The following is a 55,565-nucleotide window of genomic DNA, read 5'->3' on the forward strand; positions in this document are numbered from 1 at the left end:
AGCGCGGTCAGCGCGACGAACACGAACGGGAGGACGAAGAAGAGCGCGGCCGCGATGGCGAGGGAGTGGATCGCGACCCACTCCAGGAAGCGGGCCCGCCGGGCCTGCCGGTTCGCCGCGGCGATCGTGACCGGAGAGGCCAGGGCTGTCGATGTCATGGTCTTGGGGCCCCTTTCAGTCGGCGAGGAAGCCGCTGCGGCGGCGCATCAGGATGGCGGTGAAGATCATCGCCAGCGCGAACAGCACCAGCGCGACCACCGAGGCGCCACCGGTGTCGAACCGCTGGAAGCCGAGGTTGTACACGAGTTGTGGAAGCGTCAGCGTGGACTTCTCCGGGTAGCCGGGTTCGAACTGCTGTCCCGAACCACCGATCACACCGCTCGCGACTTTTCCGGCCACCAGTGGCTGCGTGTAGTACTGCATCGTCTGGATGATGCCGGTGACGACGGCGAACAGGATGATCGGCGAGATGTTCGGCAGGGTGACGAACCGGAACCGCTGCCACGCCCCGGCGCCGTCCAGCGACGCCGCTTCGTACTGCTCCTGCGGTACGTCGAGCAGCGACGCCATGAAGATCACCATCAGGTCGCCGATCCCCCAGATCGCCAGCAGCGTCAGCGCGGGCTTGGACCACGACGGGTCGTTGAACCAGCCGGGCTGCGGGAGACCGATCGCGCCGAGGATGTTGTTCACCGGCCCGGTGCCCGGGTTGAGCAGGAACGCGAACGCCATCGTGGCCGCGACCGGCGGGGCCAGGTACGGCAGGTAGAAGGCGGTGCGGAACAGGCCCGCACCGGTCTTCACCTTCGTGATCAGCATCCCGATCCCGAGCCCGAACACGACCCGGAGGGAGACCATGACGATCACCAGCCACAGCGTGTTCCGCAGCGCCGGCCAGAAGAACGGGTAGTCCGTGAAGACGTAACTCCAGTTCTTCAGGCCGGTCCACGTCGGCGCCGTGAACCCGTCGTACTTCATGAAGCTGAAGTAGATGGTCGAGGCCAGCGGGTAGAGGAAGAAGACGCTGACCCCGATCAGCCACGGCGACAGGAACGCGAGGTTGCGCAGCGTTTCCCGATGATGTTGACGGCGTAGTCCGGGTGACGTCATTTGACCTGGGCCAGATCCTTGTCGATCTGCTCGTCGGTCTTCTTCAGACCGGCGGCCAGGTCCGGCACCTTGCCGGCCTCGTGCTGGAACGCGAAGTCCTGGAAGGTGAGCTGGTAGGCGCCACCGTTCGGGCTGGCCGGCGTGGTGTTGCTCTTCGGGTGCTGAGCGATCTCCAGGAAGGTCTTGAAACCCTCGTCGACCTTCAGGTTCGGCGACTTCAGCGCGTCCAGGGTCGACGGCACGTTGTGGATGCCGTTGGCGAAGTTGACCACGGCCTCGGTGTCGGTGGTCATGTACTTGACCAGCTCCCAGGCGGCGTTCTGCTTCGTGCTGGGGCTCGCGATCCCGATGATCGTGCCGGCCAGGTAACCCTTGCCGTAGCTGTCGGCCTGGTCGTCCGGGACCGGGAACGGTGCGACGCCGATGTCGAACTTGACCCCGGCCTCCTTGGCCATCCCGAGCCGCCACTCACCGTCGATCGACATCACCGTCTGGCCGGTGTGGAACGGGTTCTTGGCACCCCACTCGTCGCCAAAGGTGGCGCGGTACTTCTCCAGCTTGGCGTAGCCACCGAGCGAGTCGACCAGGTTCTTCTGCCACTTCAGCATGCTCGCGAACGCCGGGTCAGCGGCCAGGTTCGACTTGCCGTCGGGCGTCAGGTACGTCGGGTTCCACTGCGCGGCGAAGTGCGATGTCGTCGACTCGTAGCCGTGGAAGTTCGGCATGAAACCGAGCTGGGAGTAGCTGTCGCCCTTGGTCTTGGTCAGCTGCTTGGCGATCTTGTCGAACTCGGACAGCGTCTTCGGCGGCGCGGTGATCCCGGCGGCCTTGAAGGCGTCCTTGTTGTAGTACAGGCCGTAGGCGTCGTTCAGCAGCGGCAGCGCACACCGCTTGCCCTGGTACTGCGTGTAGTCCTGCAGCGCCTTCGGGAACGTCTTGTCCAGGTCGATCCCGGACTTGTCCAGGAACGGCTTCAGGTCCGCGAACACGTTCGACGTACAGAAGGTGCCGACGTTGTCGGTGGTGAACGAGGAGACGACGTCGGGGGAGTTCGGGCCGCCGGCGCGCAACGCCTGCTTGATCTTGTCGTCGTTGATGTTGCCGACGACCTTCACGTGGATGTTCGGATGCTTGGCCTCGAAAGCCTTCACCGCGGTGTTGATGGCGGCGGCTTCGCTGGGGGCGCTCCAGCCGTGCCAGAACGTGATGTTCACGTCCTTGGTGGCATCGTCGTTCGCCTTCGGGGCTTCCGACGTACCGGTGCAGGCGGTGGCGAGCAGGGCCACCGCAGCGGTGCCGACAAGGGCACGAGAGAGGCGTTGCATCCGTTGACTCCTAGGAAATGGGTGGAGAACTGGCGGTGTCGAAGATTTCGTCGCGGGTGGTGCTCAGGGCGGACTGCAGGGCACCCGACAGCACGGGATCGAGGTGGATCGCGGTCATCAGCAACCGCGGCCTTGGTACGGCGAGGTCCGCCAGCTCGTCCTGGACCAGGCCGCGCAGGCGTTCGCCGCCGGCGGTGATGACGCCACCGGCGAGCACGATCAGTTCGGGGTCGACGACGGCCACGATGGCGGCCAGACCGACCGCGAGGCGGTGGGCGAATTCGGACAGTACGGCGTCACCGGCTCCTGGGGTTGCCAGGGCGGCCGTGATCGCGGATTCCGGCGTACGGGCCTTGATGCCGTGCGCGCGGGCGAGGGCCAGGACGGGTTCGCCACCGGCCAGTTCCTGGAAACCGCCGGCGTTGTTGCGGCCGACGTTGCGGACGAGCGGCGTACCGGGCAGGGGCAGGAAGGCGACCTCACCGGCGCCGCCGGTGGCACCGCGGTGCAGGCGGCCGTTCACCACGATCGCGGCACCGATGCCCTCCTCGCCCCAGAGCAGCACGAAGTTCTCGCTCTCCTGGGCGTGGCCGATCTGACGCTCGGCCACGGCGGCCAGGTTGACGTCGTTCTCGACCTCGAGCGGTACGGCGATCGCCGTGGCCAGCTCGTCGAGCAGGTGCGGGGCGTGCCAGCCGGGCAGGTGGGTCGCGTACCGCAGGCGGCCGGTCGTCGGGTCGAAACCACCCGGCGTACCGATCGCGACGCGGTGCAGGTTCGCGCGGTTCAGACCGGCCTCGCCGGCTGCCCCCTCGATCGCCTTGATCACCCGCTCGACCGTGCCCTTGGCGCTGCGGCCCGGGGTGGGCAGCTCGTAGCGGCCGACCACCTTGCCGGTCAGGTCGGCGATCGCCGAGCGGATCCGGGTCGGCGTGACGTCGAGACCCGCGACGTACGCGGCGTTGCCGTTGATCTCGTACAGCTGGGCGTTCGGTCCGGGCCGGCCCGCGGTGGTACCGCTGGCCCGGACCAGGTTGGCCGCCTCAAGGCGGGCGAGCAGCTGGGAGGCGGTCGGCTTGGACAGTCCGGTCAGGTGGCCGAGCGTGGTCCGGGACAGCGGCCCCTGGGAGAGCAGCAGGTCCAGGGCGGCCCGGTCGTTCATCGCGCGGAGCAGGCGAGGTGTTCCAGGTGTTGTTGCCATGGGATAACCCTGCCTCCCTCTGCCGGTCTCGTGGTGTCGGCTCGCTGCGTGGGACGCAATCAAGTCAACTGTTAGGAAACTTTCCTATTATCGCGAGACCGTACGGTGATCGGGTCCGGCTGTCAATCGTCCGGGATCAGTTAGGGTTACCTAATATGTCGACGGGTGAGTTGCTGAGGCGGGCGGTACGGCGGCATCGGGGGCGGATGATCCTTGGCGTGCTGCTGACGTCGTTACACCAGGCGACCGAGGCAGCTGTTCCGGTGACGATCGGGGTGTTCGTCGACCGTGCTGTGGCGACTGGGGACGTCGAGCCGCTGATCTGGTGCGTGCTGATGCTGTTCGCGCTGTTTGCCCTACTGTCGAACGCGTGGAAGCTCGGTGCGCGACAGATCGTGCGCGCGATCGAGTACGAGACGCATGAGCTGCGGCTGGAGATCTCCCGCCGGGTACTGGACCCACGTGGGCAGCGGACTGGGCTGCGGTCCGGGGAGCTGCTGTCGATCGCGACATCCGATGCCGAGAAGACCGCACTGGTGATGCGAGCAGTTTCCGTCGGCTGCGCGGCATCCACGGCGTTGATCGTCTCCTCGGTGTCGCTGCTACTGGTCGACGTACCGCTTGGGATCGGCGTACTGATCGGCGTACCGCTGGTGGTGCTGGGGATTCAGGCCCTGTCGCCGTTGCTGACCCGTCGTACGTCGACTCAGCAGGAGGCGGTTGCTCAGACGACCGCACTGGCCACTGACTTGGTTGGCGGGCTTCGGACTCTGCGGGGGATCGGCGCCCAGCACAATGCGGCTGCGCGGTACCGCCACTCCAGCCAGACGACGCTGCGGGCCACACTGCGCGCAGTGTCCACCGCTGGTCTGCAGGACGGTGTGAGTGCGGCTCTGAGCGGGCTGCTGCTTGCCGCGGTGGCTGGTGTGGCCGGCTGGTTCGCATTGAGCGGGCGGATCAGTATCGGTGAGCTGATCGCGGTCGTCGGGCTCGCGCAGTTCATCGCCGAACCCGTTGGCACGCTCGGCTACGCGAGCCAGGTGCTGGCGATGTCCCGCGCCTCCGCCGGTCGACTGGCGTCTGTGCTGTCGTCGCCTCCGCTCGTCTCATCCGGTACGGCGACCGTCGTGGACCCCAGCAAGCCGCTGCTGCAGCTGGAAGGCGTGTCCTACAAGACGTTGTCGTCTTTTGATCTCGATCTGCGGTCGGGTGAGTCTGTCGGGGTGCTCTGCTACGACCCGCGCGATGCGGACGCATTGCTGACGGTTGTCGGCGGACGCACGTCGGAGCACTCCGGTGTGGTCCGGGTCGGCGGTGTGACGATCGACGAGCTGGATATCGACGCGCTCCGGAACACAGTGCTGCTCGAGCGACACGACACCGATCTGTTCGAGGGCACGCTGCGCAGCAATCTGCTGGTCGAGTCACCGTCGTTGGAGCATGTGATGACCGCGGCAGGAGCTGCCGACCTGATTGACGAGCTGGATCGGCCCCTGGCGGACCGCGGCCAAGCGCTGTCCGGCGGTCAGCGCCAGCGGCTCGGTCTGGCCCGCGCACTGCTCGCTTCGCCGCCACTGCTCGTTTTGCACGACCCCAGTACGGCGGTCGATGCGGTCACCGAGGAGCTTCTCGCGGAAGGGCTGGCTGAGGTCCGCTCTGGCCTGACCACGCTGGTGCTCACCAGCAGCCCGGCACTGCTCGGGAAGATGGATCGCGTGCTGGTGCTGGCCGATGGAGTCGTGGTGACCGAGGGACTCCATGCGGAGCTCGCCGACTCGGATGCGGCGTACCAGGAAGCGGTGCTCCGATGAACCTGCTGCCGATTGCCGGCCCGCGTGCGACGTGGGCGCTGTTGTGGAGTGAGATTCGCAAGCTACCTGGCCTGTCGATCATCGCGGCTGTGGTGATCACCGGTGGGAGTGCGGCCGGGCTGGTCGCGCCCTGGGCGCTCGGTGCGCTGGTCGACGACATCTCGAACGGCGGGGACCGCTCTGCGATTGTGAAGGTGGTGCTGCTGATCGGCGGTGCCGCTGTGCTGGCCGGTCTGCTGACGGCGCTGGGTGTCATGCTCGTCGCGCGCGTGGGCGAGACAGTGCTCGCGCGGATCCGGGAGAAGGTGCTCGACCGGGCGCTGCAGCTGCCGGCACCTGTTCTGGACAAGGTGCGCACAGGTGACCTGCTGTCGCGCGTCGGTGACGATGTGGCGACGGTCGCGACCGCTCTGACCGATGTCGGGCCGAAGCTGATCGGTGCGGCGCTGACGATCGTGCTGACTGCGGGCGGCATGTTCGTTCTCGATTGGCGACTCGGACTGGCCGGTCTGCTCTCGCTGCCGATGTACATCCTCGCTCTGCGCTGGTACCTGCCGCGGTCGGCGCCGTTCTACAGCCAGGAGCGCATCGCGCTGGGCGAGCGGTCGGAGGCGATCATCGCGTCGCTCCGGGGCAGCGCGACCGTGCGGGCCTACCAGCTCGAGGACGTGCAGCTGGAGAAGATCCGCGGTACCTCGGAGACCGCCCGCGACCTGTCGATCAAGGTGTTCAAGATCTTCAGCTTCTTCACCTCGCGGATCAACCACGCGGAGTTCGTCGGGCTGACCGGGATCCTGGTGGCCGGGTTCTTCCTGGTCCGCGCCGACGCGGTGACCATCGGTGCGGTGACGGCGGCCGCGCTGTACTTCCACCGGCTGTTCAATCCGATCGGCGCGGTCATGATGCTCTTCGACGAGGTGCAGACCGCAGCCGCGGGCATGGCGCGACTGGCCGGCGTGCTGGAGATGGACCAGATCCCTTCGCCACCGCCGGGTCCTGGGCCGGCGGATGCATCGCTGGAGCTGGTCGGCATCGGGCATACGTACGACGGTCCGCGCGTCGTCGACGAGGTGTCGCTGCGACTCGAGCCGGGTGAGCGAGTGGCGCTCGTCGGTGCGAGTGGCGCTGGAAAGACCACGCTGGCTGCTCTGGCGGCCGGAGTGCTCACGCCGACTGCTGGTGTGGTGAAGCTGGGCGGTGTGGACGTGCAGGCCCTCGGTGAGGACCGGACGCGCTCACAGGTGGCTTTGCTCAGCCAGGAGGTTCACGTGTTCTCCGGGACCCTGGCTGACGACGTACGGCTGGCTCGGCTCGACGCTACGGATGCTGAGGTCGAGGGCGCGCTGGAACGCGTTGGTGCGCTGGCATGGGTGCGTGCGCTGCCGGACGGGCTCGAGACCGTGGTGGGTGAGGAAGGGCATCAGCTGACTGGTGCGCAATCGCAGCAGCTCGCGTTCGCCCGACTCGTGCTCGCGGATCCGCCGGTCGCCGTACTGGATGAGGCGACGGCTGAGGCGGGTAGTGCTGGTGCACGCTCGTTGGAACGCGCATCGGTGGCCGCTACCGAGGGCCGGACGACGCTGATCGTCGCGCACCGGCTCACCCAGGCACAGCAGGCGGATCGGATCGTCGTGCTCGACCAGGGGCGGGTGGTCGAGTCCGGGACGCACGACGGCCTGCTGGCTGCCGGTGGTCGCTATGCGTTGCTGTGGCGGAGCTGGACTGGCTTCAAGCCTGGTGAGCCAGAAGGGCGAACGACACCAGCCAATGCGTCGACATGAAGTCCCCGTCGGTGACAGTGGGGAGCACGGCGTCGATCTGACGGTCGGCGCCGGTTTTGAGGGCTTCGGCGACATTGGGCAGGCTCGGTGCGATCGTGCGGAGCTGCCAGGCGCGTGACAGTGCCAGTCCGGACAGGTGTGCGAGCTGGCCGTCGCCGGAGTCGTCGGTGACGGGAAGTTCCAGCAGGTGCTGGTGTTCTGTGGTGCCGAGGTTTGGCAGGAAGGCGTGCAGCCAGTCGGTGAACTCCGCGGCGGGCAGGACCCGGCGCATCAGCTCGGCCTCGGACAGTGCCGGCGAGAGGAAGTCCGTCCCAGACGGTTCGAAGCGGGTGTCGTAGGCCGTGTCGTTGTGGAACCAGTCGACCGCGCGACTCCGGATCGCGCCGACGACCTCGCCCCGGCCGAGGTCGTCGTACGCTTCCAGCAACAGCGACAGAGCGAACGCTGAGTTCAGGTGGGCACCATGGCGGACCGGATAGGCCTGCCGCGGGAGCCAGTCGAGCACGAGCTCGGCAATCACATCTGCGAGCGGCCCGGTTGCTTCCGCCCACTTCGTCGTACGGGTGGCGGCGGCCAGCATCGCCGCCCACGCCCAGCCGTACGGACGCTCGTACGACGGGCGCTCCCGCAGGTACGCCGCCTCGGTCGCGATCGCTGCCGTGGTCAGCCGCCGGTCCAGCACCTCGATCGGCCGGGACCCGGCCTCGTCCGGCGCCAGTGCGAGCAACCGGACGAGCGACCACTGCATGTGCGCGCTGGAGTGCCAGTCGTACGAGCCGTGGAACGCCGGGTGCAGTTTCTCCGGCGTGACGTCCACGTCCTCCGGACCACGTGAGGCGTGCGCGGCGCCGTACGGGTAGGGCGTCTCGAGCACGTCACACGCGATCGCGGACCAGGCAGCGGCGTACTTCATGGGTGTTGTCTCCTAGAAGGCGCTCTACGATTTAGAAAGCAAAGAAGTACATGATGGCGATGTTGCAACCCAGCAAGGGGATTGCGGTCGGGATCTGCGCCTTGATCGGACCGTACTGATCCTTCATCTCCAGTAGCGCCGCTGGAACCAAGTTGAAGTTCGCGGCCATCGGCGTACAGAGCGTGCCGCAGAAGCCGGCCAGCATGCCGATTGCGAACACGGTCGCCGGCGTACCGTCGAACTGCTGCACCAGCAGCGGCCAGCCGACCGCAGCGGTCATCACCGGGAACGCTGCGAACGCATTGCCCATGATGATCGTGAAGACCGCCATACCGATGCAGTACAAGGCGACTGCGGCGATCAGCGACCCCTTGGGGACCAGGTGGTCGGTGACGCGGCCGACTGCCTTGCCGACACCGGAGGCGTTGAACAGCAAACCCAGTGTGGCCAGCATCTGCGGCAGGATCGCCGCCCAGCCGATGTGCTCGAGCAAACGACGACCCTCATGCAGCGGTACGGCGGGGGAGCGTGGCCGGAGCAGCGCCATCCCCACCGCTAGTGCCAGCAGGGATGCGACGCCCAGACCGATGATCGTGGCCGAGCCGGTCTGCAGTAGCGGCTTACCGTCGCCCAGCTTCACCTTGGCCAGCCACGCCCCGAACAGCGCAGCCACCACGGGAATCACCAGTGCAGGCAGGAACAGCTTGTTGCCGAACTTGTCAGCGAACGTCGCTCGCTCCGCCTGTGTCGTCGTACGTTCCTGTCCCTTGCCGGGGAAGCCGGAACCGGCCAGCACGGCCAGACCGATCACGGCGATGCCCAGGATCCAGGCGGGTGCTGTCTTGTTCACCACGAAGGTGCCGTAGCCGAACGAGAGCCCGAGGATGCCCCAGAACGCCGCACTGCCGATCCGCTTGGGGTTGGTGCGGTCGTTGAGCACCTGCAGTGCGATCAGGACGAAGAAGATCCCGCAGAGCCAGTAGAACCACTCGACCTTGATCACTTGGCCGCCTCCTTGGCCTCGACCCGGGCCTCGCGTGCCAGGTTGTCGAGCTGTTTGTCGAGATACAGCAGGCGGGCGCCGTGGATGAGCAGGGCGCAGATACCGGTCGGGATCGCCCAGAGCGCGATGTCGATCGCCTCCAGCTGCAGCCCGTACGTCGCGTCGACGAACCCGGTGATCAGCAGGATCGAGCCGATCGCGACGAAGATGTCCTCGCCGAAGAACAGCCCGACCGTGTCCGCGCTGGCGGCGAAGCCCTTGATCTTCTCCTGCAGCTTCTCCGGCAGCTTGCCGTAACGCCGTTCGGCGGCACCGGCCGCCATCGGGTGGATCAGCGGTCGCACGGCCTGCGCGGGACCGCCGATACTGGTCAGGCCGAGCGCCGCCGTACCCTGCCGGATCAGCAGGTAGAGGGCGAGCAGCCGGCCGGTGGTGACAACCGCGAGTTTGCCGATCAGCTTGCGGGCCTGATGCTGCAGCCCGTAACGCTCGATCAGCCCGATCACGGGCAGCGTGACGATGAAGACGGTGACAGAGCGGCTACCGGCGAACCCGTCGCCGAAGGCGTTCAGGATCTTGACCGGCGACAGTCCGCCGATCAGACCGGCGACGATACCGGCCGCGGTGACGACCAGCATCGAGTTCAGCCGAAGCGCGAAACCGACGACCACCACCGCGATGGCGAGCAGAACCCACATGGTTCCTCCCAGGGACGGACCCGCTGAATGCGATTCCCGTCACCATAGGAGATTGTTGAACGATCCTGCAATAGATCATTCGAACAAGTTGCCGCGACCGAAGCCACCGTGCCCCGCGACCGAAGCCACCGTGCCCCGCGACCGAAGCCACCGTGCGAGTGTGAGGAGTTGGGTGGTGAGTGTGGGGAGATTGTCGCCTGCAATCGATTTCTGGCAGCGCTCTCCTCACAGTCGACGGAGGTGCTTCCCGCGCGGCGACTGAAGCCGGTGTGCGTGGGGAGGGTTAGGGGAGTGCCCAGTCGATGGGGGTTGCGCCTTGCTCGACCAGGAGGGCGTTGACGCGACTGAACGGGCGCGAGCCGAAGAAGCCGCGGTCCGCGGACATCGGGCTCGGGTGCGCGCTCTCGACGTACGGGACCTTGCCGAGCATCGGCTTGAGGGTCTGCGCGTCGCGGCCCCAGAGGATGGCGACGAGCGGCCCGCCGCGGTTCACGAGCGCATGAATCGCCTGCTCGGTCACCGACTCCCACCCCTTGCCCCGGTGCGAACCAGACTTGCCGGGCTGCACGGTGAGCACCCTGTTGAGCATCAACACACCCTGCTCGGCCCACGGCGTCAGGTCGCCGTTGGAGGGAGCCGGTACGCCGACGTCCCCCATCATCTCGCGGTAGATGTTCTGCAGGCTCCGCGGAATCGGCCGCACATCAGGCGCCACCGAGAAGCTCAGTCCCACCGGATGCCCCGGCGTCGGATACGGATCCTGGCCAACCACCAGCACCCTGACGCGCTCCAACGGACTCTTGAAAGCCCGCAGCACATTCTCCCCAGCCGGCAGATACGCCCGCCCGGCCGCGATCTCCCCCCGGAGGAACTCCCCCATCCGGCTGACCGTCTCCTCGACCGGCGCCAACGCTTCCGCCCAGTCGGGCGCCACCAAATCCGTCAAAGACTTCGGGCTCACCCGCCCCAGCATGTCAGCCCGCCAATCTCCCCGCCAATCGCCCCCGCAACCCGCGGCCCCTGTGATGTCGCTCTCTGTTCGCGTGTCGGACAAGCGCCAGTCCAGTCACACCCGGTACAAAGATCACGGCCTCGCAAGGTATGAGCTTGCGAGGCCTACGCATGCCCCACCCGCGCACACCAACGGATATCCGTCCGTGTTGTCGGGGTGGTGGGGGTGGTTCGGCGCGGGAGGCGGCGGGCGGCGGGTGACTGGGGCCACTGACAGGGTGGGGTGCGGGCCGGATGATGGCGCGCATGTGGCGTGAGTTGATGAAGTCGAAGGTGCATCGGGCGACGGTGACGCAGGCGGACCTGGATTATGTGGGGTCTTGCACGCTGGATGTGGGGTTGATGGAGGCGGCGGATCTGGTCGCCGGGGAGAAGGTGGACATCGTTGATGTCACCAATGGGGCTCGGCTGTCGACGTATCTGATCGCGGGGCCGCGGGGGTCCGGGGTGGTCGGGATCAACGGGGCGGCGGCGCACCTGATTCATCCGGGGGATGTGGTGATCCTGATCGCGTACGGGATGTTCGACTCCGCCGAGGCGAAGGGGTTCGTGCCGAGCGTAGTCTTCGTGGACGAGCAGAATGCGATCACGCGTATTGGCTCGGATCCCGCGGAAGCGCTGCCGGACAGCGGCCTGACCCGCGGTGACGAACTGCACACCCGGGGCTGACGCCAGGCCCCTGCGCCGAAACGAGGACTGGTCGACGATGACCGAGAACACCACAGCCGCAACCGGCGACGCCGCGCCGAAGACCGCGTCGCACGACTCCGTTCCGAGCGCGAAGCTGGCCGCGTTCATGAACTCGGGGTGGGCCGATTCCGAGCGACAGGACGTGACGCTGAGCGACGCCGGGGTCTGGGCGGCGAAGCGGCGGGATGCGTTGTCGCAGGCGTTCCCGGGCGAGCGGCTGGTGATCCCGGCCGGGACGTACAAGGTGCGGTCCAACGACACCGACTACGTGTTCCGGCCGCACACCGACTACGTCTGGCTGGCCGGTGACCAGACCTCGGACGCCGTCCTGGTGCTCGAGCCGAACGGGACGGGCGGCCACGACTCCGTGCTGTACTTCCGCCCGCGCTCGGACCGCAGCCAGGGTTCGGAGTTCTGGCGCGACCGCACGTACGGCGAGCTGTGGGCCGGCCGTCGGCCGTCGCTGGCCGAGACTGCCAAGGAGTTCGGCGTCGAGACCCGGCACATCGACCAACTCGCTGACGCGCTGAAGAACGACGTACCGACTCGGGTGCGGCGCGCTGAGGATCACTCGATCGCGCCCCTGCTGAGCGGTGCGCGGACCGATGACACCCGCGACCTCGAATTGGCCACGACGCTCTCCGAGCTCCGGCTGGTGAAGGATCCGTGGGAGATCGAGCAGTTGCGCGAGGCGGTCGCGATCACCCACCGCGGCTTCTCCGACGTGCTGTCCGAGATGGACCGAGTGCGCGAGTACGGCGAGCGCTGGATCGAAGGCACGTTCTGGCGCCGGGCCCGGGCGGAGGGCAACGACGTCGGGTACACCTCGATCGCCGCAGCCGGACCGCACGCGACCACGCTGCACTGGATCGAGAACGACGGCCCGGTCGTCGACGGCACGCTGATGCTGCTCGACATGGGTGTCGAGAACCGCCAGCTCTACACCGCCGACATCACCAGGACCCTGCCGGTGAACGGCGAGTTCACGCCGCGCCAGCGTGATCTCTACCAGCTCGTCCTGGACGCGCAGAACGCCGGCATCGCGGCCCTCAAGCCCGGTGCGCCCTTCCAGTCCGGTCACCGCGCCGCGATGGAGGTCATCGTGCACGGCCTGGACGCGATGGAGCTGCTACCGGTCTCGGTCGAGGAAGCCCTGGACCCGGCAAGCAACCTGCACCAGCGCTACACCCTGCACGGCACCAGCCACATGCTTGGTCTGGACGTGCACGACTGCGCCTCCGCCCGCGAGGAGAACTACCGCAAGGGCGACCTGCAGACCGGCTACGTCCTCACCGTCGAGCCCGGCCTGTACTTCCAGGCGGATGACCTCACTGTCCCCGAGGACCTGCGCGGGATCGGCATCCGGATCGAGGACGACATCCTGATCACCGACACTGGCGCCGAGAACCTCTCCGACGCCATGCCCCGCACCATCGAAGGCCTCCAGAACTGGATGTCTTCCTAGCCACGACTGTGCTCACCTGATGGGGGCCTCGGACACCTGACACAGCTGTCCGAGGCTCCTGTTGTTCTCCGGCCTACCAGATGCGGACGCGGTCTTCGGGGGCCAGCCAGAGGGTGTCGCCTTCGGTGGTGTTGTAGGTGTCGTGGAAGGCGTCGATGTTGCGCACGACGGCGTTGCAGCGGAACTCGGGTGGTGAGTGCGGGTCGATGGTGAGGCGGCGGGCTGCCTCCTCGGGGCGGGTCTTGGTGGCCCAGGCGTGGGCCCAGGCACCGAAGAACCGCTCCGCGCCGGACTTGCCGTCGATCACCGGCGGTTCGGCATCGCCCAGCGACAGTCGGTAGGCGTGGTAGGCGATGGACAGTCCGCCGAGGTCGCCGATGTTCTCGCCGAGGGTGAGCTTGCCGTTGACGAACTGTCCCGGCGTCTCCTCCGGTGAGAGAGCGTCGTACTGCGCGACGAGCTTGTCGGTGAGTGCTTCGAAGGCGGCCCGATCCTCGTCGGTCCACCAGTCGTTCAGGTTGCCGGCGCCGTCGTACCGCGAGCCCTGGTCGTCGAAGCCGTGGCCGATCTCGTGCCCGATCACGGCGCCGATCGCGCCGTAGTTGACCGCGTCGTCGGCGTCCAGGTCGAAGAACGGTGGCTGCAGGATCCCGGCCGGGAAGACGATCTCGTTCTGCCGGGGGTTGTAGTAGGCGTTCACCGTCTGCGGCGTCATCCGCCACTCGTCGCGGTCGACCGGTGTGCCGAGCTTGGCCAGCTCGCGCGCGGTCTCCACCGCGACCGACCGGCGCAGGTTGCCGAACAGGTCGCTCGGGTCGATCTCGAGCGCGCTGTAGTCCTTCCACTTGTCCGGGTAGCCGATCTTCGGCACGAAGGTGCCCAGCTTGTCGAGGGCGCGGCGGCGGGTGTCCGGACCCATCCAGTCCAGGCCTTCGATCCGCTGCCGGTACGACTCGACCAGGTTGGCGACGAGCTCGACCATCCGGGACTTGGCGACCGGCGGGAAGTGCTCGGTGACATACAGCTGGCCGAGCGCCTCACCCAGTGCCGACTCGACCGCGCCGAGCCCGCGCTTCCAGCGGTCGCGCAGCTCCGGGGCGCCGGTCAGCGTCTTGCCGTAGAAGGCGAAGTTCTCGTCGACGAAGGCCTTGCTCAGCACGGGTGCGGCCGAGTGCACGATCTGCCAGCCCAGCCACTCCTTCCACTGCTCGAGGTCGACCTCCTGCAGGGCGGCCGCGGCGGCGGTCAGGAACTCCGGCTCGCGCACGACGACCTGCTCGAACGCACTCTCCGGAACGCCGGCGCCGGCCAGCCAGCCGGACCAGTCGAGCCCGGAGGTGAGCTTCTCCAGCCCGGCCCGGTCGAGCTTGTTGTAGGTCTGGGTGACATCGCGATCCTTCACCCGGTCCCAGTGGTGCGCGGCCAGCCGCGTCTCCAGCGCCAGGATCCGCTCGGCGGCACCGGCCGGATCGGGCCGCCCGGCCAGCTCGAGCATCCGGGTGAGATGGGCGACGTACGCCGTCCGTGTCTCGGCGAAGCTGTCCTCGCGGTAATAGGACTCGTCGGGCAGACTCAGCCCGCCTTGCATCAGGTACACGATGTGCTCGTCGGACTTCTTCGCGTCCGCGTCGACCCAGACCCGGAAGGCGCCCGGGACACCCTCCAGCTCGAGCTTGCCCAGCACCTCGACGAGCTCGGCGACGTCGGTGACGCCGTCGGCCAGCGCGAGCTGCTCGGCGATCGGTTCCGCGCCCAGCCGCTCGATGGTCTCCTCGTCCATGAAGCTGGTAAAGAGATCGGCGATCTTGCGCGGTTCGCTGCCCTCGGGATGACCGGCCGCGACGGTCTTCTCCACGATCGCGCGGACATCCTGCTCAGCGGTGTCCCAGAGCGCGTGGAAGGCGCCGTAGATGGCCTTGTCGGCCGGGATCTCGTTCGCCGCGAGCCACGGGCCGTTGACCGAGCGGTACAGGTCGTCCTGCGGCCGCACCGGACTCGAGCTCTCACTATCTGCTGTCATCCCTGCCCCAAAGTTCTCGTGTCGAGTTGCTGACAGTGAACATACCCGGTTGGCAGATCCCGGTTCTGAACTTTCCACAGGCCGTTCCCGTTCTCCTGACCGAGACCACGGATCAGGAGGACCCGCCCATGTCACACCTCGTCCGCCGGCTGGCAGTACTCGCCGGCGTACCCGCTCTGCTGCTCGGTCTGGTCACCGCACCGGCCGCAACGGCGACTCCCCAACCCACCAGTTTCCCGGCCCGGATCGAGCTTCCGCCCGGCTTCCAGCCCGAGGGCATCGCGATCGCCCGCAGTACGGCGTACTTCGGCTCCCGCGCGAACGGTGACATCTACGCCGCCGACCTGCGCACAGGTACCGGCAAGGTGCTCAGCGCCGGACCCGGCACCGGCTCACTCGGTATGAAGGTCGACCACCAGGGCAGGCTGTTCGTGGCCGGTGCGGCCGGTGGCAACGGCCGGGTGATCGACACCCGGACCGGCAAGGTGCTGGCGAGCTACACGTTCACCACGACGACGCCGACGTTCGTGAACGACGTCATCGTCGGCAAGGACGCGGCCTGGTTCACCGAGTCGCAGCAGCCGGTGCTCTACAAGGTGCCGCTGGGTCGCGGCGGGAGTCTGCCTGCCAAGGCGCAGACGATCGCCCTGAGCGGCGACTACCAGCACACCGCCGGTCTGAACGCCAACGGCATCGCACTGACCCCGGACGGCTGCGGGCTGCTCATCGTCCAGTCGTCGACCGGCTTCCTGTTCCGCGTCGACCCGCGGACCGGTGTGACCCGCAAGGTCGATCTTGGCGGCGCAGTGCTGACGAACGGCGACGGTCTGCTGCTGAACGGCCGGACCCTGTACGTCGTCCAGAACCGGCTGAACAAGATCGCAGTGATCAGCCTGGACAAGACCGGTACGACGGGCAGCGTGCTGCGCGAGATCACCAGCCCGGACTTCGACGTACCCACGACGGCTGCCGCCTTCGGTAACCGCCTCTACCTGCCGAACGCGCGGTTCACCACACCGCCGACCGCGACCACGCCGTACTGGGTGACCGCGGTTCAGCGGTAGCAGGTCAGGAGATCGTCCGGAGGTTGCCGCGTGCGGCAGCCTTCAGACGGCTCCCGCAGGACAGTCGCACGGAGTAGCCGGCCGGGATCGACAGCGGCTCACCGGTCTGCGGGTTGCGGCCGGTGCGCGGCGCGCGCAGGACCCGCTCGATGCTCAGCAGACCGGTCAGGGAGACCTTGTCGCCCTTGTGCACGGCCTCGGTGACCACGTCACCGAGCGCGTCGAGGACCCGCTCGGCCTGGTTGCGCGGAATGCCCGCCTTCTCCGCCACTCCGGCGACCAACTCGTTGCGGTTCACGGCTCTCCTCACACGACTCGACTTGTTTCAGGTTCGACCGGAACCTTAACCGAAATGATTGTCGTTAGCGAGAAGCCATCCGGATATCGGTCACTCACAATCCGTCTTTGTCGTGCCAGTGCGCCTGCCAGCGGCTGTCGATGGCGTCGTCGGCGCGCTGGTAGCGGATGTCGGTGGAGAGCCGCATCACGTCGGAGACGTTGTCCAGGGCGGCGTGGATGGTGTGGGCGGTGTGGATGACCACGTCCCCGGCCGCGTAGTCGGTCACCAGCCAGTTGGCGTCGTACTGCTCGGCCAGAGTCGGCAGATCGGCGGTGATCGAGGCAGCCGGCCGTTTGAGGGTCCCTGCGGCCTCTTCGGCGCACACTCGGTGATGACTGCGCTGCAGGTAAGGCAGACCGCCCCACCGGCAGGTCATTCCGCTCCTGCGCCGGTACGGCGGCCAGTTCGCCGAGCCGTCGTTCGTCCAGTACGTACCCGTTGGATGTCAGCACACCGACAATTCCACCGCACGTTCAGGCGGTCTGGTTCGATTTCGGGGCCGATTTCCTCCTTCTGAAGGAGGCGGTAGCGACTTTCAGACCGGTAGATTCGTTCACTGGAGTGACGTCTGCGGCTCCCTGCACCGATACGGTCGTGGGTATGAGTCAACCGCAGCCCATGGACCCGCGTTTCGCGAGCCGGCCGAACGGCCGTCGGCCGAAGAAACGGAAGAACTGGTTCCTGAGGACCCTCGGCCTGCTGATCCTGGCGTTCGTGCTGATGATTGTCACCGTTCCGCTCTACGCGTGGAGCCGGATCGACAAGATCGATGCGATGCCGGATGGGACGCGTCCGGCGGCCACCTCCGGTACGACGTACCTGCTGGTCGGGTCGGACGGACGTGAGGGGCTGAGTCGTGCCGAGCGGGCCCGGCTGCACACCGGGAAGGACTCCGGCTCGCGTACTGACTCGATCATGCTGATGCACGTCCCGGCGTCCGGTCCGACCGTGCTGGTCAGCGTGCCGCGTGACAGCGTGCTCACGGTTCCGGGGCACGGCAAGAGCAAGGTGAACGCTGCCTTCGCGTACAACAAGGGCAATCCGTCGCTGCTGATCAAGACTCTGGAGAACAAGACCGGACTGCGCATCGACCACTACGTCGAGATTGGCTTCAGCGGTTTCGCGTCGATCATCGACAGCCTGGGTGGGATCAACATGTGCGTGCCGAAGGCCATGAAGGACGAGGATGCGCACATCAATCTGAAGGCCGGCTGCCAGGACCTCGACGGGGTGAACGCGCTCGGCTACGTGCGCTCGCGGAAGGCCGACGGCAAGAACGACTTCGGCCGGGTGGAGCGGCAGCGGCAGATGGTCGGTGCGGTCGGCAAGAAGGCGTCCTCGCCGTCGACGTTCCTCAACCCGGTCCGCTACTTCAGTGTCGCGACCAAGGGTGTGGACGCGCTCACAGTCGACAAGGACATGAGCCTGTTCGACTTCATCAAGTTCGCCCGTGGCATGCGTGCGGTCTCCGGGAGCGGTGGCATCACGCTGACCGTGCCGATCGGTGACGACAGCGTCCGGGTCGGCAGCGGGATCGGCGTCGGCTGGGACGAGGCGAAGGCCAAGGCGCTGTTCAGCGCGATCAAGTCCGGCAACACCAGTGGACTGAAGAGCAGCTGACCTGATGCGGCTCGACGACCTGCCCCAACTGCACTTCTCGTACGACGTGGTCGGTTCCACCCGGTTCGACGAGACTCCGGCCGGTTACCACCGGCTGGAGCACCGGGCCCGACTGGGCGACGGCGATGAGGTGTTCCGGCGGGCAGGTGAAGCCCTGCTGAGCTGGCGGATGCACCGGCTGGCCGGACTGCCGTTCACAGCCGAGAGTGCGGCAGCGATCGGGGTGAACGCCCTGGGACGACTAGGACCCGGCATGGTGATCGGCCGGCTGCGCACCGCCGTACCGATCGGCCTGGTGGGGCTACCGATCCCGTGCCGGGTGGTGTGGACCGTCGACGAGCCGGACCGGAACGGCTTCGCCTACGGGACGCTGCAGGGTCACCCGGAGTCCGGTGAGGAGTCTTTCGTCGTGACGCGGGAGTCCGACGGCATCTACTTCACTGTGACCGCCTACAGCCGTGCCGCGGCCTGGTACGCCCGCCTGGGCGGACCGGCCACGCGCACGCTACAGGGTCTCGCCGCTAAGAGGTATGCCAACGCTCTGCGGCGACTGGCGACTTCTCGCTAGCCTTCTTCAATGCGGACGGTGTCGGCACCGGCAGGGCGTGGCCGGGAATCGACACGTCGTGTTGCGGCAGCTCACCGGTCAGCAGGTACTTCGTCCCGATGTCGTTCGCCCAGGTGTTGACGTCGGCCCGATCGTTAGCGAAAACGCAGTGCTTGCCGGAGTCCCGTTCGGTCACCAGAACTGAGCTCCGCAACACCTTGTGCAGCTTCAGAGCGCCGGCGTACGGCGTTGCCGGGTCGCCGATGGTGTTGAACATCAGGATGCCGGGCAGTCCGCGGCCGGTGATCTTGATCGGCGCGTGGTTCGGCACCGGCCAGTTGCGGCAGGCACTGCCGGTGATCCACATGTTGTCCCAGGCGAACTGCGAGAACTTCGCGAGCCGGGCCGCGTCCCGTTCGTAGCGGGCCTTGCCGGCCGGCCACTTCGAGTCGACACAGGTCACTGCACTGAAGCTCGCGGTGAACTGCTCGGCGCGCGGGCTGGTGCTCGGTGTGGCGAACTCGACCAGTCCGGTGTCGTCCCCGTTGACCACATAGGCGCTGAGCACCTGGGAGAAGTCGATCCAGGCCACTTCGGAGGTCAGCACAGCGGCGGCGGTGCTGATGAGTTCGTGGCCGCCGACGGCACCATGCGGTTTGGTGCGGAAGTCGTCCAGCGTCTTGTCCCAGTTGGCGCGGACTGCGCGCACGGTGGTGCCCAGGTGGAACACCGCGTCGTACTTGGCCACCCAGGCGAGGTAAGTGCCGAGCCGCTTCTGGAACGCGACGCTCTGAGCCATTGCGGCCTGGTAGAAGACGTCAGGCGGGGTGGGGTCGATATTGCCGTCCAGGATCATCCGTCCGACCCGCTGCGGGAACAGCTCGGTGTAGACCGCGCCGAGGTAGGTCCCGTACGAGAAGCCGAGGTAGTTGAGCTTCTGCTCGCCCAGTGCGGCGCGAATGCGGTCCATGTCCCGAGCGACGTTGTCAGTGCCGAGATGCGGCAGCAGTGCGCCGACCTTGTCGCCGCAGCGGTCCGCGTACCCGTCCCACAGCTTCCACATCGTGTCGCGGTTGGCCGCAGCGTCCGGATCTGGTTGTGGGGTGGGGAAATAGGTCGGCTCAGCACAACTGATGGCAGCGCTGTGCCGGACTCCGCGAGGGTCGAAGCCGATCACGTCGTACGCGTCGAGTACGGCCGGTTGTAGCGGCGTGAAGCCGGTTTCGTCCGGGGCCGCGAGAATGCCGGCGGCGATCGTGCCGCTACCGCCTGGACCACCCGGGTTGACGAACAGCGCGCCCAACCGCTTGGACGGGTCCTTGGCGGCCTGCTTGGTGATCAGCAGCGGCACGGTCGCCCCTGACGGCTGCCGATAGTCGACAGGCACCTGCAGCGTGGCGCATGTCAGCAGCGGGAAGGGTTCCGCGAGGTCGTCCGGGCACGTCCCGAACACCAACGGACTCGGTGCCGGCGGTCCGGCCGCGGCGGGAACCGCCGGCGTGACGAGCGCCAAGGTGGCGACGGCGACAACGGGAAGGCGAAGACGCATCTGAGGTACTCCCTGGTGTGAACGCGTAGAGACTCCACACTGGTCGGCCATCGGAGACGCAAGCCGAAACTGTCCGGTTCATGCCAGCAGCGGCGCCTTTGTGATCGGTGCCTTGAGAGCAGCGGGCGTGGGCACCGGCCAGGCGTGACCCGGAACGGAGGTGTCAGCCGGCGGTAGCTCGCCGGTGAGCAGGTACTTGGTGCCGATGTCGTTCGCTGCGGTGTTCACCGTGGCTCGTGAGTTGCCGAAGACGCAGTGCTTGCCGGAGTCCCGCTCAGTCACCAGAACTGAGCTCCGCAACACCTTGTGCAGCTTCAGAGCCCCGGCGTACGGCGTGGCCGGGTCGCCGACGGTGTTGAACATCAGGATGCCGGGCAGCCCGCGGCCGGTGATCTTGATCGGCGCGTGGTTCGGCACCGGCCAGTCCAGACAGGCGCCGCCGCCGGGCCAGAGGTTGAGCCACGCGAACTGTGAGACCTTGGCGAGCCGCGCGGCGTCGCGCTCGTAGCGGGACCTGGTGGAAGGCCAGGCCGAGTCGACGCAGATGACCGCGTTGAAGATCGCGGTGATCTGTTCGGACTCCGCACTGGTGTCCGTGGCGGCGAAATCGACCAGTGCGCTGTCGTCGCCGCCGACCACGTAGCTGCTGAGCGCACTGGTGAAGCCGATCCAGTTCGACTCCGAGTACATCACTCCGCCGGCTGTGACGAGCAGCTCGTAGGCACCGACCACACCGTGCGGCGTACGACGGAAATCGGCGAGTGTCTTGTTCCAGTTGGAGCGAACCTGGTCGACCGTGTTCCCGAGGTGGTAAACGCTGTCGTACTTCGCCACCCAGCCGAGGTAACTGGTGAACCGCTTCTCGAACGCCGGTGCCTGCACCATCGCGGCCTGGTACCAGACGTCACGTGGGGTTGGGTCGAGGTTGCCGTCCAGGATCATCCGGCCGACCCGCTGCGGGAACAGTGCGGTGTAGACCGAGCCGAGATACGTCCCGTACGAGAAGCCGACATAGTTGAGCTTCCGCTCGCCGAGTGCGGCCCGGATGCGGTCCATGTCCCGGGCGACATTGTCGGTGCCGAGGTGCGGCAGCAGTGCGCCGGCCTTCGCGCCGCAGCCGTCCGCATAGTCACCCCACAGCTTCCACAGCGTGTCCCGGCTGGCCGGTGCGTCCGGATCCGGTTGCGGCGTGGGGAAGTGCGCCGGGTCGGCACAACTGATCGAGGAACTGTGTGAGTCCCCGCGCGTATCGAAGCCGATCACGTCGTACGCATCCAGTACGGCGGGCTGCAGCCGCGTGAAGCCGGTGGAGTCCGGGCGGGTGAGCGTGCCGGCGGTTGCGGCGCCTCCGCCGCCCGGACCACCCGGGTTGACGAAGAGTGCCCCCAGCCGCTTGGACGGGTCCTTGGCGGCGTGTTTGCTGACCAGCAGGTTCAGCGTCGGACCGGCCGGATCCCGGTAGTCGACGGGCACCTCCAGCGTGGCACAGGTCAGCAGTGGAAAGGGCTGAGCGAGATCCGCCGGGCAGGCGCCGAAAACCAGCGGCCTTCCGGACGGTGCGGCGGCCGCAGGAACGGCCGGAGCAATCAGGGTCAGAGTCGCCACAAGGACGACGGGAAGGCGGAAACGCATCGAAGTACCCCCAGTGAGCGTGTGACGACCAACTTAGGGAGGAGATGTAGACGCACGCCACCCCGTTGCCTGTTCGGGCAATTGCGACCCTTTTCGTCAGGATGCAAAGGCGAACTTCGGTGCCGGATCGGGTGTCCAAGCAACTGCGCGGCCAGGGTGGACGGGCAGAGGGGACCGGAAATGAAGCGGTACGGGGTTGTGGCGGGAGCGGTCAGCGGTGTCGCAGCACTGGCCGGTGCGGGGGCGCTGTTCCTCGGTGGGGCGCTGCAGAGCAATGCGGCTCAGCAGAACGTCGCGGTGACGCAGAAGGCGGAGTCGATCAGCTTTGTGGTGCGGCACTTCGAGAAGATGAGCAACGGCAAGTACATCTCGCACGCGAAGCTTCCGAAGACCTGGAAAGAGTCCAAGATCGCTCCGCACGAGACGCGGTTCGACGACACGGCCAACGGCCGGATGATCCGGTTCAACACCTGGATCGGTCCGTCCAGCACCCGGTCGCAGCTGGACCGGAAGATCCGCTCGCTGAAGGGGACGCCCGGGCTGAAGATCGTCGCCAAGGCGACGGTCAAGGGCAGGTCGACCGTCGGGAACTACCCGATGACCGTCAGCACGGTCGTCTACACCTACAAGAGCGGCCAGACGACCCGCTGGGTCGCCACCCGGTACGCCGAGATCAAGGGCGGCAACGTCGAGTTCACCGTCGCCGGTGTGCCCAGCCAGAGCAAGGTCCTGAGCAACGTGCTCGAGACCGCCACCCGGACGATCTACCTGACACCCACTGCCAAGTAGGTCGTCAGAGAGCCGACGCCTGGACGGCCATGTCGCGGAGCTGTTCGTAGCGGGGGCGCAAAGCGGCTACGCGGTTCACGTCGGCGGGGTTGGGGGTGAGGTGTTCGCCGCCGGGTTCTGGAGAGAGACCCAGGGCCACGGCGGCGGCACCGCGGCAGCCGACCTCTGGTTCGGCGCAGACGTCGGTGGGGCGGGCAAAGGTCGCGGTGAGACAGCGCCGCCACCAGGCCGAGGCGTCGATACCGCCACCACCTAGGACGACGGACAACTCGTGGCCGAACAGTGCGTCCAGCTTGCGCAGTCCGCGGTCCACCTCGAGCGAAATCCCTTGCAGGGAAGCAGCGAGCAAGGTTTCGGCGGTGTCGTCGAAGGACAGACCGAAGTACACGCCCGAGCCGCCAGGCACGGTCGCAGGCGGTCTGGTGCCGGCCTGGAACGGTACGGCGATCACCCGCGACTCACCGATCTGCACAGTGGTCGGTTCGTCGTGTTCGAGTCGCAGCACGCCGGTGAGCCACGCATGCATGTTTCCGGCGGCTGAGAACGCCATACCGGTGACTGCGCGCTTGTCGTCGACCCGGTACCGCCAGAGGTCCCACGGGAGCTCGGGTGCGTTGTCGATCGGGTGCACGACGCGCACGGCGGCCGACGTACCGACTGTGACTGCTGCAGTGGACGAGTCGTACGCGCCGGTGCCGACATTTGAGGCAGCGCCGTCTCCGGTCGGCGGATGCACCGGTACGCCGACCAGGCCGGGCCAGCGTCGTGCGTATTCGGCTGACAGGTGACCGGTCCACCCGGTGGGCACGATCGGCGGCAGGACGTCGGCCTTCACGCCAGCGATCGTGAGGGCCTCTTCGTCGTACTCACCGGTGGCGAGGTTGAGCGTGCCAGTGCCAGATGCGACTGAGACCGAGGTGACTCGCTCGCCGGTCAGTCGCTCGATCACCAGGTCAGGGAGACCAGCGAAGCTGGCGGGGCTCGTTTCGCTTAGCAGCCAAGGGATGCGGCGCGTCCAGTAGAGCCGGTGCAGCCAACTGCCAGTGCGCGCGTGGAACGCCTGCTCGTCGAACGACGACCCCAGGTCGAGGTCCACCGACCGAGTGTCCGCCCAGGTGATCACTGGAGTCAGAGCGTCGCCGTGACTGTCCAGGGCGACGACCGAATGCCACTGCGTGGACAGGACGATCGCCTCGATCGCTTCGAGGTGCCCGCCCTGTTGTAGCTCATCCAGACAGCCCAAGAGACCCTCGACGTACTCGTGCAGTTCGAGAACCGCGGACCCATCACCGCCGTACGTCGGAGTGATCTTGTGCCGCGCCAGTGCGCCCGGGACCGGAGACGCATCGGCTGCGGACAGGACCAGTGCGCGGGCGGACGACGTACCGAGGTCTAGCGCGAGGAGGCGGCCGTCAGTCCTCGTCATGGAGGGCCTTGAGGAAGGTGGCGGCCCACAGGTTCACGTCGTGGGCTGCCAGGTGCTTGCGCATCGCCTTCATCCGGCGGCCGAGCTGGCGGTCGTCGGTGTTCATGGCGTCGACGATGGTGTCCTTCATGCCGTTGATGTCGTGCGGGTTCACAAGGAAGGCCTGGCGGAACTCGTCGGCCGCACCGGCGAACTCACTAAGCACCAGCGCGCCGGTGTCGTCGTACCGGGTTGCGACGTACTCCTTCGCGACCAGGTTCATCCCGTCGCGCAGCGGGGTCACCACAGCGACATCCGCGGCCCGGAACAACGCAGCCATCTCGGTCCGCGAGTACGACGTGTGCAGGTAGTTGATGGCCGGTGTGCCGATCCGCCCGTGCTCACCGTTGATCCGGCCGACCAGGAGCTCGATCTCGTCGCGGAGCACGCGGTACTGCTCCACGCGCTCCCGGGACGGCGTCGCGACCTGTACGAAGACCGCCTCGTCGACGGAGATCCGCTTCTCGTCCAGGAGCTCGCCGAACGCACGCATGCGCTGGCGGATGCCCTTGGTGTAGTCGAGCCGGTCGACGCCGAGCAGGATGTGCGCCGGGTTACCGACCTCGTCGCGGATCTCCCGCGCCCGCTGCTCGGTCTCCGGCTTGCGGGCCAGGTCCTCCAGCTCACCGACGTCGATCGAGATCGGGAACGCCTTGGCGCGAACGACTCGGTCGTCCGGCAGGTGGATCCGGTCGCCACGCGTCCGCAGGCCCATCCGGTTGCGGGCGAGCCGGGCGAAGTTGGATGCGGCGCCAGGACGCTGGAAACCGACCAGGTCCGCGCCCATCAGCCCGTCGAGGATCTGCCGGCGCCATGGCATCTGGGCGAACAGCTCGGTGGGCGGGAACGGGATGTGCAGGAAGAACCCGATCCGGACGTCCGGACGCAGCCTGCGCAGCATCGCGGGCACCAGTTGCAGCTGGTAGTCGTGTACCCAGACGTCAGCACCCTCGTCGGCCGCATCCGCCGCAGCCTCCGCGAACCGGCGGTTCACAGCGACGTACGACTCCCACCACTCACGGTGGAACTCCGGTGCGACGATCACATCGTGGTAGAGCGGCCAGAGCGTCGCATTCGAGAAGCCTTCGTAGTACAGCTCCACGTCCTCGGCCGTGAGCATCACCGGGACCAGATGCATCCCGTCGTTGTCGAACGGGTCCACCTTCTCGTCGGCGCTACCGGTCCAGCCGATCCACGCGCCTTCATGAGCCTGCATCACCGGGTGCAGTGCGGTGACCAGACCGCCTGGGCTACGGCGCCACGCCGTACTGCCGTCGGGCATCTCGATTCGGTCGACAGGTAGCCGGTTGGCTACCACTACGAAGGAACTTCGTCCGTCGGGCATGTGTTTGCTCATCCAGTCAGGTCGTCGTCGTCACCGGGGTAATGGACCCCGATCTGGCTCCGCGTCTCGTCGAGCAGTTCGAGGATCTCGAGTGTTCCGGCGTGCGGCAGCGACGGCACTTCGATGTGCCCGTCACGGAGCGCACGCATCACAGCGGTGGCTTCGTAGTGGTACCCAAGCCCATGCGTCGGTACGTCGATCCGCTCCGCCCCGGCGGCGGTGTGTCGGACGTAGTACTCCGGGTGGTGGAACCGGTGCGGCAGCTGCAGGCTGCCTTCGGGACCGCTCACTGACGCGACCCACGGGTTCTGCGACTTCAGGCCGCAGGTGAGGGCTGCGACGGCTCCGGAGTCGTAGCGCCAGGCCATGGCGACGTTCAGGTCGATGTCGTCCTCGTTGAGCGACGCCACCGCCTTCACCTCGGCCGGGCGGCCCAGGGCCATGTAGGCGAACGTCATGGGGTAGATGCCGCCGTCCATCAGCGACCCGCCGCCCAGCGCTGGGTCCAGCAGCCGTGCGGGCAGCGAGGGTTTGTGGAACGCGAAGTCCGCAACGACCTGCTGCGGCTCACCGATCACTCCGGTGGCCAGGTCCGCGAACAGGGCCTCGATGACCGGGTTGGTGCGCATCCACATGGCCTCTGCGAACAGAGTCTTGTTCTCGGTGGCTACGGCGATCAGATCGCGCGCCTGTGCCGCAGTGAGCGTCACCGGCTTCTCACACAGCACTGCGATTCCGGCCTGCAACGCAGTGCGGGCGATCACGTAGTGCTGCGGGTGCGGAGTGCCGATGTAGATCACGTCGACGGTGCCGGAGTCGATCAGCCGGCGGTAGTCGTCGTACGCGTGCTCGATGCCGTGCTCGGCGGCGAACCGGTCGGCGCTGTCCTGCGAACGGGAGGCGACCGCGGTCGCTACCGCACCGTCCAGCAGCTTCAAGTCACGGGTGAACGACGTCGAGATGTTGCCAGTAGCAACGATGCCCCAGTTGACGCGATCTACACCCACGGTCTGAACTCCGGTGTCGGGAACGGTCCATCTGCCTTGATTCTTGCGGTTTCGAACGCGTGAGCCAAGCGAATGAGCGTGGCGTCACTCCCGCCGGTCCCGCTGAAGGTGATGCCGACGGGCAGTCCGGAGACCAGTCCGGCGGGCACCGAGAGCAGCGGATAGCCCGCCAGCGCGGCATGTGAGGACGAACCGCCCAGCACGTTGTCACCGTTCACCAGGTCGATACTCCAGGCCGGTGAGTACGACGGGCTGACCAGAGCGTCGAGCTGGTTGTCCCGGAGCAGGTCGTCGATGCCGTCGCGGCCCGCGCGGAGCGCTGTGAGCCGGGCGGAGACGTACGCGGGCGAATCGAGCCCCTCGGTCGCTGCTGCGCGTTCGAACAGCTCCTGGCCGAACCACTTGAGCTCCACGTCCGCATGGTCGCGGTTGTACGCAATGAGGTCGTCCAGGGTTTTGGGCCCGCCAGCAACGCGGGTGGCGAGGTACGCCGCCATGTCGACCTTCATCTCGTGTGCGAGCACCTGGAGCTGGTCCTCGTCGCCACCGGGTGACGGGAGCGACAGGCGGTCGACCAGCGTGGCACCGCAGCGGCTGAGCGTCTCCAGAGCCTGCTCGATCACCTGGTCCAGGCCGAGCGAGTAGCCCCAGAGGGGACCGCGCGGTACGCCGATGCGCACGTCGCTGAGGTCGTCACCGCGACAGTGCTCGGTGTAGTCGGTCCCATCGCCGGTGAGCACGCTGAGCAGGGCTGCGGACTGCCTGACCGTCCTAGTCATCGGCCCGGCGGTGTCCTGCGAGTGCGAGATCGGCACGATGCCCTGCTGCGGAACCAGACCCACTGTGGGCTTCAGACCGACTATGCCGTTCAGAGCGGCCGGACAGACGATCGAACCGTTGGTTTCGGTCCCGATGGCGAAGTCGGCGAGCCCCGCGGCCACAGCGACGCCGGAACCACTTGAGGAGCCGCCGGCCGAGCGGTTGAGCGCATACGGGTTCCGCGTCAGACCGCCGTACGCGCTCCAGCCGGAGGACGACGACGAGCCGCGGAAGTTCGCCCACTCGCTCAGGTTGGTCTTGCCGAGGATCACGCAGCCGGCCGCGCGCAGCCGCCGTACCAGGGGTGCGTCCTGCGGGGGCGGTGGCTGCTCGGCCAGCGCCAGTGACCCGGCCGTGGTCAGCAGGTCGGCCGTGTCGATGTTGTCCTTGACCAGCACGGGGACGCCGTGCAGCGGACCACGGACGCGACCTTGGTCACGCTCCGTGTCGAGCTGAACGGCGTCGGTGAGAGCGGCGGGGTTGGGCGTGCAGATGGCGTTGACCAGCGGGTCCACCTCACGGCTCCTGGCCTGCAGCTCTTCCACCAGCGCCTGGCTGGAAAGAGTTGAGCTCACCCTCTGATCCTGCCAGAGTTACCCCTGCCCGGCCGCCCGCGTACGACACGCTCCGTGTCGTTCCACCGGTGAATGACATTGCTGTTGTTCGGCACGTACAGTGGAGCGCGGACGGACGATCACCGACCGCACAGGAGTCAGCAGCAGATGGACAGCGCCAACGCCAGCTCTTCCGAGCCCGCCGAAGCCGCGATGCCAGTGGTTGCCGGCCTTTCCGATCGGGACGGGCAGATCCTCGCTTTCGAGCGCCACTGGTGGAAGTACGCCGGTGCCAAGGAGCAGGCGATCCGGGACCAGTTCCAGATGTCCGCCACCCGGTACTACCAGGTTCTGAACGCGCTGATCGACCGGCCCGAGGCCCTGGCGCACGACCCGCTCCTGGTGAAGCGCCTGCGCCGGCTCCGCGCCGCCCGCCAGCGCGCCCGCTCCGCACGTCGACTGGGTATCGAGGTCTGACGATGTCCCGCCTGAGGGCGTGCCTTACCACTCCACGCCTACTGCGCGGCACTCGGTGCGGCACCTCGACGCACTGGCCCGAAGGCCAAGATGCTCCGCATCGAGACCTCCGATCCAGCACGCCGATGCACCGCACCGAGCACCTGCTCGCTACGGCGTGGAGTGGCAAGCCACGCCCTAAGGGCGACAAGGGCCAGGTGCTCTCGTCCCTGGTCGCTGTGGTTGCCGTCGTTGCTGTGGTCGGCGGCCTGCTCGTGCTGTTCGGCACGCGTGGGCACGACAGCACTGCGGACGAGCCGAAGGGCAGCAGCTCGCCGAAGCCGTCGGCCAAGCCGTCCGGTGGGCCGTCGACCATCGTGGCCAGCGTGCCGCCCCGGAAGCCCACCACGGCACCGACCACCGCACCGACGACCGTGCCGACCACTGCGCCGCCCAAGACTGTTCCGACTGAGCCCACGCAGCCGCCGGCTACCAAGCCGACGACGATTCCGACGGCTGCGCGCCCGGCTGCAGAGATCTACAACAACACTCCGCGCAAGGGCTTCGCCGAGCAGGTCGCGGGGCGTGCGCGGCAGTCCGGCTGGACGGTGTCCGGTGTGGACAACTGGCACGGCAAGATCGTCGAGACAACGGTCTACTACCCGCCGGGGATGGTGCAGGCGGCCAACCAGCTCGCCCGCGACCTGGGTATCGGCCGGACCAAGCCGGCGCTGGACAACATGAAGAAGGACCGCCTGACGGTGATCCTGACCTCGGACTACACCGGATGAGTACGCCGGTCATCCAGACCGACCTCGGTCACGCAGGCTGGCAGGCGATCGTCGCCGACCCGGCCAGTGCGGTGATCGCCACCGATTTCGACGGCGTCCTGTCCCCGTTGGTCGAGGACCCGGCCAGGGCGCGTCCTGTCGACGGTGCACTCGACGCACTGGCCCGGCTGGCCCGCTCGGTGTGCCAGGTGGCCATCGTGACCGGTCGACCCGCACTGGTCGCCACGGAGCTGACCGGCGTCACGGGACACCCCGGGCTCGGCAGCCTCGTCGTACTGGGTCACTACGGCCTGGAGCAGTGGGAGGCGTCCACCGGCAAGATCACCAGCGACCCGGTCCCGCCGGGTGTCGCTGTGGCGCGTGAGCGGCTTCCTGAGCTCCTGAGCGTCGCCGGTGTGCCAGATGCCTTCGTGGAGGACAAAGAGAGCTCTCTGGCCGTCCACACGCGCCGCGTGACCGATCCGGCCGGTGCGTTCGCCCGACTCCGTACGCCGCTCACCGAGCTGGCCGATGCCACCCAGCTCCGCCTGGAGCCGGGCAACCTGGTTCTGGAGCTCCGCCCGCCCGGAATCGACAAGGGCGTCGCCCTGCGCCGCCTATTCGAGTCGACCGGCGCACAGTCGATCCTCTACGCGGGTGACGACCTAGGCGACCTGGCCGCGTTCCGAGCAGTCGAAGAAGGCCGCAGAACCGGTCTGAACGCCGTACTGCTCGCCACTCGCTCCTCCGGCGCCACCGAGCTGATCGAAGCCGCCGACATCGTCGTAGACGACCCCACCGGCGTCGTCACGGTCCTGACGGCCCTCTCGGACGCGATCGCAGCGCGCTGACCGCCTGCGCCACCGTCCGCCCGATCGGCTGCACCGGCCGCTCGACATAACCGCCGTCCTTCAGACTGGCCATCCGCTCGAACGGATTCCGCGACGCCGGATCCCCGGTCAGCAACCACGAGACGACCACACCCACGACGTACAAAGGCAACATCGGCAACCCCAGCAAGCAGAAGTACTGCCACGAATGCCGCTCCTCGTGCTTCACCAGCAGCTCGTCCGCGAAGTACGACACCTCGTGCTTGCTCAGCACCACGTTCCCGATCGTGAACGCCCCCGCCACCGGAAACCCCACCCGGTACCCGTTGGCAAAGAACAACCCCCGCGGCCCCCGCGTCACCCGAGCCCGCCCGATCTTCGCCACCACGAACCCGGCCAGCGTGGACAGATTGACAAAGTTCCCCACCAACTTCACCCACTGCCACCCAGTCATACGGCTCAGTATGAGTTCTGTCGGTGGGGTGGGTAAGACTTGGCGGGTGGGTTCGATGATGCGGGTTTGGCGGCCGGGGCGGGTGGTGGATCCGCACTCGGTCATCGGTGGTTTGCGGAAGGGGCCGGGGGATCCGGCGTACGTGTATGACGGGCGGACTGTTTGGCGGGCTACTCGGACTCCTGAGGGGCCGGTGTTGTTGCGGCTGACGCCGCGGCAGTTGGAGGTTGAGGCGGAGGCTTGGGGGGCTGGGGCGGAGTGGGCGTTGGACGGGGTGCCGGAGTTGCTGGGGGAGGCGGACAGTTGGGAGGGGTTCGCGCCGTTGGCGGTGCATCCGGTGTTGGTGGAGGCGGCGCGGCGGTTTCCGCATCTGCGGGTGCCGCGGACTCGGGCGGTGTTCGAGGCGATGGCGGCCGCGGGGATCGAGCAGGTGGTGACGGGGAAGGAAGCGTTCCGGGGGTGGCGGCAGCTGCTGACCGTGTACGGCGAGCCTGCGCCGGGGCCCGGTGGGCCGGAGGGGCGGCGGATGATGGTGCCGCCGGCGCCGGAGGAGTGGCGGCTGATTCCGTCCTGGCAGTGGTTGCGGGCGGGCGTCGAGGGGCGGCGGTCGCGGGTCGTGGTGACGGCGGCGACCCGGGCGAAGGCGCTGGAGCGGACGCTGGAGCTGACCGACTCGGCCGAGATCGAGCGGCGGCTGCGGTCGTTGCCGGGGGTCGGGGTGTGGACGGCGGCCGAGGTGCGGCAGCGTGCGCATGGTGACGCGGATGCGTTCTCGTTCGCGGACTATCACGTGTCCCGCAACGTGTCGTACGCGCTGATCGGCGAGGAGCTCGACGACGACGGCTGCGCCGAGCTGATCGAGCCGTACCGCGGTCATCGGTTCCGCGTGCAGCGGTTGCTGGAGCTGGCCGGGATCAGCCATCCGCGGTACGGCCCTCGGAAGGCGCTGCCGACGCACACCCCAGGCGCAACGCATCGTCTGCGGTAGCGCGGGGCACTAGACGGGGGTGATCAATGGGGACGGGCTGTACCTGGTCGCGGGCCTCGCCCTCCTGCTCGGCGCAGTGCTGCCGCGACTGCTCTCCCGGTACGCCGTCTCTGCGCCGATCGCGTTCCTCGCCGGGGGAATGCTGCTCGGCCTGGTCGTGGACCGGGCGCAGCTCAGCCCGATTGCCGAACCGGAGATCACCAAGCACCTGGCCGAGCTGACGGTGATCATCGCGCTGATGGGTGTCGGTCTGGCGATCGACCGACCGATCAGTCTCCTGCACTGGGGCGTGACGTGGCGGCTGCTGTTCATCGCGATGCCCGCGGGGGTCGCGGCGCTGACCGGCGTGGGCTGGCTGCTCGGCCTCGCACCGGCCACGGCGCTGCTGATCTCTGCGGTGCTGGCGCCCACCGACCCGGTGCTGGCCTCGGATGTGCAGGTCGGCGGGCCGACCACCGGTGAAGGCGCCGAGGTCGACGAGGACGACGAGGTGCGGTTCGCGCTCACTTCTGAAGCGGGCCTGAACGACGGGCTCGCGGCGCCGTTCGTCTACCTCGCAGTCTTTCTCGCCACCAAGAGTTTCGCGCCGGTCGAGTGGGTCGCCTGGGACGTGATCGGCAAGGTGGTGATCGGGGTCGCGGTCGGTTTCGGGGCCGGGTGGTTACTGGGCCGGATGACGTTCTCGGCTCGGGCGCACAGTCTGCGGCTGGCGGATTCGCGGGAGCCTGTCCTCGCACTGGCCATGACGCTCGGCGTTTACGGGCTCACCGAAGTACTCCACGGGTACGGGTTCATCGCAGTCTTCGTCGCCGCCCTCACATTGCGAGCGGCCGAGCGCAGTCACGATTTCCACAACGAGCTGCACGATTTCATCGGTGAGCTCGAACACATTCTGACCTGGGGTGTCCTGCTGCTCCTCGGTGTCGCCGTGACCGCCGGACTGCTCGAGCCGCTGACCTGGTCCGGTGTGCTGATCGGCCTGCTGCTGGTGCTCGTCGTACGGCCGATTGTTGGTCGGCTGTCGCTCATCCGGAGCGGGCTGAGCCGGACCGAAGCGTGGGCTACAGCAGCGTTCGGGGTGCGTGGCGTGTCCTCGATCTACTACCTCGCGGCGGTCGGGATGCACTTCCGCGCGGAGCTGCCCTGGCTGTGGGCGACGCTGGGGTTCACGATCATTCTGAGTGTCGTCCTGCACGGCGTCGCGGCGACTCCGGTGATGCGTTTCCTGGAGCGCCGTACATGAGACGGCGTCTCGCATGCTGGAAGTCGGAGGGTGTGATCCGGCCTCGATTGGGTAACCTCGGGGCAGCTCATCCAGAGGGACTGAGGGAAACGGCCCGTTGAAGTCCCGGCAACCCTCCCCGTCGAGACCCCGCCCTGGGGCCACTCACGGTGGAACGGTGCCAAATCCGTCCCGCCATCGAGATCCGGTGCCGCGGGGAAGATGAGAGGGGAACCTCACTCATGAGCCTGGCCACCGCCGCTACCCACACCATCCGTGAAGGTGCCTTTGGCAACGGTACGCACCTGAGCTGTCGCGCGTGTGGGGCGAAGTCGCCGCTCGGTCCGTTCTACGCCTGTATGGAGTGCTTCGGTCCGCTCGAGGTCGGGTACGAGTTCCCGACCATCACCCGCGAACAGATCGAGGCCGGCCCCAAGAACATCTGGCGCTACCAGCCACTGCTGCCCGTCCCCGTCGACGTGGCCAGCTTCCCGAACACCGAGCCCGGCTACACCCGGCTCATCGACGCACAGAACCTGGCCCGCGAGCTCGGGCTGCGCAAGCTCTGGGTGAAGGACGACTCCGGCAACCCGACCCACTCCTTCAAGGACCGGGTCGTGGCCAGTGCCCTGAGTGCCACCCGCGAGCTCGGCATGAAGGTCTTCGCCTGCCCCTCCACCGGCAACCTGGCCAACGCCGTCGCCGCGGCCGCCGCCCGGGCCGGGATCCGCTCGGTCGTCTTCATCCCGAAGGACCTCGAGCGGCCCAAGATCATCACCACGGCCGTGTACGGCGGGACCCTGGTGGCCGTCGACGGTAACTACGACGACGTCAACAAGCTGGCCTCCGAGATCGCCGGTGAGGAGGACGGCTGGGCGTTCGTCAACGTCAACGTCCGCCCGTACTACTCCGAGGGCTCCAAGACGCTGGCGTTCGAGATCGCCGAACAACTCGGCTGGCGGATCCCGCAGCAGGTCGTGATCCCGGTCGCGTCCGGTTCGCAGCTCACCAAGATCGACAAGGGCTTCACCGAGCTCGGCAAGCTCGGGCTGGTCGACGCCACCGACTACAAGATCTACGGCGCCCAGGCCACCGGCTGCTCGCCGGTCGCGCAGGCGTTCCGCGACGGGTACGACGTGGTGAAGCCGGTCAAGCCGGACACGATCGCGAAGTCGCTCGCCATCGGCAACCCGGCCGACGGACCGTACGTGCTCGACGTCGCGCGTCGTACCGGTGGTGTGATCGAGGACGTCTCCGACGAGGAAGTCGTCGACGGCATCCAGTTGCTCGCCCGCACCGAGGGCATCTTCACCGAGACCGCCGGCGGGGTGACCGTCGCGACCCTGAAGAAGCTGATCGAGACCGGTCAGCTCGACCCCGACGCCGAGACGGTGATCATCAACTCCGGCGACGGGCTCAAGACGCTCGACGCCGTGGCCGACCGGGTCGGCCCGAAGGTGACCATCCCCGCGTCGTACGACGCCTTCGTGAAGGCAGGCCTGCAGTGAGTGTGAGTGTTCGCGTCCCGACCATCCTCCGGCCCTACACCCAGGGCGTCTCCGAGGTGTCCGCCGAGGGCGCGACGCTGACCGAGGTGCTGGAGTCGCTCGACACGTCGTACCCGGGCATCAAGTCCCGCGTCCTCGATGAGTCCGGCGAACTGCGCCGCTTCGTGAACGTCTACGTCGATGACGACGACGTCCGCTTCGCCGACGGCCTGCAGACCGCGATCAAGGACGGCGGCCAGGTCTCGATCATCCCAGCCGTAGCCGGCGGCTGAGTTTCCGCGGTGGTTCCGGGCGTTCGTCCGGAACCACCACTGCGTAGGGTGACGCCATGCGCGCAGTGGTGATTGAGAAGTACGGCGTTGTGCCCGAGGTGCGGGAGGTTCCGGAGCCGGAGGTGGCTGCGGGGGCTGTGGTGCTGAAGGTGGAGGCGACCGGGCTGTGCCGGAGTGACTGGCATGGGTGGATGGGGCACGACTCGGACATCGTGTTGCCGCACGTGCCTGGGCATGAGTTGGCGGGGACGATTGCGGCTGTCGGGGCCGGGGTCGAGGGGTGGCAGGTCGGGGATCGGGTGACGACGCCGTTCATCTGCGCTTGTGGTTCGTGTGCGGAGTGCGCTGCGGGCAATCAGCAGGTGTGCCCGAATCAGCTGCAGCCAGGGTTCAACTATTGGGGCTCGTTCGCAGAGTACGTCGCGATTCCGTACGCGCAGGTGAATCTCGTGCGGCTGCCGGACGAACTCGACTTCGGTACGGCGGCTGGGCTGGGTTGCCGGTTTGCGACGTCGTACCGGGCTGTTCGTCAGGTGGGGAAGGTCGAGGCCGGCGAGACCGTGGTGGTCTACGGCTGCGGTGGGGTCGGCCTGTCGGCGGTGATGATCGCCGCCGCCGCGGGCGCGCGGGTGGTCGCGGTCGACACGAACCCGGCTGCACTTCAGTTGGCCGCCGAATACGGCGCCGTCGAAACGCTGAGCACGACCGTCGGAGTCGACCTGGACGCTCACGTCACGTTCGACGCGCTTGGCTCGAACGACCTCGTGCAGCACGCTCTCCGGGTACTCCGGCCACGCGGTCGGCATGTCCAGATCGGGCTGCTGCCGTCCGGCGTACAACTCGATGTCAGTCGGCTGATCGGCCAGGAACTCCAATGGCTGGGCAGCCACGGCATGCCCGCCCACGCCTACCCCGAAATGCTCGATCAAGTTGCCCAAGGCAACCTAAACCCCGCCGCCCTGATCACCCGCACCATCACCCTCGACGAAACCCCAGCCGCCCTGGCCGCGCTGAGCGACGGCACCCCCGCCGGCGTCACCATCATCACCCCCTGACGCGCCGACGGCATCTGCTGGGTTCCCCCATCAGCTTGTGGGTTCCCCCATCGCATGCGGGTGCAGAACCCACAAGCTCGTGGGTCAACCCACGAGATGCTTACAGGCGGATGGCGTAGATGGTGGGGGGTCGGCCGGTTCGGCCGTGTTGTTGGGTGGCGATGGGGTCGGCCAGGCCGGCTCGTTCTAGGCGTTTGAGGACTCGTCGGGCGGTTCGGAGTTGGACTGCTAGGTGGTCGGCTACGTCTTGGGTGGTTAGGCCGTCGGGGTTCTTGGCGGTTAGTTCGCGCATGCGGGCGAGGGTTGCCGGGTTGAGGCCTACGCGGCGGGCCAGCAGGGGGAGGCTTTCGGCGCCGCGGGGGATGGTGGGTTGGTCGCCGGAGGGTTCCAGGACGATCTCGACGTCGTCGGACATCGAGACGACGCCGGCCACGGTACCGATCGAGCCGGCGCGTCCGACTGCCCGGCGGGCCAGGGCTTCTGCTTCCGCCGCGGTGCGGCCGATACCGAAGCCGACGTACGCCGTGCTGTGTCGCGCGGCGAGGTGGTCGAGTAGCGGCATGCGGGTGAACTGTTCGGTCGCCTGCTCGAGCAGTCCGCGGGTGGTGACGACCAGGTGGCGGCCGTCGGGGAGGAGGGCGAGGCTGCCGCCGAGGGTGATGAGGTCGCCGGCCAGGGCGTCGTCGGGTTCGGGGAGGTCGACGATGCCGAGGGCGACCTGGGCGTCGCCGACGTGTTGGCCGCTGGTGGTGAGGACCAGTGCCTGCAGGGTCGAGCGGATCGAGTAGCGCGACGGGACCAGGCGGACCGAGGGCATCTCGTTCTCGAGCAGGTGGAACGCCGAACCCAGGCAGCTGATCGCGATCTTGGTGTCGTGCTTGTCGCGGGCGCTGCGGTGGAAGGTGACGATGTCGTCCGAGGTCAGGCCGGGCCGGTACGGCAGCACCTGGATCTGGTCGGTCGGGAGCTTCGCCTCGATCAGTGTCTCCAGGACCTCACTGCGCCGGAGCGTGTCGATCGAGAACTGGGTGACGTTGTGACCGAGCCGGAGCAGTTCGACCAAGGCGCGCAGGAGCGTGGCGCCGTCGTACGAGACGTACATGGCCGGGCGGTCGACGACGCCGGCTTCGGTGGCGATCGTGTACGGGACGATGCCGGTGAAGAGGAGGGCGTCGAGCTGCTCCTGGGACTGTACGACGAGCTCGATCGTCTCGGTCTCGTGCCGGTACGACAGGGGTTGCAGGGTGGCTCCGGTCGGCGGACCGGTCGCGATCACGCGCTGCACGACGTCCTCCGGACCGACAACGCCGACCACGACTGCCATCACCACACCCCCATGCCGTGCACTGTCATGCACTGTAATGCAGCCCGGCCGAACTCTTGACGATCGAAGCAGAGTCTCTTAGTTTCGGTCAAGACCATAATTGCTGCGAGGCGATTGCCGGTCGGCTGCGGACGAGGTGTGGTGGAGCGATGGAGGGAGCGCGCCACCTCACTTGTCGGACTGCAGCTCCTCGAGCGTGCGGATCACCAGGTCGCGCTCGCTGCTGGGCAGCTCCGGGCCATAGGGGTCGTGCGCGGCCTCCTCCGGGATCAGGCCCTCCCATACGGCCGCCCAGATCATCCGCTGCACATAGCCCTCGATCGGTGCGTAGAACGTGGCTGCCGCGAACCGGTCCAGCCGCTCGGAAGCGGTCAGGAATGCGCTGTGATCGCCGGCCCGCCAAGCCCGCAGTACGGCGACCGACAGCTCGACCTGTGCTGATGCAATACCGACCAGGGCCGTATCTGCACCCCACATGAACGACGGACCGTACATGCGGTCCTCACCTGTGATCAGCAGCTTGCCGGTGTCTCGCCCGGCCCAGATGGCGTCCTGCGTCCCGATAGCCCGGTCCAGCGTCGCTGTCTTGACCCCGAGCATCGCATCGAGGCTCAGCAGATCCCGGATGAGCTCCGGTGGGTACGGATACCCACCTGCCTCGCCGTGCAGGTAGAAACCGACCAGCGGCAGCCCGCTCTCCGTAGCGACTCGCTCGTGCAGCTTCACGGCCTGCTCGTGCCCGTCCGGCGACTCCGCCAGCCGAGCGAGCGGATAGACCATCACTGCGTCCGCTCCGGCGTCCGCTGCCTGCAGGGACATCGCCACAGTCAGATCGGCCGCGTCCTGCAGGCTCTGCGGGGACTCCGACCGCGGTACGCCGACTCCGGCCACGATCGGAGCTTTGGTGGCCTGGCGCCACGTTTCCAGCACCTTGGTGCGGTCGGCGGCACTCAGGTACAGCCCACGGCCGGTGTGGGCCCACACCGCGATCCCACCGATCTCCTGGGCCGCGATAGCAGTCGCATATGGGATCAAAGCGTCGTACGCGATGACTCCGTTGCTGTCCATCGGTGTGAAGACCGCAGGGAGGACTGTGCCGCGCAGCTGCTCGACGAGGGGATGCATGGGACCTCTCAGACGTCGTGGCCGAGGCCAGGTCGGGTGGGTACGTCGATCCAGCCTTTGCAGTCGGCAAACACACTCGGAGCCAGCGGGTCCTCCTCGACCAGCAGCGGCCCCACCAGGTCGGCCGCAACGGTTGCACCCGGTACGGCGGCGGCCAGGTGGACTGCGGCCAGCGTGGCGACGCCCAGCTCCGGCATCGAGCCTATCTTCACCGCCAGACCCGCAGCCTCGGCCAGATTGGCGATCTGCAGCGCCCGGTGCAGTCCGCCGACCTTCAGGATCTTGATGTTCAGTACGTCGGCCGCCCCGCGCCGTACGATCTCCAGGGCATCGTGCAACGAGTGCATGCTCTCGTCGGCCATCACCCGGACGTCGAGCCGCTCCCGCAGCCGAACCATCCCCGCCAGGTCCCAGCGGGGGAGCGGCTGCTCCAGCAGGCTCAGACCGGCCGCTGTCATCTTCGCCAGGTAGGGCAACGACGTAGTCGCGTCGTACCCCTCGTTGGCGTCCAGACACAGCTCAGTGTCCGCAGGTATCGCCGCACGAACCGCACGGATCAGTTCGAGGTCCTTGGCCGGGTCATGGCCGCCTTTGACCTTCAGATGCTGGAAACCGCGCGCGGAGTACTCAGCGGCCTCGGCAGCCATCTCGTCGAGCGTCCCCAGGCCGACCACCCAGGCGGTCTGCACCCGGCTCCGGATGCTGCCCCCGAGCAGCGCATGCACCGGCCAACCGCTCAGACGGCCGGCCAGGTCGTACAGGGCGATGTCCAGGCCGGACTTGGCCACGTGCTGGCCGCGGAGGACGCCGTCCATGACTACATGTGCACCGGCCCGGTCGAGCGGGTCCCGGCCGATCAGAGCGGGCGCGAGGTGCTCCTCGATCGCGGCGGTGACACCTGCCAGGGTCTCCCCGGTGTACGCCGTCATCGGGGACGTCTCGCCGATCCCGACCGCGCCGTCGGCAGTGTGGATCTCGACCACCAGACTGATCAGATCCGTGCTGATCCCACTGCTGATCTGGAACGGGCGACGGTACGGCGCCCTGACCACTCGCGTCCGGATCGCGCTGATCGGGGCCGATCCGGTACCGGCCGGGAGGCCCACCGGGTGCGATAGAACAGTCATGGTCGGCTCCTTAGGGACACCATCAGGCGGTTAGGGGTCGCATTCCGACGCAAAAGGACTTACGGTCAAGACCGTAAATACCCTGAGTGCTCTCTGTCAACGGAAGGTGGCACCCTGATGCGGCTGGGTCTGTATCTCAACCTGTACGGCACCGACAGCGAGCGCCCGCAACTGGCCGATGCGGTCGAGCAGGCGCGGCTGGCCGAGCAGGCCGGGTTCGAGTGGGTGGTGCTCGGTGAACGGCATCTGCACCGGCCTGGGTACCACGAGATCCTCACCTCGCTGACCTGGCTGGCCGCCCACACGTCGACCATCGGGATCGCCACGGCAGGGATCGTCGCGCCGCTGTACCAGCCCGTCGTACTGGCCGAGACGCTTGCGCACTTGGATGTTCTATCCGGCGGCCGGGTCACAGCAGGGTTCGTGCTCGGGTATCGGCCGGAGGAGTTCGCCCTGTACGGCGTGACGCAGCGCGAGCGGGTTGCGCGGTTCGAGGAGTGCCTGGAGATCGTCACCCGGTTGTGGACTTCGGAGTCGGTGACGTACGAGGGTCGTTTCACCAGTCTGCAGGACGCGTACCTGTCGCCGCGGCCGGTGCAATCGCCCCGGCCCCGACTGTGGAACGGTGGGCGAGTGTCCGCCGTACTGGAGCGGACCGCGCGGACGTGTGACGGGTGGACGACGTCGTTCAACGAGCTGGATGCTGATCTGCCGGCGAAGATCGCGGAGTACCAGGGGTATCCGCGGGGTGAGGGCACGCTCGGTGCGGAGACCATCCTGTGCCGAGAGGGTTTCGCTGCTCCGACGTCGCAGGAGGCACGTAAGGCGTTGGAGGAGCCCTTGCGGGATCTGTACGACGCGTATACCGGCTGGAAGCGGACTTCCGCCGATGCCAGCCGCTACACCCAGGGCTGGGATGACATCGCGGACCGCAGCGTCATCGGCTCGTCCGCGGAGTGCGCTGAGCGGATCGCCCACTACGAGGAGATGGGTGCTGACGGCATCATCCTGCGTATTCAGCCGCCCGGGATGTCCCAGACGGACGCTCTGCGCGCCATCGAAGCCTTTGGGGAGCTGAACGGCTGAGCCCTGGCAGGTTGCTGACGCATTGTGCGGTGTGAGGTTGGATGGTGCTGGACTGAGGTCCTGTCGTCGAAGGGGTAGCCAGGATGCTCGAGATCACCGACCTGTCAGACCGCTTCCGGACGGTTGCGTCGCCTGGTGCGCGGCCGATCATGCAGTTCGACGAAGGGACGGCGACGCCGGTCCATCGGTCGATGAACACCGTCGCGCGGATCGGCCGGACGCTGGCGCCGTGGTCCGACCGGCTCGGTGCGGTGACGCCGTCGGCAGCTGCGGCGTGGAGTGAACCGATCTCGGTCTTCGTTCCGCCGGCGCCGGTCGGCTATGGCAATCGGCAGTCCGCTATAGATGCGGTTGCCGCGGCGGTGGCTCGGCGACTTGGCGAGACCTTCTACACCTACCAGCTCGGACTCGTTGGCGATGGTGCAGCCGTCATGCTTCAGGCGGATATCGACGCCGAGACGTTGAGCAGTCAGTACCTGTTCATCATCGACACCTCAATGCAACTGCACGAGTTCTATTACTGGAGCCGCTGAGCCTGTTGCCGAGGACCGCGGTACGGCTGGGTTTGGGAGTAGACGATGTTGGTCGTGGTGCTGCCGAACTCGGTGAGCTGGTTGACGAGCTCCTCCAGGTGCGGCATGGAAGCGGCGGCGACTTTGAGGGTGTAGCAGTCGTCGCCGGTGGTGCGCAGGCATTCGAGGAACTCGCTGCGCTCGGCGAGCAGGCGCTTGAGCGGCTCGTGCTTGTTGCCGGGATACTTCAGCCGTACGACGGCGAGCACGGGGTAGCCGACCTTCGCCAGGTCGACGTCCGCCCGGTAGCCGGTGATGACACCGAGCGACTCCAGTCGCCGTACGCGCTCTGTCGTTGCCGAGGCGCTCAGGTTGACGCGGCGGCCTAGCTCGCTGAGCGACAGCCGTGCGTCGGTCTGCAGCTCGGTCAGCACCGCCCAGTCGATCGCATCGAGAGTCTCGGTCATATGGCTAATCTACCGGGGAATTCGTGGTCGGGTGCTGGTTTTGCCGGGAGAAGTCTCTTCAGGAGTGGACTGCTGCCTGGATAGCCTGGCGGGGTGGAAATCGGCGTGAACGTCCCGAATTTTGGGCCCGGTACGAATCCGGATCGGTTGCGTGAGTGGGCTCAGGTGGTTGAGGGGCTCGGGTACGACCTGTTGATGGTTTCGGACCATGTGGTGATCACGCCGGATGTTGCGGAGCAGTATCCGGCGCCGTTCTACGAGCCGTTCACCACGTTGAGTTGGCTGGCGGGGATCACGTCGCGGGTGCGGCTTGGTACGACGGTTCTGATCGCGGGGTACCGGCATCCGTTGCTGGTGGCTCGGATGGCAGCGAACCTGAATGCGCTGAGCGGCGGTCGGCTGGTGCTCGGGGTCGGTGCCGGGTGGGCGCAGCAGGAGTTCGCGGCGCTCGGTGCTGAACACTCGCGGCGCGGTCGGGCGACGGATTCGTTGCTGACCACTTTGCGCTCGGCCTGGGCCGACACCGCCGACTACGGTGCCGGGCACATCCCGTTGTGGGTCGGCGGCCGCAGTACGGCGGCGATGCGTCGTACCGTGCTGTTGGGTGATGCCTGGCATCCGCTCCGGAACCGCATCGACTGGTTGCGCACGGCAACCGAACAGCTGGCCGAGATCGCAGCGGCCGAGGGTCGGCCGGTCCCCGCGTTCGCGCCGCGGATCCTGCTCCGGCTCACCGCGTCACCGTTGCCCGAGGAGTCGCGGGTAGCCGGTGAGGGGTCGATCGACCAGGTGCTCGCCGATTTCGCCGTACTGCGTGAGCTTGGCGCTACGAGCGTCGTACTCGATCCCTTCCATGGCGATCCCGCCGAGACCGAACACCCCGAAACCGCGTGGCAAGCCCTCGCTACCCTCCGACAGGAACTGACATGACCTCGTCCGAAACCTTCCTCCGCCGAGCCATCGCCTTGGCCGCAGCCGCCCGCGAAGCCGGCAACCCACCCTTCGGTTCGCTCCTCGTAGGCCCCGACGGCACGGTCCTCGCCGAAGCCCAGAACACCACCATCACCGAATCCGACATCAGCCACCACCCCGAACTGAAACTAGCCGTCTGGGCCGCCCGTGAACTCCCCGCCGACGTAGCAGCCGCAACCACCATGTACACCAGCTGCGAACCCTGCGGCATGTGCGCAGGCGCCCTAGCCCGCTCCGGCCTAGGCAACGTCGTCTACGCCCTCTCCGGCGACCAACTAGGCACCCTGAAACCCACCGGCAACTTCCCCGCAGTCCCCCAATCTGGCCCCAACCTCTTCGAAGAAGCCCGCCTCCCCATCGACGGCTACTACAACTAACCCCACCCAAAAGCCACCACCTCCGGCGAAGACCCCGGTGGATCCGCCCTCGGTGGTCGCGCGAAGAAGCAGCTGTGGTGAGGTTGTGGATGGCCGGGCGAAGCCGCTCCGCCGAAGGACAGGAGGTGTCGTGCGATGTGGGGGTTGAGCCCGGTGCAGTGAGCGTGGCGACGGCATGCAGTAGGCGCATACATCCTGTCCTTCCGCAGCTCGTAGGCCAGAAGGTCACCGCCTTCGGCGCGGGGCTCTGGTGGATCCGCCTTCGGTGGATTGCGCCAAGAAGCAGTTGTGGTGATGGGTGGGTGGCCGCGGCAAAGCCGATCTGCCGAGGAACAGGACGTATATGGCTGGTTTGGTCCCGGTGCCTGGCGCGGTGAGCGTGGCGACGGCATGTACTAGGCCTACACGTCCTGTCCTTCCGCAGCTCGTCGGCCAGAAAGGGCACCGCCTCCGGCGGCGGCTCTCCTTTGGCGCCTTCGGCGCGGGCTCTGGTGGATCCGCCTTCGCTGGTTGCGTCGAGAAGTAGCTGTGGTGACCAGCGGGTGGGCGGTCGCGGCAACGCCGATCTGCTGAAGGACAGGACGTGTCGCCCAATTTGGTGCTGGCGCGCGGTGCGGTGAGCGTGCTGACCGCATGTACTAGGCCTATACGTCCTGTCCTTGTGCAGTTTCCGCACCAGGTACACGAGACGCCGACCATGCGGAGGTGCGGTGGATTCCTCTTAGTAGTCGCACGAAGGAGTTGTGGTTACGCCGCTCGCGATCTGTCGATGGACAGGAGGTGTCGCGCGATGTGGGGTTGGGGCTCGGCGCGGTGAGCGTGGCGACGGCATGTAGTAGGCCTGTATGTCCTGTCCGTCGGCATCTTCGGCAGGACCGGGCGACTGCGAGCTGTGGGAGCTGTCGGTACGGACACGTAGTGGTACCCGACTATCGGTGTCGGTCGGGGTTGCCACGCTCAGTCGGTGCCGAGGCGGCGACTAGTACGTGTTCTTACCGACGCAGTTGGGTGCGAGTGACCACGTACCGAGGCGGTCCTGCGATGGTCCGGCATCGCCTGCCGACCGCCGCTCTTGGTCGCACGAGGGTGGGTGGGGATTAACCCTTCAGACCCGACATGGTGATGCTGTCGGTTAGGTAGCGCTGGAGTAGGCCGAAGACCAGGAGGCTGGGGATGACCGTGATGGTGGCGCCGGCCATGATTTGGTTGATGGGGACTGACTGGGTTTGGAGGGTGGCCAGGCCTACGGTCAGGGTTTGCATGTTGGCGGATTGGCCTATGACCAAGGGCCAGAGGAAGTCGTTCCAGTGCCAGAGGAAGACGAAGATGCCTAGGGTGGCCAGTGCTGGGCGGATCAGGGGCATCACGATCAGGGTGAAGATTTTCCATTCGGGGGCGCCGTCGATTTCGGCTGCTTCGAAGAGTTCGTCGGGGAGTTGGCTGATGAACTGGCGGAGCAGGAAGACGGCTTGGGAGTTGGCCAGGGTGGGGACGATCAGGCCCCAGTAGCTGTCGACCCAGTCGAGGCGGGAGATCAGGATGTACGACGGGATGAGGGTCGCCTGGAAGGGGACCATCAGGGTGGCCAGGAACGCCCAGAACATCAGCTCGCGGCCGGGGAAGCGCTTCTTCGCGAAGGCGTAGCCGGCCATGGCGGCGAAGAGCAGGACGAAGACGACGGACACCAGCGAGTAGAGCAGCGAGTTGACTGTCCAGCGGGGGATGTCGGAGCTGGACAGGACTCGGGTGAAGTTCTCGAAGGTCCAGCGGGACGGGTAGAAGGCGTCGGGGAAGGTTTGGCCGCTCGGGGGTGCGAAGGCGACCAGCACCATGGCGACGAACGGGAGCACGGTGACGATCGCGGTCAGGGCGAGCAGGGTCGGCAGCGTCAGTCGCGCCACCGGTCGCGAGGGGCGAGCACCCGACGTCGAGGACGTCGTACGGCGGGTGGACGGGCGGTCGAGGAGGTTCACCATCAGTCGTTGTCCCTCCCGACGAGGCGGCGTTGGACGAGCGAGATGATCAGCACGATGAAGAAGAGCATGATGCCGATCGCGCTCGCGTAACCGAAGTCGAAGAACTTGAAACCGCTGTCGTACAGGAGATAGACGAGCGAGTAGCTGGACCGGACCGGGCCGCCGCCGGTCATCACGTACATCGCGTCGAAGACCTGGAAGGCGCTGATCGTCTCGATCACCAGCACGAAGAACAGCACCGGCCGGATCTGCGGGATGGTGATGTAGCGGAACCGCTGCCAGGCCGAGGCGCCGTCGATCATCGCGGCCTCCAGGTACGACGGCGGGACCGCCTGCAGGCCGGCGAGCAGGATCAGCATCGAGTAGCCGAAGCCTTTCCAGGCGGACGTGACCGCGATCGACGCCAGGACGGAGTTGTCCGAGCCGAGGAAGTCGACCGGGCCGATCGAGACCAGCCCGAGTACGGCGTTCAGCAGGCCGTCCTGGGCATCGTAGATCCACTTCCAGATGACCGCGGCGAGCACGATGCTCGTCACGTACGGGAGGAAGAAGACGCCGCGGAAGAACCCGCGCTGCCAGACCACTTGTTGCAGCAGCAACGCCGTACCGAGCGAGATCAGCACTGTCAGGGGGACGAAGATCAGGGTGTAGGTGAGGGTGACCACCAGGCTTTGGTGGAACAGCTCGTCCTGCAGCAGCCTGGTGTAGTTGTCGAAGGCAATGAATTTCCAGCGGCCGCTGAGCCGGTAGTCGGTCAGCGACAGCCAGACGGCGCCGACCGCCGGCAGGAAGCGGAAGGCCAGGAACAGCGCCAGCATCGGCGCCACGAACACCAGCCCGACCCACGCCCGCCGCCGCGGACCGTGCCGCCCCCTGAGAGGTACGGGTCGCGGGCGGCGGGCGGGGGAGTTCCGGTCGACGCCGACCTGGGTCATCGACCCAGGAGGGCGTTGCCCTGCTGGGCAGCGTCGTCGAGTGCCTGTTGCGGTGTCTTCTTGCCGGTCAGCACGGCCTGGATCTCGACGCTCAGCAGCGCCATGATCTGGCGGGCGGCCGGGTTGGGCTCACCGGGGAAGGCGCACTGCAGCGCCGGGCCGAACTTCTGCGTCAACGGATCGGTGACCTCGACCTTCGCGTCGGTGCGCGGGGTGAAGTAGCCGGTCGCCTTGCTCATCGCCTCGAGCTGCGGCGGCTGGATCATGAACGACAGGAACTTCTTCGCCCCGTCGATGTTCTCCGAGCCCGCGTTCACCGAGAGGCCGCCGGGAATCCCGTACCCGACCTGCTTGGCGCCGGTCAGCGGTGCACCGACCTCGGTGTTGTCGACGCCCCAGCTCTTGGCGGCCAATGCCGCGTTGGCCGGCGTGGCGGTGAAGGCCATCGCGACCTGCCCCTTGCCGATCGGCTGGTTCTCGATCGCGTTGCCGTTGGTCAGCGCGCTCTTCGGTACGGCGCCCTCGTCCCACAGGGTCTTCAGGAAGGTCAGCGCCTCCAGGCCCGGGGCCTGGTTGAAGGCGACGGACTTGCCGTCGTCGGCGAAGACCTTGCCGCCGGCCTGCCAGAGCAGCGGGTAGAAGTTCAGGTTCAGCGTGGCCTCCGGCGAGGCCGAGTAGTCGAGGGTGGAGAACCCGGCCGCCTTCAGCTTCGGCGCGGCCGCCTTGATCTCGTCCCAGGTGGCCGGCGGCTTGGTGATGCCGGCCTTGCCCAGCACGGTCTTGTTGTAGATGGTCGTGGTGACGGTGTGGTAGATCGGCGCGCCGTAGACCTTGCCCTCGACGGTCAGGCCGGGGATCGCGTTCGGCAGGAACTTGCTCTTGTCGGCCTCGACCACGTCGCCGACCGGCTCGAGCGAGCCGTTCTTCACGTACTGCGGGAGCTGGTCGGGGATCAGCAGGACGACGTCCGGGCCCTTCTTGCCGGCGAACGCGGTGGCGAGCTTCTCGTCGCGCTTGTCCCAGGGCTGCGGCTCGATGTTGAGGTCGAACCCGGAGTTGGCGGCCTCGAAGTCGGTCTCGACCTTCTTCCAGTAGGTGTCACTGGCGGCCTGGTCGGCGATCACCGGGTACATCCAGAGGGTGACGGTCTTCTTCTTGTCGGCGGATCCGTCGCTCCCGCCACACGATACGAGGGCGGCGGTGAGGACGAGTGCGGTCAGTGGCGCCGCGATACGGCGGACGGTGGATTTCATCACAACCCCCTGGATGCCGGCACAGGCCGGAAAGTTGTTCACCGAATAACGGTCAGGACCGAAAGTAGTGGGAAGGAATTTCTGCTGTCAACGTTTGATATCGACTCGGAACAGTTCGGGCCCGTTGCTGAAGATCAGCCGCTGCCCACCCTGGACCGCGAGCCGCCGGTGCGGGTGCTCAAGGTACAGCTTCGGCGTCGCCCGGTCGCCGGGGGCGATCCGGTAGATCTTGTTCAGGTCGATGCTGACGTACACCCCGTCCCTGGTCGCGACGATGTCTCCGGTCTGGGAGGTCGTCCCGAGGACGAAGGACCTCAGCACTGTCCCATACCGCGGGTCCATCGCGAACACGGTCTTGCCGGCCACGCCCCACAGCGTTCCGTCCGGCCCGAACGTCACCGACGACACGGTCGGTGCCTTGGTCACCGGCACCGTTTCCCAGAGTTTCCGCTTGCCCTCGACATCCCACGCGAACACGGTTCCGGACTCCCGGGTCGGCTTCGTGGTACCGAGTCCGCCGGTGATCGACGTACCGCCGTACACGATTCCTTGACGAGCGGTCAGACCGAAGACGCTCTCGTCCTGAACGACGTTCCGGTACGTCTCGGTGGTACCGGACTGTGGATCGTAGAAGGCGAGCGCGCCGCCGAGGCGGTCGCCCTCCGGGACCGTGCCGACCGCGATCTTGCCGTTCACCTCGACCAATGCGCGGGCGCGGTTCTGGAAGGCGGGCTTCAGGTTGACCGCGAGCTTCGGGTTCTCCGGGCTGCCGACCGGGCCGGGTGAGTACTCGACGCTGTTCCAGGTCTGGCGCGGGTCGTAGGAGTAGAGCCGCGCCTCCGGATAGGTGCCGATCCAGACCTTGCCGTCGGAGCCCTCGTAGGTCTGCTCGGTCTGCGAGAAGCGGTTGAACTTGGTGACGCCGGTCTTCGGATCGGTGACCGAGACTCCGCCGTTCAGATAGCCGCCGGTGTAGACGTTGCGGTCACCACCGGAGAGGCCGAGGATGTCGATCGGTTCGCGTCGCACGTTGGTCAGGAAGATCTCGGACTTCCCGGTCTGCGGGTTGTAGCGGAACTCCTCGCCGCGCCACAGCGTGCCGATCACACTCGTCCCCGGATAGTCGGGCAGCCCGAGGTCGGCGTACCCGATCGAGCGTGCGTTCTGGATCCGGCCGGTGAACCGCAGCCCGGTGCCGGTCAGCGTCTTGGTGGCCGGGTCGTACTTCCGCAGCTCGCTGGCCTGGATGAAGTAGAGCTCGCCGTTGGCGCCGAGCGGTGAGATGTCCAGGCCGTGGGCCTGCTGGATCTCGTCGACCCAGGTGCGGGACGCGATGTCCCAGACGTACATCGGCATCGGGAACGCGCCGCCGACCCGGATGTAGACGCGGCCGCCGCGGACGCTGAGGTCGTAGACGGACTTGAGCTTCGGGTCGCCGAGGTTCGGCGGCGGGGGAAGCTCGGTGGCGGCGCCGGTGGTGGCGTCGATCTCCATCACGTGCGCGTCCGGCAGCGATCCCGTGTAGAGCTTGCCGTTCGCGTAGCCGATGCTCTTGACGTACGGCTGGTCCGCGATGATCTTGCCGTAGTCGCGGATCGCGCCGGTGGTGTCGTCGAACCGGAACACGCGGCCGCCGGGGTAGGTGCCGCCGTACACGTTGCCCTGGTCGTCGGTAGTCAGCGCCCAGATGAAGGATTCGCTGGCCACCGGCCGACCGAGGTCCTCGACCGCGGTCGCGCCGGGCCGCAGCCGGTACAGGTGGCCGTTGTTGTAGCTGCCGACATAGATCGTGCCGGCCGGAGTCGCGACGACGGTGTAGCTGCCCTCGGCGCCGGGCAGTGGCGTCGAGAGCAGGCTGGTGCCGTTCACCGGGTCGAGCGCGTTCAAGTACGCCGGTACGCCGGACGAGATGTTCCAGATCGCGGTCTTGCCGCCGGGTCCGGGCGCGACGGTGCCGCCGATCAGCAGTACGTCGGACAGTGGTACGCCGAGGGAGACGGCCTCGGCGTGTGGCGGGCCGGCCGCCACGGTGGGCACTGCCGGGGTGGCGATCAGGGCAGTGGCAACGGTCAGGGCGAGGAGCGGACGGAAGAAACGCAACGAAGCCTCCGGGGGTGCCGTATTTACGGTCCTGTCCGAAAGTAAGCGCCGATGGCATGATTAAGTCAACGGCTCGGCATGAATTGCCACTTGTGGCAGCGTGAGCGAGGTTTCGGGGGTGCCCGTTAGAGCACGGGCATCTTCGCGAGCAGCGTCTTCAGCTGGTCGCGAGTGCTGGTGAAGAAGCTGTCCTGGCGATGCAGGGCCCGGTGGAAGGCGGCCAGCTCGGCCTCTGACGCGGTCGCGGAGAAGGTGCTGATCTCGGTCAGGTCGAGCCGCCGGTTGAACAGGTTCACCGTGTCGCGCCAGCGGTGCAGCTCGCGGACCAGCTCGGCGTCCCGGTGCAGACCGAGTGCGCCGGAGACCAGCGCCAGGTCGACCGCCGACACCACCAGCCGCGGATAGATGTGCCGGGTGGACGGTGCCTCCGGCGAGAAGCGCGCGTCGTTCAGCAGGCGGGTGTTCTCGCGCAGCTCGTCGCCGACAGCCCGCAGGACTTCGGTACGGCGTTCTGCCTCGGCCGTCAGCCGTTCGACGAAGATGCCGGTGAGCCCCGCGACCAGCGTCAGCGAGTTGACCGCAGGCTCCCAGCGCGAGTTCTCCGGCCAGAAGAACCAGATGACGCCCAGCGTGAACGCCAGGCCGAGCAAGCCGTAGCTGATCGCCGTGACGACGGTACGGCGGTGGGTCGCCCAGCGACGTCTCATCGCGCCCAGATGTCGTCGGCCAAGGTGCGGTCGTGCTCGCCGGAGGATGCCGGGGCGAGCAGCAGCAGCTCGAGGCCGAACGGGTTCGGTCGGCGCTGATACCGGAACTGGGACTGGATCGCCTCGATCGGTGTCAGCTCGCAGGCGGTGGTGAGCCGCTTCAGCCGGGTGGTCGAGTACTTCCGGGTCGTGTAGAGCCGGATGGTGTCGCCGATCGGCAGCACGACCTCGGTGTGGTCCGGCAGGCCCATCCGGATCGCCTCGCGGGTGTCGTTCTGCCAGACGACCTTCACCAGGAGCGCGTCGTCGTCCTCGATCTCGCCGATGAACTTGATCTGGTCGTTGTCGACCTTCAGATCGGTGTTGTAGCGCAGCGCGCTGGTGACGAACTCGGTGAACGCCCTGGTCTGGTGGTACTCGTCAGCGGCCGCCTTCGCCGACTCCGCGTCCAGCCGGGTCGTGCTGGCCACCTCGAGCAGCAGCCGGTCCTGCGGGCGCAGTACGTCGGTGATCAGCTGCAGCAGGTCTTCGTCGTCGTCGAAGTTGGCCAGCGTGTTCCCGGTCAGGCTGTAGAGCAGCGGCTCGTCACCGATCAGCCGGCCGAGCATCTGGGCCAGCTCGGACATGTTGTCGCGGATCGAGAAGTCGATCTGGACCGGCAGCACCTGGGAGATCGGGAAGTGGCCGCTGCGGACCGATTCCTGACCGCCGAGCCGGAGCATCTCCGAGCTCATGTCGACCGGGATGTAGAACATGTCCGGGTTGCGCCGGCGCAGGTCCTCCAGGATCGTCCGGTCTTTCACGCCGGTCCCGATACCGAGGCTGACGAAGTGGAAACCGCCCTTGTCCACATGCGGTTTGACCTTGCGCCAGTGCCGCTGGAAGGACTCGGTGCCGGCCTTCATCACCAGGTAGAACGGGTCGCTGGTCGCGTTCGCCCAGGCGATCGTCGGGCCGATGCCCCAGTAGGCGAAGCCGGAGGTGATCTCCTTGCCGTCGCCGGTCTCCGAGACCGGGCCGCGCAGGTCACCGGTCAGCGTGGCGAGCTTGTCGGTCTGGTCCTCGCCCACCAGCACGAACGTCCACGAGAAGTCGTCGTCGGCCAGCGCCTTCTCGAGCCTCCGGACCACGTGTACCGGCTCTGTCACGTTCTCCGACCCCTCCCACGGTGAGTGGTCAGGTTACCGGTTGCCGCCGACAAGCGCAGTCCGGAAAACGCCGTACGTCAGACGGGCGTGACGGCCTCTGCCTCGCGGCCTCCTCATGGGGACTGTACCGACGCGATCGCCAGGTCATGGCGTTGTGGCAGTCGTCCATGGGGCCTGTGCCGCCGGTGCGTTCCTCAGACGGGCGTGACGGCTTCGGCTTCGCGGCCCTTGGGACCGTCGATGATCTGGAAGTCGACGGGCTGGCCGTCCTCGAGGGTCTTGTAGCCGTCGGAGACGATCTTGCTCCAGTGGACGAAGACGTCGTCCTGCCCGTCCACGGCGAGGAAGCCGTAGCCCTTGTCGGCGTTGAACCACTTCACGGTGCCGCGCACCATCTCGGAACTCCTGTGACCACGGGACCCGTTGCACCCGGACCCCTCGGGTAGCTGGCCCACCGGAACCCCGATGAGCGGACCTCAGCCTAGCTCACCCGCGGTGCGAGGCCGCCAGGCCGATGATGCCCGCACCGAGCAGCAGCAGGGCGCCGGTCAGGCCCAGGTCCTTGGTCTCCAGGACGCCGTTCTCGTTCAGCATCCAGATCGTCGCGCCGCCGGTCAGTACGGTCCCGGCGATGATGCCGGCCACATCCGGCTTCGGCTTCGGCTTGTTCATCCCCGCTCCACTTTGATCGAGCCCAGTTTGACGTCCAGGTCCAGGACCACCGACTCCGGTCCGGTCTTCTGGTCGGCGCCGAGGTCGTTCAGCGTCAACTTTGCGTCCCGGCCGCTCTGCTTCGCGTTCGGTGCGACCAGCTCGCCGAGGTCGGCGTTCAGTTGGCCCTGTACGTCGACATTCCGCGGCAGCTTGATCACTACCTCACCCGCCCGCCCGTGGACCTCGATCTTGGCGCCGGGGTCGAACTTGGCCTGGGTCAGGTCCAGGTGTACCGAACCGGCGTCGAACGTGTACGGCGTCCCGGTGCCGGCCGTCGTGATCACCTGACCGGCCGGCGCGACGTATTTCACGTCGGCGAAGTTGCGCGGCACGTTCGGGAACAGGTTGCTCGCGATTGCACCTGCTGCGAGCAGCAGGCCCAGCGGGAGCAGTGCGGCGGTCCGGCCGACGAAACCGCCGAACAGCATGCCGGCGCCGAGCACTGCGACTCCGATGACCAGCATGGTCGCCGTAGTCGCTCCGGCCAGAGCTGCGATCCCGATCGCGACTCCGGTCAGCAGTACGACGACAGACTTGACTCCGCGAGCCCCCTTGACCGGTGGCTGCGCCGTACGGGTCTTGGCTGGTACGGCGCTCGGTGGCTCGTCGACGTACAGGCCGAGTGGGTCGTCGTCGGTCCAGACCGGCTGGACTGGCGGCGTCGGCTCGCTCACGCGGTCCTGCGGGCGCTGCTCAGCTGCGGGGGCCGCAGTGGGCGTAGGGCTCTGGGTTTGGGTCCAGCCGGGCTGGCCGTGCGTCCAGGCGCCGTTCGGACCGGACCACTGGGCGCGCGGGTTGCTGCGCCCGCGGCGACCGCCCTTGCGGTGGTAGGCGACCAGTCCGATGAGCGCGAGCACCAGCAGCGGGCCGGGGACGAACTCACCGAAGTTGAACGAGGACATCATCGCGATGGCGGCGAACACGGCGATACCGACGATGATCGGGCCCAGCCACGGGTGGTCCGGCCGGACGCGGTCTCCGAGCAGCCCTTGAGCGGGGGAGCGGTCGCTGCGCTCGTCCGGCATCAGCAGCCAGCCGGCGATGTAGAAGATGACACCGGGACCAGTGAGGATCAGCACGGCCATCACCACGCGGATCAGCACCGGGTCGATGTTCAGCGCCCGGCCGATCCCGCCGCAGACCCCGGCCAGCATCCGGTCCGACCGGCTGCGCTGCCAGTTCTCCACGTTCTGCAGGCGGCTACGGTCGAACCCCCCGGGGCCGCTCGAGTTCTGGTCCATGGCACCGATACTGCCGCCTCGACCGGTCCGGAGACATCGGGGATCCCCCCTGACCTGCCCCCGGTGTGTCGGCGGTCGGGGTTTCCCCCGAGGGGACCCTGACCCGGCCGGGGCACCTGGTGAGGAGCCGGCCCGGGACAAGCCTGCTGGTGTCGGCCCGGTCGACATGTGACGATCGTGGTGATGAGTCAGCCAGCCTCCGCCGCGCCGACGGGTGGGACCTCCGGCAACGGAGCCCCAGCCGAGTCGCCGCCTGCCCAGGGGCAGGCCAACGGTTCGGAGCAGTGGCGGTACAAGGGCTGGGGTCCGCAGGGACCCAGCCAGTACCAGGGCCCGTACGCCGCCTACGCCGCGCGCCAGGCGGCCGCCCTGGGCCCCGGCGCGCCCACTCCGCCGCCACCGCCTCCCGGACCGTCGTTCGGCCCGCCCCGCCCGTCGTCCGACCTACCACCGGTACGGCGGGCCTATCGCCGTACCGAGGGCCGTGTCGTGGCCGGTGTGGCCGGTGGGGTCGCTGACCACCTCGGTATTTCGGACACTCTGGTGCGGCTGGTGCTGATCGCCGCCACGGTGTTCGGCGGGTTCGGTGTGCTGATCTATGCGGCGCTGTGGTTCCTGATGCCGCTCGGAACGCCGGTCGCCCCGGCGGCGCCCGGTCTGGCCGCGCACACCCGGAGCGGGATGCGTTCGGACGAGCAGCCGCCCCCGGTGACCGAGGCGAAGGCGCAGAAGCGGGAGAAGAGCCGCGGCCAGGTGACCGCGCTGGTGGTCGTCGGAGCCGCCGTACTGCTCCTGCTGCAGGCCGCTGGCATCGGTATCGCCGGGAAGATGTTCTGGCCGCTGGTGTTCGCCGGGACCGGTCTGGCGCTGATCTGGCGGCAGGCGGACGAGGGACAGAAGCAGGAGTGGACCAAGGGCGTCCGGGTCCCGGTCGTCGGCGCAGTGCTCGGCAAGGGCGGCGTGAAGTCGGTGATCCGGCTCGCCGTCGGCGTGATCCTGGTCGGTACGGCGGTCGGCGTCTTCCTCGTGCAGAACGGCAAGCTGTCCCAGGTCGGCAACGTCCTGATCGCTGTGCTGCTCGCAGTGGTCGGCCTCGGAGTCATCGCCGGGCCGTGGGTCCAGCGGCTGAACCGGGACCTGAACTCGGAGCGTGCTGAGCGCATCCGGTCCCAGGAGCGCGCCGACATGGCTGCGCACCTACACGACTCGGTGCTGCAGACACTCGCCCTGATCCAGAAGCAGGCCAACGACCCTCGTGCGGTGACCACGCTCGCCCGCTCCCAGGAGCGCGAGTTGCGGGCGTGGCTGTACGACGAGGATGACAAGACCGACCAGACACTCGCCGGAGCCGCCAAGCGCGCCGCCGCGGAGGTCGAGGACTCCCATGGTGTGCCGATCGAGGTCGTGACGGTTGGGGACTGTGAGCTGACCGAGGGGATGTCGGCCATGGTGCGGGCGGCCCGTGAGTCGATGGTGAATGCGGCCAAGCACTCCGGTGCTGCGAAGATCGATGTGTTCGTCGAGGTGGACGGCGACCGCGCTGAGATGTTCGTCCGGGACCGCGGCAAGGGCTTCGACGTGGACGGCGTACCTGACGACCGGCTCGGGTTGCGGCACAGTGTGATGGGCAGAATGGAACGGCACGGCGGACGCGCGACAGTGCGCTCCGATCCGGAGACTGGGACCGAAGTGCGACTGGAGATGGACAGATGAGCAGCAGGCGCGTTGTCGTCATCGATGACCACGACATGTTCCGGGCCGGAGTGCGCAGTGAGATCGGTGCGTCGGTCGACATCGTCGGGGAGGGCGCAGACGTCGACTCCGCGGTGAAGGCGATCGTCGCGGCCGAGCCGGACGTCGTACTGCTCGATGTGCACCTGCCCGGTGGCGGCGGCACCGAGGTGATGAAGCAGGTGCACCAGCGGCACCCTGAGGTGAAGTTCCTCGCACTGTCGGTGTCGGACGCCGCCGAGGACGTCATCGGCGTGATCCGGGCCGGTGCGCGCGGCTACGTCACCAAGAACATCAGCGGTACCGAGCTGGTCGACGCGATCAACCGGGTCGCCGAGGGAGACGCGGTCTTCTCGCCGCGGCTGGCCGGCTTCGTGCTGGACGCCTTCTCCGGAGCGATCGACATCGCCTCGGTCGACGAGGACCTGGACCGGCTCTCGCAGCGTGAGCGTGAGGTGCTGCGGCTGATCGCACGGGGGTACGCGTACAAGGAGGTGGCGCGGGAGCTCTTCATCTCGGTGAAGACCGTGGAGACCCACGTCTCGTCGGTACTGCGCAAGCTGCAGCTCTCGAACCGTCACGAGCTGACCCGCTGGGCGACCGACCGCCGCCTGGTCTGACCGCTCTTCCACTGAGCGAAAGGGACGCTGGCGCGGACAGCGCCGTACCGAGACCTTTCTGGGAAGCCTGGCCGGGATCCGCCCGTCCGGCGGACCGGAGGGTCTGATGTCAACGGTCTCGACGACTCGGAGCGGCTGGGTGCGGCCGCTGTGCTGGAGTGCCGTCCTGCTGGACGGATTCGACCTGGTGGTGCTGGGGACGATCACCCCGGTCCTGCTCAGTGACAAGGTGTGGGGCTACACGCCGGCTGTCGCGGCGACGGTGTCGACGGCCGGTCTGGCCGGGATGACGCTGGGTGCGCTGACGATCGGGACGGTGACCGACCTGATCGGCCGCAGGCGGGCGTTGCTGGTGGCGGTGGCCGGCTTCTCGTTCTTCACGCTGCTCTGCGCGTTTGCACAGAGTGCGGGTAGCTTCGGCGTACTGCGGTTCCTGGCTGGCCTCGGTCTGGGTGGATGCTTGCCGACAGCAATCACTCTGGTGACGGAGTACTCGCCACGCGGTCGGAACGGTGGGCCGACGACACTGGTGATGACCGGGTACCACGTTGGTGCTGTGCTCACTGCGCTGCTCGGGATCCTGGTGATTCCGTCGCTGGGCTGGCGGGCGATGTTCGTGATCGGTGCGGCGCCTGCGCTGGTGCTACTGCCGCTGATGCTGAAGTACTTGCCGGAGTCGCCGTCCTTCAGGCGAGAGGTGTCCAAGCGAGGACTGGAGCCGGTGAAGTCGTTGCTGCGCCCGGAGTTCCGGCGTTCGACGCTGGCGTTCTGGGTGACGTCGTTCATGGGGCTGCTGCTGGTCTACGGCCTGAACACATGGCTGCCGCAGATCATGC

General features: G+C 67.5%; 54 protein-coding genes and 1 riboswitch (2 of these 55 only partly in view). Of the genes, 23 read left to right on the forward strand and 31 right to left on the reverse strand.

What is annotated here, in order from left to right; all coding sequences use genetic code 11:
* The 4 genes in view from ABD231_RS24535 to ABD231_RS24550 are tightly spaced (at most 16 nt apart) and all read right to left on the reverse strand, a layout consistent with a single transcriptional unit that may run on beyond the window.
* A protein-coding gene (locus ABD231_RS24535) for a carbohydrate ABC transporter permease (protein WP_344156415.1) crosses the window boundary here: on the reverse strand, window positions 1-158 show its 5' end (the start). 727 nt of this gene lie to the left of the window's left edge; 158 of the gene's 885 nt are visible here — the first part of the coding sequence; it begins with the start codon at window positions 156-158; its stop codon lies off the left edge, out of view.
* 16 nt (window positions 159-174) lie between these two features.
* Window positions 175-1,110, reverse strand: coding sequence for a carbohydrate ABC transporter permease (locus tag ABD231_RS24540; protein WP_344156418.1), 936 nt, complete (start codon window positions 1,108-1,110; stop codon window positions 175-177).
* Window positions 1,107-2,435 (reverse strand): ABC transporter substrate-binding protein, encoded by a 1,329-nt coding sequence (locus tag ABD231_RS24545; protein ID WP_344156421.1) that lies wholly within the window; start codon window positions 2,433-2,435, stop codon window positions 1,107-1,109. The genes ABD231_RS24540 and ABD231_RS24545 overlap by 4 nt, the downstream gene beginning before the upstream one ends.
* Before the next feature lie 10 nt (window positions 2,436-2,445).
* On the reverse strand, window positions 2,446-3,636 hold the full coding sequence (locus tag ABD231_RS24550) for an ROK family transcriptional regulator (protein ID WP_344156424.1): 1,191 nt from the start codon (window positions 3,634-3,636) through the stop codon (window positions 2,446-2,448).
* 155 nt (window positions 3,637-3,791) lie between these two features.
* Here ABD231_RS24550 and ABD231_RS24555 point away from each other — a divergent pair, with 155 nt between their 5' ends.
* Window positions 3,792-5,447: an ABC transporter ATP-binding protein gene (locus tag ABD231_RS24555; protein WP_344156427.1), complete on the forward strand. Its 1,656-nt coding sequence runs from the start codon at window positions 3,792-3,794 to the stop codon at window positions 5,445-5,447.
* A complete protein-coding gene (locus ABD231_RS24560; RefSeq protein WP_344156430.1) occupies window positions 5,444-7,228 on the forward strand; it encodes an ABC transporter ATP-binding protein in 1,785 nt (594 codons plus the stop codon). Before ABD231_RS24555 ends, ABD231_RS24560 begins: the two co-directional genes overlap by 4 nt.
* On the opposite strand, the gene ABD231_RS24565 is transcribed toward ABD231_RS24560, so the two are convergent.
* The 4 genes from ABD231_RS24565 to ABD231_RS24580 all read right to left on the reverse strand — a co-directional run bounded on the left by ABD231_RS24565 (window position 7,176) and on the right by ABD231_RS24580 (window position 10,815).
* Window positions 7,176-8,141: a DUF2891 family protein gene (locus ABD231_RS24565; RefSeq protein WP_344156433.1), complete on the reverse strand. Its 966-nt coding sequence runs from the start codon at window positions 8,139-8,141 to the stop codon at window positions 7,176-7,178. The genes ABD231_RS24560 and ABD231_RS24565 overlap by 53 nt on opposite strands.
* Before the next feature lie 31 nt (window positions 8,142-8,172).
* A complete protein-coding gene (locus ABD231_RS24570; protein ID WP_344156436.1) occupies window positions 8,173-9,144 on the reverse strand; it encodes a DUF979 domain-containing protein in 972 nt (323 codons plus the stop codon).
* Window positions 9,141-9,842 carry a DUF969 domain-containing protein gene (locus ABD231_RS24575; protein ID WP_344156439.1) on the reverse strand — a complete coding sequence of 234 codons (702 nt, stop codon included), beginning with the start codon at window positions 9,840-9,842 and terminating at the stop codon, window positions 9,141-9,143. The genes ABD231_RS24570 and ABD231_RS24575 overlap by 4 nt, the downstream gene beginning before the upstream one ends.
* A 283-nt stretch (window positions 9,843-10,125) precedes the next feature.
* Complete coding sequence (locus ABD231_RS24580) at window positions 10,126-10,815, reverse strand: uracil-DNA glycosylase (protein WP_344156442.1); 690 nt, start codon at window positions 10,813-10,815, stop codon at window positions 10,126-10,128.
* 284 nt (window positions 10,816-11,099) lie between these two features.
* Between ABD231_RS24580 and panD the strand changes: the two genes are divergently transcribed.
* Window positions 11,100-11,522 carry an aspartate 1-decarboxylase gene (gene panD, locus ABD231_RS24585; RefSeq protein ID WP_344156445.1) on the forward strand — a complete coding sequence of 141 codons (423 nt, stop codon included), beginning with the start codon at window positions 11,100-11,102 and terminating at the stop codon, window positions 11,520-11,522.
* Between the two features lie 37 nt (window positions 11,523-11,559).
* Entirely contained in the window at window positions 11,560-13,008 is a 1,449-nt protein-coding gene (locus ABD231_RS24590) for an aminopeptidase P family protein (protein WP_344156448.1), read from the forward strand.
* Window positions 13,009-13,081: 73 nt separating this feature from the next.
* Here the strand turns inward: ABD231_RS24590 and ABD231_RS24595 are convergent, their stop codons facing one another.
* The gene (locus tag ABD231_RS24595) at window positions 13,082-15,028 is read right to left on the reverse strand and encodes a M13 family metallopeptidase (RefSeq protein WP_344156451.1); all 1,947 of its coding nucleotides are present in this window, start codon (window positions 15,026-15,028) and stop codon (window positions 13,082-13,084) included.
* A 128-nt stretch (window positions 15,029-15,156) separates the two neighbouring features.
* Between ABD231_RS24595 and ABD231_RS24600 the strand changes: the two genes are divergently transcribed.
* Window positions 15,157-16,092 carry an SMP-30/gluconolactonase/LRE family protein gene (locus ABD231_RS24600; RefSeq protein WP_344156454.1) on the forward strand — a complete coding sequence of 312 codons (936 nt, stop codon included), beginning with the start codon at window positions 15,157-15,159 and terminating at the stop codon, window positions 16,090-16,092.
* A 4-nt stretch (window positions 16,093-16,096) separates the two neighbouring features.
* Here the strand turns inward: ABD231_RS24600 and ABD231_RS24605 are convergent, their stop codons facing one another.
* Window positions 16,097-16,390, reverse strand: coding sequence for an HU family DNA-binding protein (locus tag ABD231_RS24605; protein ID WP_132408068.1), 294 nt, complete (start codon window positions 16,388-16,390; stop codon window positions 16,097-16,099).
* A 94-nt stretch (window positions 16,391-16,484) separates the two neighbouring features.
* Window positions 16,485-16,808, reverse strand: a complete 324-nt coding sequence (locus ABD231_RS24610; RefSeq protein ID WP_344156462.1) for a phytanoyl-CoA dioxygenase family protein — start codon at window positions 16,806-16,808, stop codon at window positions 16,485-16,487.
* Between the two features lie 224 nt (window positions 16,809-17,032).
* Between ABD231_RS24610 and ABD231_RS24615 the strand changes: the two genes are divergently transcribed.
* Window positions 17,033-18,052, forward strand: a complete 1,020-nt coding sequence (locus tag ABD231_RS24615) for an LCP family protein (RefSeq protein WP_344156465.1) — start codon at window positions 17,033-17,035, stop codon at window positions 18,050-18,052.
* A gap of 4 nt (window positions 18,053-18,056) precedes the next feature.
* Window positions 18,057-18,620, forward strand: a complete 564-nt coding sequence (locus ABD231_RS24620; protein ID WP_344156468.1) for a DUF1990 domain-containing protein — start codon at window positions 18,057-18,059, stop codon at window positions 18,618-18,620.
* Here the strand turns inward: ABD231_RS24620 and ABD231_RS24625 are convergent.
* Together ABD231_RS24625 and ABD231_RS24630 are read right to left on the reverse strand one after the other, a co-directional pair.
* Window positions 18,574-20,148 (reverse strand): alpha/beta hydrolase, encoded by a 1,575-nt coding sequence (locus ABD231_RS24625; protein WP_344156471.1) that lies wholly within the window; start codon window positions 20,146-20,148, stop codon window positions 18,574-18,576. The two genes, ABD231_RS24620 and ABD231_RS24625, sit on opposite strands and share 47 nt — an antisense overlap.
* Window positions 20,149-20,226: 78 nt before the next feature.
* Window positions 20,227-21,780, reverse strand: coding sequence for an alpha/beta hydrolase (locus ABD231_RS24630; RefSeq protein WP_344156474.1), 1,554 nt, complete (start codon window positions 21,778-21,780; stop codon window positions 20,227-20,229).
* A 180-nt stretch (window positions 21,781-21,960) separates the two neighbouring features.
* On the opposite strand from ABD231_RS24630, the gene ABD231_RS24635 reads away from it, so the two are divergent.
* Window positions 21,961-22,569: a hypothetical protein gene (locus ABD231_RS24635; protein ID WP_344156477.1), complete on the forward strand. Its 609-nt coding sequence runs from the start codon at window positions 21,961-21,963 to the stop codon at window positions 22,567-22,569.
* Between the two features lie 4 nt (window positions 22,570-22,573).
* Here ABD231_RS24635 and ABD231_RS24640 read toward each other — a convergent pair whose 3' ends face one another.
* The 4 genes from ABD231_RS24640 to ABD231_RS24655 are packed head-to-tail and all read right to left on the reverse strand — an operon-like array spanning window position 22,574 to window position 27,780.
* Window positions 22,574-23,995 (reverse strand): FGGY family carbohydrate kinase, encoded by a 1,422-nt coding sequence (locus ABD231_RS24640; protein WP_344156480.1) that lies wholly within the window; start codon window positions 23,993-23,995, stop codon window positions 22,574-22,576.
* Window positions 23,982-25,391, reverse strand: coding sequence for an alpha,alpha-trehalose-phosphate synthase (UDP-forming) (locus ABD231_RS24645; protein ID WP_425554203.1), 1,410 nt, complete (start codon window positions 25,389-25,391; stop codon window positions 23,982-23,984). Before ABD231_RS24645 ends, ABD231_RS24640 begins: the two co-directional genes overlap by 14 nt.
* Window positions 25,388-26,386, reverse strand: coding sequence for a Gfo/Idh/MocA family protein (locus ABD231_RS24650; protein ID WP_344156486.1), 999 nt, complete (start codon window positions 26,384-26,386; stop codon window positions 25,388-25,390). Before ABD231_RS24650 ends, ABD231_RS24645 begins: the two co-directional genes overlap by 4 nt.
* Window positions 26,377-27,780, reverse strand: coding sequence for an amidase (locus ABD231_RS24655; protein ID WP_344156489.1), 1,404 nt, complete (start codon window positions 27,778-27,780; stop codon window positions 26,377-26,379). The genes ABD231_RS24650 and ABD231_RS24655 overlap by 10 nt, the downstream gene beginning before the upstream one ends.
* 147 nt (window positions 27,781-27,927) lie before the next feature.
* Here ABD231_RS24655 and napA point away from each other — a divergent pair, with 147 nt between their 5' ends.
* The 3 genes from napA to otsB all read left to right on the forward strand — a co-directional run bounded on the left by napA (window position 27,928) and on the right by otsB (window position 29,836).
* Complete coding sequence (gene napA, locus ABD231_RS24660; RefSeq protein WP_344156492.1) at window positions 27,928-28,236, forward strand: nucleoid-associated protein NapA; 309 nt, start codon at window positions 27,928-27,930, stop codon at window positions 28,234-28,236.
* Window positions 28,237-28,361: 125 nt separating this feature from the next.
* Window positions 28,362-29,006, forward strand: coding sequence for a LytR C-terminal domain-containing protein (locus ABD231_RS24665; RefSeq protein WP_344156494.1), 645 nt, complete (start codon window positions 28,362-28,364; stop codon window positions 29,004-29,006).
* Window positions 29,003-29,836, forward strand: a complete 834-nt coding sequence (otsB, locus tag ABD231_RS24670; protein WP_344156497.1) for a trehalose-phosphatase — start codon at window positions 29,003-29,005, stop codon at window positions 29,834-29,836. Before ABD231_RS24665 ends, otsB begins: the two co-directional genes overlap by 4 nt.
* On the opposite strand, the gene ABD231_RS24675 is transcribed toward otsB, so the two are convergent.
* A complete protein-coding gene (locus ABD231_RS24675) occupies window positions 29,793-30,269 on the reverse strand; it encodes a hypothetical protein (RefSeq protein WP_344156500.1) in 477 nt (158 codons plus the stop codon). The genes otsB and ABD231_RS24675 overlap by 44 nt on opposite strands.
* Before the next feature lie 55 nt (window positions 30,270-30,324).
* On the opposite strand from ABD231_RS24675, the gene ABD231_RS24680 reads away from it, so the two are divergent.
* The 5 genes from ABD231_RS24680 to ABD231_RS24700 all read left to right on the forward strand — a co-directional run bounded on the left by ABD231_RS24680 (window position 30,325) and on the right by ABD231_RS24700 (window position 35,314).
* Window positions 30,325-31,257 (forward strand): DNA-3-methyladenine glycosylase family protein, encoded by a 933-nt coding sequence (locus ABD231_RS24680; protein WP_344156503.1) that lies wholly within the window; start codon window positions 30,325-30,327, stop codon window positions 31,255-31,257.
* A gap of 19 nt (window positions 31,258-31,276) precedes the next feature.
* Window positions 31,277-32,500 carry a cation:proton antiporter gene (locus ABD231_RS24685; protein WP_344156506.1) on the forward strand — a complete coding sequence of 408 codons (1,224 nt, stop codon included), beginning with the start codon at window positions 31,277-31,279 and terminating at the stop codon, window positions 32,498-32,500.
* A gap of 64 nt (window positions 32,501-32,564) precedes the next feature.
* Window positions 32,565-32,708, forward strand: a riboswitch (SAM riboswitch).
* A 13-nt stretch (window positions 32,709-32,721) separates the two neighbouring features.
* The gene (thrC, locus tag ABD231_RS24690) at window positions 32,722-33,987 is read left to right on the forward strand and encodes a threonine synthase (RefSeq protein ID WP_344156509.1); all 1,266 of its coding nucleotides are present in this window, start codon (window positions 32,722-32,724) and stop codon (window positions 33,985-33,987) included.
* The gene (locus tag ABD231_RS24695) at window positions 33,984-34,259 is read left to right on the forward strand and encodes a ubiquitin-like small modifier protein 1 (protein ID WP_344156512.1); all 276 of its coding nucleotides are present in this window, start codon (window positions 33,984-33,986) and stop codon (window positions 34,257-34,259) included. Before thrC ends, ABD231_RS24695 begins: the two co-directional genes overlap by 4 nt.
* A gap of 56 nt (window positions 34,260-34,315) precedes the next feature.
* Complete coding sequence (locus tag ABD231_RS24700; RefSeq protein WP_344156515.1) at window positions 34,316-35,314, forward strand: alcohol dehydrogenase catalytic domain-containing protein; 999 nt, start codon at window positions 34,316-34,318, stop codon at window positions 35,312-35,314.
* Window positions 35,315-35,414: 100 nt separating this feature from the next.
* Here ABD231_RS24700 and ABD231_RS24705 read toward each other — a convergent pair whose 3' ends face one another.
* From ABD231_RS24705 to ABD231_RS24715, 3 genes are all read right to left on the reverse strand, one after another.
* Window positions 35,415-36,638, reverse strand: a complete 1,224-nt coding sequence (locus ABD231_RS24705) for a helix-turn-helix domain-containing protein (RefSeq protein WP_344156518.1) — start codon at window positions 36,636-36,638, stop codon at window positions 35,415-35,417.
* A gap of 168 nt (window positions 36,639-36,806) precedes the next feature.
* The gene (locus ABD231_RS24710) at window positions 36,807-37,763 is read right to left on the reverse strand and encodes a dihydrodipicolinate synthase family protein (protein ID WP_344156521.1); all 957 of its coding nucleotides are present in this window, start codon (window positions 37,761-37,763) and stop codon (window positions 36,807-36,809) included.
* A gap of 8 nt (window positions 37,764-37,771) precedes the next feature.
* Window positions 37,772-38,890 carry a mandelate racemase/muconate lactonizing enzyme family protein gene (locus ABD231_RS24715; protein WP_344156524.1) on the reverse strand — a complete coding sequence of 373 codons (1,119 nt, stop codon included), beginning with the start codon at window positions 38,888-38,890 and terminating at the stop codon, window positions 37,772-37,774.
* 117 nt (window positions 38,891-39,007) lie between these two features.
* Here ABD231_RS24715 and ABD231_RS24720 point away from each other — a divergent pair, with 117 nt between their 5' ends.
* Together ABD231_RS24720 and ABD231_RS24725 are read left to right on the forward strand one after the other, a co-directional pair.
* Entirely contained in the window at window positions 39,008-39,976 is a 969-nt protein-coding gene (locus tag ABD231_RS24720; RefSeq protein ID WP_344156527.1) for an LLM class flavin-dependent oxidoreductase, read from the forward strand.
* A gap of 83 nt (window positions 39,977-40,059) precedes the next feature.
* The gene (locus ABD231_RS24725) at window positions 40,060-40,509 is read left to right on the forward strand and encodes a hypothetical protein (RefSeq protein ID WP_344156529.1); all 450 of its coding nucleotides are present in this window, start codon (window positions 40,060-40,062) and stop codon (window positions 40,507-40,509) included.
* On the opposite strand, the gene ABD231_RS24730 is transcribed toward ABD231_RS24725, so the two are convergent.
* Window positions 40,494-40,955: an Lrp/AsnC family transcriptional regulator gene (locus tag ABD231_RS24730; protein ID WP_344156532.1), complete on the reverse strand. Its 462-nt coding sequence runs from the start codon at window positions 40,953-40,955 to the stop codon at window positions 40,494-40,496. The genes ABD231_RS24725 and ABD231_RS24730 overlap by 16 nt on opposite strands.
* Window positions 40,956-41,048: 93 nt before the next feature.
* Here ABD231_RS24730 and ABD231_RS24735 point away from each other — a divergent pair, with 93 nt between their 5' ends.
* Window positions 41,049-41,885 carry an LLM class flavin-dependent oxidoreductase gene (locus ABD231_RS24735; protein WP_344156534.1) on the forward strand — a complete coding sequence of 279 codons (837 nt, stop codon included), beginning with the start codon at window positions 41,049-41,051 and terminating at the stop codon, window positions 41,883-41,885.
* Window positions 41,882-42,304, forward strand: coding sequence for a nucleoside deaminase (locus tag ABD231_RS24740; protein ID WP_344156538.1), 423 nt, complete (start codon window positions 41,882-41,884; stop codon window positions 42,302-42,304). The genes ABD231_RS24735 and ABD231_RS24740 overlap by 4 nt, the downstream gene beginning before the upstream one ends.
* A 1,097-nt stretch (window positions 42,305-43,401) precedes the next feature.
* On the opposite strand, the gene ABD231_RS24745 is transcribed toward ABD231_RS24740, so the two are convergent.
* From ABD231_RS24745 to ABD231_RS24785, 9 genes are all read right to left on the reverse strand, one after another.
* Window positions 43,402-44,280, reverse strand: coding sequence for a carbohydrate ABC transporter permease (locus ABD231_RS24745; RefSeq protein ID WP_344156541.1), 879 nt, complete (start codon window positions 44,278-44,280; stop codon window positions 43,402-43,404).
* The gene (locus ABD231_RS24750; RefSeq protein WP_344156543.1) at window positions 44,280-45,215 is read right to left on the reverse strand and encodes a carbohydrate ABC transporter permease; all 936 of its coding nucleotides are present in this window, start codon (window positions 45,213-45,215) and stop codon (window positions 44,280-44,282) included. The genes ABD231_RS24745 and ABD231_RS24750 overlap by 1 nt, the downstream gene beginning before the upstream one ends.
* On the reverse strand, window positions 45,212-46,510 hold the full coding sequence (locus tag ABD231_RS24755) for an ABC transporter substrate-binding protein (RefSeq protein ID WP_344156547.1): 1,299 nt from the start codon (window positions 46,508-46,510) through the stop codon (window positions 45,212-45,214). The genes ABD231_RS24750 and ABD231_RS24755 overlap by 4 nt, the downstream gene beginning before the upstream one ends.
* 45 nt (window positions 46,511-46,555) lie before the next feature.
* On the reverse strand, window positions 46,556-48,568 hold the full coding sequence (locus ABD231_RS24760) for a ligand-binding sensor domain-containing protein (protein ID WP_344156549.1): 2,013 nt from the start codon (window positions 48,566-48,568) through the stop codon (window positions 46,556-46,558).
* 125 nt (window positions 48,569-48,693) lie between these two features.
* Window positions 48,694-49,275: a hypothetical protein gene (locus ABD231_RS24765; RefSeq protein ID WP_344156553.1), complete on the reverse strand. Its 582-nt coding sequence runs from the start codon at window positions 49,273-49,275 to the stop codon at window positions 48,694-48,696.
* Window positions 49,272-50,423, reverse strand: coding sequence for an L-histidine N(alpha)-methyltransferase (locus ABD231_RS24770; RefSeq protein ID WP_344156556.1), 1,152 nt, complete (start codon window positions 50,421-50,423; stop codon window positions 49,272-49,274). The genes ABD231_RS24765 and ABD231_RS24770 overlap by 4 nt, the downstream gene beginning before the upstream one ends.
* Window positions 50,424-50,617: 194 nt before the next feature.
* Window positions 50,618-50,818 carry a cold-shock protein gene (locus ABD231_RS24775; protein WP_132410129.1) on the reverse strand — a complete coding sequence of 67 codons (201 nt, stop codon included), beginning with the start codon at window positions 50,816-50,818 and terminating at the stop codon, window positions 50,618-50,620.
* A 91-nt stretch (window positions 50,819-50,909) separates the two neighbouring features.
* Complete coding sequence (locus ABD231_RS24780) at window positions 50,910-51,095, reverse strand: hypothetical protein (protein WP_344156565.1); 186 nt, start codon at window positions 51,093-51,095, stop codon at window positions 50,910-50,912.
* Entirely contained in the window at window positions 51,092-52,378 is a 1,287-nt protein-coding gene (locus tag ABD231_RS24785) for a PspC domain-containing protein (protein WP_344156568.1), read from the reverse strand. Before ABD231_RS24785 ends, ABD231_RS24780 begins: the two co-directional genes overlap by 4 nt.
* Window positions 52,379-52,561: 183 nt before the next feature.
* Between ABD231_RS24785 and ABD231_RS24790 the strand changes: the two genes are divergently transcribed.
* The 3 genes from ABD231_RS24790 to ABD231_RS24800 form a co-directional block, all read left to right on the forward strand.
* Window positions 52,562-54,091, forward strand: a complete 1,530-nt coding sequence (locus ABD231_RS24790; RefSeq protein ID WP_344156571.1) for an ATP-binding protein — start codon at window positions 52,562-52,564, stop codon at window positions 54,089-54,091.
* Window positions 54,088-54,729: a response regulator gene (locus ABD231_RS24795; RefSeq protein WP_132410137.1), complete on the forward strand. Its 642-nt coding sequence runs from the start codon at window positions 54,088-54,090 to the stop codon at window positions 54,727-54,729. The genes ABD231_RS24790 and ABD231_RS24795 overlap by 4 nt, the downstream gene beginning before the upstream one ends.
* 106 nt (window positions 54,730-54,835) lie before the next feature.
* A protein-coding gene (locus ABD231_RS24800) for an MFS transporter (RefSeq protein WP_344156576.1) crosses the window boundary here: on the forward strand, window positions 54,836-55,565 show its 5' portion. 479 nt of this gene lie beyond the right edge of the window; the window shows 730 of its 1,209 coding nt (coding positions 1-730); it begins with the start codon at window positions 54,836-54,838; its stop codon lies off the right edge, out of view.

Origin of the sequence: Kribbella yunnanensis, from assembly GCF_039529655.1 — a bacterium.
Lineage (GTDB): Bacteria > Actinomycetota > Actinomycetes > Propionibacteriales > Kribbellaceae > Kribbella > Kribbella yunnanensis.

Coding starts and splice junctions, on each gene's coding strand:
- ABD231_RS24705 (WP_344156518.1), bottom strand. CDS start 36,638: ATGGCAGTCGTGGTCGGCGTTGTCGGTCCGGAGGACGTCGTGCAGCGC.
- ABD231_RS24675 (WP_344156500.1), bottom strand. CDS start 30,269: ATGACTGGGTGGCAGTGGGTGAAGTTGGTGGGGAACTTTGTCAATCTG.
- ABD231_RS24580 (WP_344156442.1), bottom strand. CDS start 10,815: ATGCTGGGGCGGGTGAGCCCGAAGTCTTTGACGGATTTGGTGGCGCCC.
- ABD231_RS24540 (WP_344156418.1), bottom strand. CDS start 1,110: ATGACGTCACCCGGACTACGCCGTCAACATCATCGGGAAACGCTGCGC.
- thrC (WP_344156509.1), top strand. CDS start 32,722: ATGAGCCTGGCCACCGCCGCTACCCACACCATCCGTGAAGGTGCCTTT.
- ABD231_RS24700 (WP_344156515.1), top strand. CDS start 34,316: ATGCGCGCAGTGGTGATTGAGAAGTACGGCGTTGTGCCCGAGGTGCGG.
- ABD231_RS24725 (WP_344156529.1), top strand. CDS start 40,060: ATGCTCGAGATCACCGACCTGTCAGACCGCTTCCGGACGGTTGCGTCG.
- ABD231_RS24560 (WP_344156430.1), top strand. CDS start 5,444: ATGAACCTGCTGCCGATTGCCGGCCCGCGTGCGACGTGGGCGCTGTTG.
- ABD231_RS24795 (WP_132410137.1), top strand. CDS start 54,088: ATGAGCAGCAGGCGCGTTGTCGTCATCGATGACCACGACATGTTCCGG.
- ABD231_RS24610 (WP_344156462.1), bottom strand. CDS start 16,808: ATGACCTGCCGGTGGGGCGGTCTGCCTTACCTGCAGCGCAGTCATCAC.
- ABD231_RS24730 (WP_344156532.1), bottom strand. CDS start 40,955: ATGACCGAGACTCTCGATGCGATCGACTGGGCGGTGCTGACCGAGCTG.
- ABD231_RS24620 (WP_344156468.1), top strand. CDS start 18,057: ATGCGGCTCGACGACCTGCCCCAACTGCACTTCTCGTACGACGTGGTC.
- ABD231_RS24600 (WP_344156454.1), top strand. CDS start 15,157: ATGTCACACCTCGTCCGCCGGCTGGCAGTACTCGCCGGCGTACCCGCT.
- panD (WP_344156445.1), top strand. CDS start 11,100: ATGTGGCGTGAGTTGATGAAGTCGAAGGTGCATCGGGCGACGGTGACG.
- ABD231_RS24595 (WP_344156451.1), bottom strand. CDS start 15,028: ATGACAGCAGATAGTGAGAGCTCGAGTCCGGTGCGGCCGCAGGACGAC.
- napA (WP_344156492.1), top strand. CDS start 27,928: ATGGACAGCGCCAACGCCAGCTCTTCCGAGCCCGCCGAAGCCGCGATG.
- ABD231_RS24625 (WP_344156471.1), bottom strand. CDS start 20,148: ATGCGTCTTCGCCTTCCCGTTGTCGCCGTCGCCACCTTGGCGCTCGTC.
- ABD231_RS24545 (WP_344156421.1), bottom strand. CDS start 2,435: ATGCAACGCCTCTCTCGTGCCCTTGTCGGCACCGCTGCGGTGGCCCTG.
- ABD231_RS24720 (WP_344156527.1), top strand. CDS start 39,008: ATGCGGCTGGGTCTGTATCTCAACCTGTACGGCACCGACAGCGAGCGC.
- ABD231_RS24565 (WP_344156433.1), bottom strand. CDS start 8,141: ATGAAGTACGCCGCTGCCTGGTCCGCGATCGCGTGTGACGTGCTCGAG.
- ABD231_RS24575 (WP_344156439.1), bottom strand. CDS start 9,842: ATGTGGGTTCTGCTCGCCATCGCGGTGGTGGTCGTCGGTTTCGCGCTT.
- ABD231_RS24615 (WP_344156465.1), top strand. CDS start 17,033: ATGAGTCAACCGCAGCCCATGGACCCGCGTTTCGCGAGCCGGCCGAAC.
- ABD231_RS24590 (WP_344156448.1), top strand. CDS start 11,560: ATGACCGAGAACACCACAGCCGCAACCGGCGACGCCGCGCCGAAGACC.
- ABD231_RS24790 (WP_344156571.1), top strand. CDS start 52,562: ATGAGTCAGCCAGCCTCCGCCGCGCCGACGGGTGGGACCTCCGGCAAC.
- ABD231_RS24775 (WP_132410129.1), bottom strand. CDS start 50,818: ATGGTGCGCGGCACCGTGAAGTGGTTCAACGCCGACAAGGGCTACGGC.
- ABD231_RS24640 (WP_344156480.1), bottom strand. CDS start 23,995: ATGACGAGGACTGACGGCCGCCTCCTCGCGCTAGACCTCGGTACGTCG.
- ABD231_RS24750 (WP_344156543.1), bottom strand. CDS start 45,215: ATGACCCAGGTCGGCGTCGACCGGAACTCCCCCGCCCGCCGCCCGCGA.
- ABD231_RS24630 (WP_344156474.1), bottom strand. CDS start 21,780: ATGCGTTTCCGCCTTCCCGTCGTCCTTGTGGCGACTCTGACCCTGATT.
- otsB (WP_344156497.1), top strand. CDS start 29,003: ATGAGTACGCCGGTCATCCAGACCGACCTCGGTCACGCAGGCTGGCAG.
- ABD231_RS24665 (WP_344156494.1), top strand. CDS start 28,362: ATGCACCGCACCGAGCACCTGCTCGCTACGGCGTGGAGTGGCAAGCCA.
- ABD231_RS24645 (WP_425554203.1), bottom strand. CDS start 25,391: ATGAGCAAACACATGCCCGACGGACGAAGTTCCTTCGTAGTGGTAGCC.
- ABD231_RS24740 (WP_344156538.1), top strand. CDS start 41,882: ATGACCTCGTCCGAAACCTTCCTCCGCCGAGCCATCGCCTTGGCCGCA.
- ABD231_RS24715 (WP_344156524.1), bottom strand. CDS start 38,890: ATGACTGTTCTATCGCACCCGGTGGGCCTCCCGGCCGGTACCGGATCG.
- ABD231_RS24780 (WP_344156565.1), bottom strand. CDS start 51,095: ATGAACAAGCCGAAGCCGAAGCCGGATGTGGCCGGCATCATCGCCGGG.
- ABD231_RS24765 (WP_344156553.1), bottom strand. CDS start 49,275: ATGAGACGTCGCTGGGCGACCCACCGCCGTACCGTCGTCACGGCGATC.
- ABD231_RS24785 (WP_344156568.1), bottom strand. CDS start 52,378: ATGGACCAGAACTCGAGCGGCCCCGGGGGGTTCGACCGTAGCCGCCTG.
- ABD231_RS24745 (WP_344156541.1), bottom strand. CDS start 44,280: ATGGTGAACCTCCTCGACCGCCCGTCCACCCGCCGTACGACGTCCTCG.
- ABD231_RS24550 (WP_344156424.1), bottom strand. CDS start 3,636: ATGGCAACAACACCTGGAACACCTCGCCTGCTCCGCGCGATGAACGAC.
- ABD231_RS24710 (WP_344156521.1), bottom strand. CDS start 37,763: ATGCATCCCCTCGTCGAGCAGCTGCGCGGCACAGTCCTCCCTGCGGTC.
- ABD231_RS24555 (WP_344156427.1), top strand. CDS start 3,792: ATGTCGACGGGTGAGTTGCTGAGGCGGGCGGTACGGCGGCATCGGGGG.
- ABD231_RS24635 (WP_344156477.1), top strand. CDS start 21,961: ATGAAGCGGTACGGGGTTGTGGCGGGAGCGGTCAGCGGTGTCGCAGCA.
- ABD231_RS24680 (WP_344156503.1), top strand. CDS start 30,325: ATGATGCGGGTTTGGCGGCCGGGGCGGGTGGTGGATCCGCACTCGGTC.